The organism is Vibrio sp. 2-2(8), from assembly GCF_963888495.1.
Taxonomy (GTDB): Bacteria; Pseudomonadota; Gammaproteobacteria; order Enterobacterales; family Vibrionaceae; genus Vibrio; species Vibrio anguillarum.
This window is the reverse complement of record NZ_CAWPJM010000052.1, coordinates 229701-283987: the sequence shown is the minus strand read 5'-3', so window position 1 is coordinate 283987 and position 54287 is coordinate 229701. Positions and strand designations below refer to the sequence as shown.

Here is a 54287-nt window from a genome sequence, read left to right as displayed (position 1 = left end):
TTTAGCAAGGATCAGGCAGATGTGTTTGAACCTATTAAAGAGTGAAACCACCTTTAAAGGTGGTATTAAACGCAAACGGATGAACTGCGCAATGGACGAAAACTACCTAAGTAAGGTTCTCGAAAGCCTTACAGGGCGGTGATGTTCATGCGGTTTCCGTGGTTACATGAAAATACTGGGATGCAAAAATAAATAAAATGAGGTTAGGTATTACAAAATGAACCCAATTCTCCCACTTATCGGTCGTACCGATGCGCTGTTTACTCAAGATATTTTCCAAAATGAAACAGTGCTATCTCGTATCGTTTCAGAGTCTCGTTTTCTTGTTTTGGGTGGCGCAGGGTCCATCGGCCAAGCTGTCACCAAAGAAATCTTTAAGCGCAATCCGCAGAAGCTGCATGTAGTCGATATCAGCGAAAACAACATGGTGGAGTTGGTACGCGATATTCGCAGTTCATTTGGCTACATTGACGGCGATTTCCAAACCTTCGCTTTGGATATCGGTTCGATTGAGTATGATGCCTTTATCAAAGCCGATGGTCAGTATGATTATGTCTTAAACCTCTCTGCCCTCAAGCATGTGCGCAGTGAGAAAGACCCATTTACCTTGATGCGTATGATCGATGTCAACGTATTCAATACCGATAAAACCATTCAACAGTCGATTGATGCTGGTGTTAAAAAGTACTTCTGTGTTTCGACCGATAAAGCAGCCAACCCCGTCAATATGATGGGGGCGTCCAAACGCATTATGGAAATGTTCTTGATGCGTAAGAGTGAGCAAATTGCCATCTCAACTGCGCGTTTTGCTAACGTGGCCTTTTCTGATGGTTCTCTGTTGCACGGCTTTAACCAACGTATCCAAAAAAATCAGCCGATTGTCGCACCAAACGACATCAAGCGTTATTTCGTAACGCCGCAAGAATCCGGCGAGCTGTGCCTCATGTCGTGCATTTTTGGCGAAAATCGCGACATTTTCTTCCCGAAACTCAGTGAAGCGCTGCATCTGATCACTTTTGCCGACATTGCAGTGAAGTACCTCAAGCAACGTGGTTACGAGCCTCACTTGTGTGCCAATGAAGATGAAGCGCGTGAGCTCGCTAAAACGCTACCAGCGCAAGGAAAATGGCCTTGTCTTTTTACCGAAAGTGACACTACAGGTGAGAAAGACTTTGAAGAGTTTTTCACTAACAAAGAAGTGCTCGATATGGCCCGCTTTGAAAACTTGGGCATCATCAAAAACGACCCTCTGTATCAGCCAGAGTTGTTAAGTCTGTTTGAAACGCAGATTGGCCAAATGAAGGCGGCTCGCGAATGGACTAAAGAGCAAATTGTTGACTTATTCTTTACCATGATCCCCGATTTCGGTCACAAAGAAACGGGCAAATACCTTGATAGCAAGATGTAAGGGCGAATCATGAAAGCACCACGGCTGGTTGAGTTTGTTCGCGACCAATACCAAACCCAAGAGTTTATTCCACTGCATGCCCCGACGTTTTCGGGCAATGAGAAAGCGTATGTGATGGAAACCATTGACAGCACCTTTGTATCGAGCGTCGGTAAGTTTGTTGATGAGCTTGAGCGCAAGATGGAAGCCTTTACTGGCAGCGCCCGCGCGGTTGCCACTGTTAATGGCACCGCAGCGCTGCACGCTGCGTTGTACATGGCGGGCGTTGAGCGGGGCGATTTGGTGATCACCCAAGCGCTGACGTTCGTTGCAACTTGCAATGCGCTTTATCATATGGGGGCCGAGCCGATTTTTGTTGACGTATCGCCTGTGAGTCTGGGCCTTTGTCCTAAAGCGGTGAATGCCTTCTTGGAAGAGTATGCAGAAGTCACTGAGGCAGGTTGCATCCATAAGCAAACGGGCAGAAGAATCAAAGCGGTGGTGCCGATGCACACCTTCGGTCATCCTGTCGAACTGGATGAACTGGTTGCCGTTTGTTCGAAATGGCACATCACGTTAGTCGAGGACGCAGCAGAAAGTCTAGGCTCGTTTTACAAGGGCAAACACACCGGAACGCTTGGTGAATTTGGTGCGGTGAGCTTCAATGGCAACAAAATCATTACCACGGGTGGTGGTGGTATGGTGCTGTGTGGCACGGAAGACGCGGGCAGACGCACTAAGCATGTGACTACGACGGCGAAAGTGCCGCACCCGTATGAGTTCTTCCATGATGAGCCAGGGTTTAACTACCGCATGCCGAACTTAAATGCGGCACTGGGCTGCGCGCAGATGGAAGTGCTGGAACGCTATCTGGCGCAAAAACGCCAATTGGCGCAGCAATACCAAGCGTTTTTTGCCGGTAGCGATGTCACGTTTGTGGTCGAGCCAGAATACGCGCAGTCGAACTACTGGCTCAATGCCATCATTTGCGCGGATGCACAGCAGCGTAATGAACTGCTGGAGCAGACCAATGCTGCAGGAGTGATGACTCGTCCAATCTGGCAACTTATGCATCGCTTGCCGATGTTCGAACAAGCCCTGCGTGGGGATTTGACCCATTCAGAATTCATTGAAGCACACCTGATTAACTTACCGAGTACGCCCGTTGGCGCTTAGGTGAGGGAGCGAGCATGAGCGAACATCAGAAAAAAGTCGCCGTCTTTACCGGAACAAGAGCAGAGTATGGTCTGCTCTTTTGGCTTCTAAAAGATATTCAAGCCGATGCAGAGCTGAAGCTTCAACTGCTGGTTTCGGGCATGCATCTATCGCCTGAGTTCGGCGAAACCTATCAGCAAATTGAGCGAGATGGCTTTCATATCGACGAGAAAATCGAAATCTTACTTTCATCGGATTCTGCGGTAGGCACAGCCAAAAGCATGGGGCTCGGTGTGTTAGGATTTGCCGATGCGTTGGCAAGGCTTAAACCAGATGTTCTGGTGATTCTTGGCGATCGTTTTGAAGCACTCGCTGCGGCGCAAACGGCGATGATTCTGCGTATTCCGGTGATTCATTTGCATGGTGGGGAGATCACCGAGGGTGCGTATGACGACGCTATTCGTCATGCGATCACCAAGCTGAGCTATCTGCATGGTACTTCGACCGAAGCGTATCGTCAGCGCGTTATCCAGTTAGGGGAAGCGCCAGAGCGTGTGAAAAATATCGGCGCTATTGGGCTTGACCACCTTAAGCGTGCACAGTTTATGGATGTGCCTGCTCTGGCTCAATCACTCAACTTCCCTTTGACTCAGCCGTACTTCTTGGTGACCTACCATCCCGTTACCTTAGGCGAGGAAGCGCCCGAAGCCAGTTTTCAGGCCTTGCTCGATGCACTTGACACTTACCCTGAGCATCAAGTGATCCTCACTTATCCGAATGCCGATGATGGCGGCAGGCGCATCATTCCAATGCTCGAAGCGTATGCGGCTGCAAACCCACAACGTGTGCTTGCCATCCCTTCTCTGGGGCAGGTGCGTTATCTCAGCGTGGTGAAACATGCTAGCGCTGTGATTGGCAACTCATCCAGTGGCATTATTGAAGTGCCTGCTTTTGATGTACCGACGGTGAATATTGGCGTGCGCCAGCAAGGGCGTTTAGCGGCGAAAAGTGTCTTGCATTGCCGGGCATCTAAAGAAGAGATTGAACAAGCAATCCAAACGGCCATTACCAGAGGCTATAAGGCTGACGGTGAAGTGATCGATAATCCTTATGGCCAAGGTGATAGCAGTGCGCAAGTGATTGCAATGATAAAATCACTTCATTTTGAACCTTGTAAGTCATTCTATGACTTACCCTTTGAACCGATTGAGTGAGGCAGCATGACTCTAATCATTGCAGAAGCGGGTGTAAACCATAATGGTGACGAAGCACTGGCGTTTAAACTCGTCGACGCTGCGCATCAAGCTGGCGCCGATATTGTTAAGTTTCAAACCTTTAAAGCCAAAAACTTAGTGACAGAACAAGCCAAGCAAGCGGATTACCAAGTGGCCAATACGCAAAAGCAAGAGTCGCAGCTAGCCATGCTTAGCCGACTTGAGCTGTCTTATGCGGCTCACCACCAGTTAGTCAAACATTGTGAGTCCCTGGGTATTGAGTTCCTTTCGACCGCTTTTGATGCTGAAAGCTTAGATTTCCTCGTTAATGATCTTGGTTTAACGCGACTGAAATTGCCTTCTGGTGAGTTGACCAATGCGCCATTAGTCCTTGAGCATGCGCGCACCGGATGTGATTTAATCGTGTCTACGGGGATGGCGACACTGGCTGAGATTGAAATGGCATTGGGCGTCATCGCTTTTGGCTACACTGCAGCGGATCTCGTTGCACCGTCGGTGTTGGCTTTTCAGCAAGCTTACGCATCAAATGAAGGGCAGAAAGCTCTGAAAGAGAAAGTGACCATCCTGCACTGCACCACCGAATACCCAGCCCCGATAGCAGAAATTAATCTCAAAGCAATGGATACGCTCGGCAAGGCGTTTGATTTACCAGCGGGTTATTCTGACCATAGTGAAGGGATCACCATCCCGATTGCTGCGGTGGCGCGTGGCGCTGTGTTGGTTGAAAAGCACTTTACCCTTGATAAAAATATGGAAGGCCCTGATCACAAGGCGTCACTTGAACCCGATGAATTGGCCGCGATGGTGAAAGCGATTCGCCAAGTAGAAGTGGCGTTGGGCACTGCGGTAAAATCGCCAACCGTCTCTGAAGTCAAAAACAAAGCGGTGGCACGTAAAAGCTTGGTGGCAAGTCAAGCGATTCAAGCAGGCGATGCCTTTAGTGCAGATAACGTGACGATTAAGCGCCCGGGCAGTGGCATGTCACCTTATCAGTATTGGGAGATACTCGAGCGCAAAGCAAGCCGAGATTATCAAGTCGGAGATTTGATCATTGAATAAACCGTTACCGCTTGTTTTGATTGGCGGAGGCGGACACGCCAGTGTTTTGGCTGATATCTTACTTGGCCAAGGACGAGAAATACTTGCCGTCATTTGCCCTGATGACGTTTCATCACGGGCGGTATTGGCAGGCATTCCCCATTTTGCCCAAGATGAGGATATTACACGCTTCTCTCCAGATAGTGTGCGGTTGGTAAACGGTATTGGCATGAGGCCTCGTTCAACTTTTCGTCAGCGTATTAACGAGAAGTTTCTCGCACAAGGGTATGTTTTTGAAACGGTGATTGCGAGTGACGCTAAGGTATCTTCCTTTGCTGAAGTGAAATCGGGAGCACAGATTTTCCCTGGTGCGAGAGTACAGACTGGCACGGTTATTGGCGAACATTCCATAGTGAATAGCGAAGCTTTGATTGAGCACGATTGCAGAATTGGTGCCTACAATCACATAGCGCCTCATGCCACCTTATGTGGCGACGTGTTTACGGAGGAAGACGTGTATATCGGTGCAAATGCAACAGTCATTCAAGGTTTAGTTTTAGAATTGCAGAGCGTCGTTGGGGCTGGGGCGATAGTGACTCAATCACTTAAGAAGGGCAGTACATGCTATCCAACTCGCGCCTATATTAAATAAAACAAATAAAATTCAAGGATATTCCATGAGCTATTGCTGGAACAATGTATTGATTAAACCTGACAACTCAATACGCGATGCGCTGGAGATCATTAATAACGAGGCCTTAAGGGTTGCGTTAGTGGTTGACAACAACCAGCATTTGGTTGGAGTTGTAACCGATGGCGATATTCGCCGTGGCCTGCTCAAGAATCTGACGCTGGCTGATCCTGTCTCTTTGGTGATGAACCAATCTCCGACGATAGCGAAGATGGGAACCCGTCGAGAAGATTTGATCGAGCTGATGGAGAAAAAAGGCATCCTATCTATTCCGCTTCTAGATGAGGCAGGAAAAGTGGTGGGGCTTGAAACCTTGCATGGCGCATTGCATCGCCCGAAATATCAAAATCCTGTTTTTTTGATGGCTGGCGGATTTGGTACTCGTTTGCGTCCGCTGACGGATAACTGTCCTAAGCCAATGCTCAAAATCGGCAACAAACCGATCCTTGAAACAGTGATCCGCAGTTTTATCAAAGCGGGGTTCGTCAATTTCTATATCTCGACACATTACATGCCTGAATTGATTCATGCACATTTTGGCGATGGCTCAGAGCTCGGTGTAAATATCACTTATGTACATGAGGAGTCCCCGCTTGGCACAGGGGGAGCACTTGGCCTTTTACCGAATGATTTGCCAGAAGGCTTACCGTTGATCATGATGAATGGTGATGTGTTGACCAAAGTCGATTTTCAACGCCTTCTCGATTTTCATGTGAGCCATGACGCCGACGCAACCATGTGTGTGCGTGAATACGACTACCAAATTCCATACGGCGTGATCAATGGAGAAGGCAACAAAATCACCAGTATGGTGGAAAAGCCTATCCAGCGATTTTTTGTCAATGCGGGGATTTACGTGGTCTCTCCACGTGTGATTCAATCCGTACCAGAAAATCATCGTATTGATATGCCGACCCTATTAGAACAACACATGCAGGAAAGAAACAACGTATTGATGTTCCCAATTCACGAGTATTGGTTGGATATCGGCCGAATGGATGATTTCAATCGAGCGCAAATAGACATACTAAACCTAGGTATTTAGAAATGAAGCATATTAAAACTCTCGCTATAATTCCAGCAAGAGGAGGAAGTAAAGGTTTACCAGGTAAAAACTATAAACCTTTGTTAGGTAAGCCTTTGTTTATCTATTCAGTTGAAGTTGCTAAAAGCACTAATAATATATCTAATGTCATCGTCTCAACTGACTGTGAAAAAGTGATTGAAATATCAAGAAAAAATAATGTTGATGTATGCATTAGACCTTCGTATTTAGCGACAGATACGTCTTTAGTAATAGATGCAGTGCGTTATACAGTAACTAAAGAAGAAAAGAAAAAAGGGTACAGGTTTGACTATATCATATTACTTGAACCTACAAGCCCAATGAGAACAATCGAAATAGTCAGTGATTGTACTAATATACTTATTAATGATAACAATATTAAAAGTATAGCTACATATTCTGAAACAGAGTTGCCACCAACCCGAGCTTGGTCAATTAGAGGTGGTAAAGCACAACCTTATATAAAAGATGCAAATCCGTGGCTGCCAAGACAACAACATGAAAATGGTTATCAACTTAATGGTCTTTACTATGGAATATGTAGAGATCGTCTAATTAATGATAATTGCCCATCCTTGGTGACAGATGAACATTTTGCTTATATTACTCCAAGAGATATATCCATAGATATAGATACTGAGATTGATTTTAATATCGTTGAATATCTTATTGATAAAGATAAGGGATAAAGTGTGAAAAAACCTAATTTACTTATTACTGGTGCAAGTAGTGGTGTAGGGCTAATGCTTGTAGATAAACTAAATGAAAAATATAACATAATCACAATATCAAGAAGAGTTAAAGAAAGGTTTAAAGAGCTGAATTTAACTAGCTATAGCTGTGACATTTCCGATGAGAAAGAATTACTTAATACATTGGAGGTCATTAATAGAGATGTGGGTCATTGCGAATATATAATTAATTGTGCCGGAGTGCTTGATAAAGGGAGTTTTGATGAAAAAAAAATAAATGACGTGAAATATTCAATGAGTGTAAATGCTTATGCTCCATTGATAATAATTGAAAACTTCATTGGTAAAATGAAAGAAGAAAATTATGGTCGTATTATTAACTTAACCTCTGGTGCTCCTTTAAATTGTTTTCCAGGCTTCTCGTGTTATAGTGCTTCTAAAGCGACGCTTAATGCATTATCAACCACATTATCTAAAGAGCTTGATGAATACAATATTAGTATAAACCTTATGAGTCCCGGCCCTGTAAGAAGTGAAATGAGTCCGGATTCGCCAATCGAGCCCGAGGTTTGCTTACCGACAGTGGAATACCTATTGTCAGGAAAAGCGAAAGGTGAGCATAACTCATTTTATTGGTTAGGGTATAAAATCCCTTTATTTCCTGATTTAAATGGAATTAATTGGTTGGAAGGTATTGGTACTAAAAACTTAGAAAAGGTTATTTAATATGTCTAAAATAAAAATTGGAATTTTAGGCGCCAGTGAAGGTAATGGCCACCCATATTCATTTTCTGCAATACTCAACGGCTATAATGCTGATAATTTTGAAAACACAAAGTGGATAGGTATTTTAAATTATCTCCAAAAACGAGATGACGAAGAGTTCGGAGCATTGGATGCGAAAGTTACTCATGTTTGGTGCCAAGATGTTGATATTGCATACGAGATTTCTGGGTGCTGCCTTATCGATAATGTTGTAACAGATTATGTGGATATGATTGGGCATGTCGATGCGGTTATTATTGCCCGTGATGACTTTGAGAATCATAGAATAATGGCTGAACCATTCTTAAAGGCGGGCCTTCCAGTGATGATAGATAAGCCTCTGACCTTAGATTGTGAGGAGCTTGATTGGTTTATGTCTTTCTATGATAAAGGTTTATTATTCTCATGCTCTGGCTTACGTTTTTGCCAAGAACTTGACAGTGTAAGAGAAAACTTAGACGAATTTGGAAAGGTTACTCTAGTTAAAGCTTCGGTTATCAATGATTGGGAGAAATATGGTGTACACATGCTGGATGCCACACTAGGTGTCTGGGATGAAGATGTAGATACGGTGAACTGTTACTCTCAATCTGGTATAGATACGTTCACGCTGAGTTTTAGCGGTGGTATTACATTCCAAGTGAATACCCTGGGCCCTGAAACGTTTAGTTTCTCTTACCAAGTAATTGGAGAGTCCAGCTCTGTTTCGTGCGAAATAAGGGACAACTTTAGTGCATTTAAAAGAATGCTTAGTAAGTTCGTACAACAAGTTAATAGTGGTGAACCGTATCTATCTTCCCAAAGTGTTCATCGTTCGATCCGTACTTTAATTGCAGGCCAGGAAGCAAAACGACTTCAAACAACGATCAAGGTGAATAATGTATAGTTTGGAAAAATACAAGACGATAGTATTTGGGGCGAATGGTCTACTTGGTTTGAAGGTAACCAATGCTATTCTTGATAGGGGTGGAGAAGTTGTTGCTGTCGACTACGCAATCGAAGGTTTAAAGGATAAACTGAGCCACTCAGTGGGTGGCAGAGTTACAGTAGTTCAACTTGATGTTACGAATCAAACTGAAGTTATTGCGTTCTTTGACAGCTTAGATGATGACATTACAGGGGCTGTGAATTGTACATATCCGAGAAATAGCTCTTATGGGGCTCATTTTTTTGATGTGTCATTAGATAGCTTTAATGAAAATATTTCGATGCACTTGGGAAGTGCCTTTCTTATTGCGCAGCAAAGCGCTAAGCATTTCATTAAAAATAAGAAACTTTTTTCATTAGTAAATATATCTTCTGTATATGGTGTCATCGCGCCCAAGTTCGATATATATGATAACACGCCAATGACTATGCCTGTAGAATATGCCGCGATAAAATCAGCGATTATTCATCTCAATAAATATATTTCTAAATATGTTAGTGCGAGTAGTTTCAGAGTGAATAGTGTCAGCCCTGGTGGGATATTTGACAACCAACCAGAATCTTTTTGTCTGGCTTATAGGGATAATACAAATGGTGCGGGTATGTTAGATGTGTCGGAAATGATTGGTTCAATATTATTTTTACTGTCTTCTGATTCGCGCTATATTACAGGTCAGAACTTGATTGTAGATGATGGTTTTTCTCTATAGTCAAATTTTCATTTGATGTAAAGGCTTGTTCAGGCTTTCCTGGATTATCTATATAATAGCTAACCGTTATGTTTGAAGTTAATTTAAATACAATTTCTTTAGTAGGAAGATGATGATCAGGAATACCATTATATATGTCTTCCTTGATGTGTTGAGTAAAGCATCAGCCTTAATAATACTCCCATTAGTAACGAAAAGTTTATCAGTAGAGAGCTATGGATCTTATAAGTTCATAATGGAATTTTCTATCTTCGTCGTAATGATATCAACTTTAGGAATCGGCTCAAGCATTGCGAGATATAATTTTGATAAATTAAATATAAAGAGAGTTTATACACTAGGGTATGCTACATCTCTCATTTCAATTCCAATTAGTCTTATACTCCTCGCTTTTATTAACTACAAACATAATATTAGCTTTTCCATTGGTTTTATGTTTACAGCAATCAGTTTTCTCACGATGTTTAACTCTTATAGTAGGCAGTTTTTTACTATAAATAAAAAAATCAAAGAATTCTCAATTATAAAAGTTGTTGAGCTTGTTGTGTTTTTTTTGTCTATTGTGGCTTTCTACTACTTTGGAATGCTGAATATCTACTCGCTGTTATTCTCAATGTTAATGATGGTTACTGCAAACACTGTGCTATCGCTATCCTATGCTAGTGAAATTATAAACTTTGATTATGCTGGTTCGTTCATTAGTGTGTTCTCTAAAATTAGAAAATTCTCGATAGACAGTTATATTTCTGGAGTGGTTAAATACCTAAACCTGAATTTGGAGAAAATATTCTTTGCTTTCTATCTTACCGGCACAGGTTTTGGCATATATGCACTGGCAGTGACAATTGGTACAGTCGTTAGGACTGTGGGAGTTGCTTTGTTTCTGTCTTTTGCTCCCACCTACTATGAGAATCACAGACAAGGAGACTGCGTAGGAAATCAGCGCATCTTTAAATCTCTGTTCTTTTTAGCACCTATATTATATTTTGTATTTATTATATTAGTTGAACTTGGTTGGAAGTATATTATTGACGGTGAATATTATGAATCAAAAAAATATGTAAGTGTCATCTCTCTAATATACACGCTGGAAATATATTATGGACTGACTCAGTACTATTGGTTCCAGATAAAAAATACAGAATTTTTGTTAAAGTACGAAGTTTTATTTTTCACTTTGTACTCATTGTGTTTAGGAAGTATTTTTGTAGTGAATACACTAGATTTGATGTCGATACTATACTTTATAGCAAGTTTGACCACGTCTAAGATATTTATATTGGTTTTTTATAACAAAGATCATGAGTTGAGAAAGATATCTAGCTGGATGTTAGGTAGCATATTTTTTATGGTGTGTATTCTTGAAATTACCAACCAAGGTGTTTAAATGAAAGTGATTACAGCTAATATAAAATTAGCCATGCAGGGTACTTTTTTTCTCCTCTTCAAGAACTATTTTAATTCAAAGAAGAAGCTCAGAGAAATATCAAAATTGGATCTATCACAAATTACCAGCTATTTTGAGAAATATAAGAAAAAAGGAAATGTAGACAGAGTAGTTCTAGTTGAACTATTCCACGAGCATCCTACGGTTAATAATAATAATCATATAGTTAGTTTGCTTCTAAGTCATAAGTATTGTACTGAAACAATTGGCTTTCTAAAGTATCGCAGTTGTAGTGAAGTAAAGTATGTTGCAAAGAAGTACAACGTAAGTAAGTTCGTTTATGTGTATACGTGGAAAAACTCGATTTATAGAGTTAAAGCATTCTTTTCTTTGATTAATTCCTTGAGTAAATTGAATTACGAAAAAAGTACAGGCTGGGAGATAAAAGTTGAAGGAGTGGAGATAGGTGATTTAGTATATGATCAATATTTAAGATATACTAACTTACCTACGGTCAGGAAATTAACTATTAACTATACACTCTATATTTATAACGCAATATTTTATTTCTATAGATACTTGGATGTATTGAAAGAAAATAATGTAACAGATGTCATTTTATCGCATGGTGTTTACGCCGAGTATGGAATACTTGCTAGAGTAGCTTCTTCATTAAGTAGAGATATTAAAATCTATCAATGGTTTAATTTGAATCCTATGAATGTGTCAGTACATACGGCAAATAAAGAGTATGTTAGGAAACCGCGATACTATGAACCTAATGTGATGGAGCGCATCCTAAAAAATAATGATAGAAATGACTTGCTCGCGGAATACTCGCACATTATGCGGTCAAGAATGGAAGGTGATGACAAGAATCAAATCGATGTGGCTTTTGTTTACAAGGGAAATGAAATAAATAGCAAAACAGACTTTATTGAACAATATAGTCCTGATAGTAATAAGAAAAATATATTCATTTATGCACATGCATTTGTTGATTCTGTTAGGTACTCACACTGGTCGTTATATTCAGATTACTATACATGGCTATATGAAACACTATTTAATCTAGTTGAAGAGTCAAAAATATCTAATATTTATATCAAACCACATCCGTCAGAATCGATGTATAAATGCAATGTGACAGTGAAGGATACTATTGATGATATTAACTCGAGATATGGTGCCGCGTTTGTTTACTTAGATAAGAAAGTACATAATCGTGTCATTTTTAATATATCGAATACTATCATAACATCTAACGGAACAGTTGCATTAGAGGCTGTTTGTTATGGTATTCCTGTCCTAGTAGCTGGTTCTACGCTGTATGAAAGAGCTGATACGGTTTGTCAACCGAATACTATAGATGAATACGTTAATTGTCTTAGGGATATAGGAAACATAAAACACCCGACTGAGGAGACAATTGAACGAGCCAAACTTTGCTTCATGTTTTTCCAGAAGTATGTATACGTGCCAGCTTCATTTCTGAGGAATGGTTATGTTTTTTCATCGGCAGACCGTTGTGCTGAATACGCCGAGCATAATAAAGCCTTTGGAACAAAAGTTAAATTAGAAGACGAGTTATTATTTCAAGCCTTTGATTATATGCTTGAAAAAAATGAGAATGATACAATATTTTTAGATTGGAAAGCAAGCAATGAAAGTACTTATAGTTAGTGAATCTGATATAGATGGTGGTGCAGCAAGAGCAGCATATCGTTTACACAGGTCATTGCTAGCGCAAAATATCAAAAGCCAAATGTTAGTGCAAAGAAAGATCAGTGATGATTACACTGTAAAATCGAGTACTTCTAAGATCTCTCGAGTAATTAGCAGATTACGTCCACTGATTGATAGGTTACCTTTATTACTTTATAAACAACGTACTAAAACGTTGTTTAGTCCTTCATTACTGCCTTTTAGTAAGATCATTGATCAAATAAATGAATACAAACCAGACGTAGTGCATCTACACTGGATAGCAAGTGGAATGATTCCAATCAAAGATCTCTCAAAAATCAACGCTAAGGTGGTTTGGAGTTGCCATGATATGTGGCCCCTAACTGGCGGGTGTCATTATGACGAGGAATGTGAAGGGTACAAAATAACTTGTAGGGATTGCAAAGTACTAGGGCGAAATGATGCGATTTTAAGTCGCCAGGTATTCAAGAAAAAACTAGCTGCTTACAGACAGATCGGTAGTCTGGCCATGATTGGCTCAAGTAGATGGATGACTAGATGTATAGCTTCGAGTCAATTAACAAGAGGTCTAGAGTCCTTTACTCTACCGAATTGTATCGACACCCAGATATTTAAACCTATAGAAAAAGATGTTGCACGTAGCTTTTTTAAGATTCCTCAGGGAAAAAAAGTAGTTCTCTTTAGCGCAATGAATGTCTTGGGAGATCCGCGCAAGGGGGCGAGAGAGGTTTTTGAGGCGATAGAGAAGTTAGAAAAAAATAATGTAGTGGTTGTAATCGCAGGGAGCAGTAAACCTGAAACCCCACCCGATCTCTCATGTGAGGTTTATTATATTTCTCCATTATATGACGAAGTTTCTTTGGCATTAATGTATAATATTGCGGATGTAATTGTCGTACCATCTCTGCAAGAAAACTTAGCGAATAGTATAGTCGAAAGTATGGCTTGCGGCGTACCAGTTGTTGCATTTAACGTAGGCGGAAATCCAGACTTAATTGATCATGAAATTAACGGATATTTGGCGCATTCGTACGATACTACTGATTTAGCACAAGGAATTAGTTGGATTATTAACAATGATAGTTATTGTAGGATTTCTAAATCAGCAATAACTAAAGTTATGTCTAACTACGAAAGCAATTTAGTGGCAAAAAAATATATAGGATTATACGAAAAAATATTGGAGGACTCTTGATTATAGGTAATGGACTTCTCTCAAGAGCATTTTGCTCATTTGAGCATGATAATGATGTCGTTATATTTGCAAGTGGTACCTCTAATTCTAATGAGAACAATGATGCTAATTTTTATCGTGAAGAGTCTCTTTTGCTTGAAATAATACGTAGTAATAGAGATAAAACTTTTGTATATTTTAGTACTTGCAGTATCGAAGATATTAGTAAAAAAGAGTCAAAATATGTTCAACATAAGCTTAGAATGGAAAGTTTGATTAATGGACAATGTAAAAGTTTCTATATATTCCGTCTGCCTCAAGTTGTAGGCGTTACTAGAAGTAAAACGCTAATAAGCTATTTGTTTAGCTCTATTGGCAGTGGTGAACGTTTTTCGGTGCAGAGAAATGCAACTAGGAACTTAATTGATGTAAAAGATGTGTTTTTGATCTGTAACTATATTATATCCAATCATATATATATTAATGAGGTTACTAATATCGCATCAAGACAAAATTTGGAAGTTATTAGCATTGTTAATATGATCGAAAGTATATTAAGTCGTAAAGCGAATTTTGAATTCATTGATTCAGGTAGTACTAACTATATTGATATTTCAAAAATAGAAAAAATTCCTGATTTTGATGCGTTAAATGACAGCGAGTATGTTAAGCGGATATTATTAAGTTTTTACCAAATTAACGAGAAATTACAATGAAAGGTATTATATTAGCAGGTGGTAGCGGAACAAGGCTATATCCGGTCACAAAGACAATAAGTAAGCAACTCCTGCCTGTATATGACAAGCCAATGATATATTATCCTCTCTCCGTGTTAATGCTTGCTGGGATTCGCGATATTTTACTTATCTCTACTGAACAAGACATAGGAAGGTTTCAAGAACTGTTGGGCGATGGTGACGATTGGGGACTGAAAATTACATATAAGATTCAAAAATCACCTGATGGTTTAGCTCAAGCTTTTGTAATCGGAGAAGAATTTATAGGTGATGATAGTGTCGCTTTGGTGTTAGGAGATAACATATTTTATGGTCAAGGTTTCACGTCAATATTGCGTAATGCTGCTTCTCTAAACAAAGGGGCTCTTGTATTTGGTTATCAGGTGAAAGATCCTAGAAGATTCGGAGTAGTAGGTTTTGATCAGAGCCGAAAAGTTACAAGTATTGAAGAAAAGCCCGAGGTGCCAAAATCAAACTATGCGGTAACAGGTTTGTATTTCTATGATAATCAAGTCGTCGAATTAGCTAAGCTGGTTAAACCCTCAAAAAGAGGCGAACTAGAAATAACGTCGATTAATGAGATGTATCTCAGGATGGATCAACTTGACGTAGAGCTTTTAGGTAGAGGTTTTGCCTGGTTGGATACAGGCACTCATGATAGTCTGATTGAGGCAGGGCAATTCGTTCAAACGATCGAACACAGGCAAGGTTATAAAATTGCTTGCTTAGAAGAGATAGCTTATAACAACGGCTGGATAGACAAAGAGAAAGTTCTAAAAATATCCAGTTCACTTAGTAAAAGTGGTTATGCACAATATCTAGAGGAGTTAGTAAAAAATGACTAATATATTGATCACTGGTGGTGCCGGTTTTATCGGATCAAATTTCATTCCCTACTTTATGGATAAATATCCAGAGTATAATATTATTAACCTAGACTTATTAACCTATGCTGGCTCATTAGATAATCTTGATGAGTGCACAAAAAAATATAAGTACAGATTCATAAAAGGTAGTATTTGCAATAGGGAACTTGTAGAATACATATTTCAAAATTTTAACATTGAAGGTGTAATTCATTTTGCAGCAGAATCCCATGTTGATAATAGTATATCTAATCCGTCCATTTTTATTGATACAAATGTAAATGGTACTTTCACACTTTTGGATGTGGCTAAAGATTACTGGATGGAAAAACCTACCGTATATAAGCCAGGCTATGAAGGTTGCAGGTTTCATCACATTAGTACTGATGAGGTATATGGGACATTAAATGAAGTTGATTTATTTACGGAAGATACTCCGTATGCACCGAACTCACCATACAGTGCTTCAAAAGCATCTAGTGACATGCTTGTCCGTTCGTATCATGAGACCTTTGGTCTTAATACGATTATTACTAATTGTTCTAATAACTACGGACCTAAGCAGCATGAAGAAAAGCTAATACCTACAATTATACGAAAGGCCTTGTCTGGTGAGTGTATACCTATTTATGGCGATGGACAAAATATTCGAGATTGGCTCTTTGTACTTGATCATTGTGTTGGCATAGATCTAACTTACCATTCAGGTGAGTCAGGGAATGTTTACAATATTGGTGGTAGGAACGAAAAGACTAATCTTGAAGTTGTAGATGAGATATGTACTCTTCTTGACAAGAAGATACCAAAGAATTCTAGCTACAAAGATTTGATAACATTTGTCGAAGACAGAGCAGGGCATGACAGAAGATATGCAATTGATGCTACTAAGTTGGAACTAAATTTGGGGTGGAAGGCTAAAGAGACCTTTGAAAGTGGTATCGAAAAAACTATAGATTGGTATCTTAGCAGGATTTAATATGTTATTTTTCATATTGATAATGGCCTATGTTTTTATCTTGGTTCATTACTATAGAAAATACTCCTTTAAAATACTTGGTGATCCAGTTTTTTGGTTGTTATTTTCAACCCTATATTATTTGCTGTTAAGTAATTACTCTTTATTTGGGGTGAATCCTTTCGAATTAAATACTGATACTAAAGTTAGAGTGGATAATATTATAGTCATTGTCAGTTTTTCCATTCTGCTTTCATCTGCATTTTTTTTAAAATTCTTAAAAGTAGACTACGAATGTACATTCAACTTTGAAATTAGTAAACTGACCTTTCAAATTTCGAAAGTTATATTGTTTTTCTGTTTGCTTTACTTTTTGATTTCATATGCTTATTTTTTTCCAAAGGCATTTGGGTTAAGTATACCAGAACGAAGAGAGGTATTCAGTGAGTTGCTTCATCTTAAACACTGGTTTTTTAATGGAGCTTTCTTACTGGCCTCAAGTGTTGCTTTTATTAAGAGTAAAAGTAAGTTTAAAGTCTTATTTCTACTATCTGGATACGCAGTCTTATTGTCATTCCCGTTGTATGTAAGCTATAGAGTGATCGCTATTAAAAGCTTTGTCTTTTTAATCGTATTTTTCTCTATTTATATCCCTTATCATAATAAATCCTTAGTGCAGCTGCTATTGTTTTTCTCGTTGATTATCTTAACAATTGTCATCCCATTGTCCAGAATCGATTTAGGGCAGATTGAGTTGGATTTTTTTAGGGTAATGCTTGCACCCATTGGGGAGGCTATTTTCACACGGCAAAGTATAGATATTACATATGAAAACCTGCTTTCTAAGTCGGATATGTTGACTTTCTTTCAAAATTTTTTACTGTTCTCTTTGCCTAGTTTTCTTCGCCCAATGGAAGTAGATAACATTGATAAGATACTTTCAAATTACTACTTTTACGGAAAAGATTTGGGGCTTGCAGGTTCGGTCCTTAACGAGGGCATTTATTATGGTGGTACCTTGGGGCTTGCATTTAGTACGTTTGCAATCATCTTCTATACTTTTATAGCCAGATTTTTCATTTATAAGTTTAATAGTTTGATGTTGTTTTTTATTGGTTTGTATGCTTCGGCAAATATAATCAATTTATTCCGAAATGGCGTCAGCCAAACCATGTTAATATACTCTTCATCAATTCTATTCTCATTTTGGATAGTAGGAAGAATATCAAAGCACAAAAGGAATTAGATAGTTGAAGATATCTATAATAACCGTTACATACAATGCAGAAGAAACTATTGAACGCACTCTGAATAGTGTAGTTAAACAAGATTATAATAATATCGAGTTTATTTTCGTTGATGGAAGTTCTACTGATAGAACATTAGAAATTGTAAAAGATTATATGGGGGCTATAGATAAGTTTGTATCAGAGCCTGATAACGGTATTTATGATGCAATGAACAAAGGGATAGATCTTGCCACTGGAGACGTATTACACTTTTTGAACAGTGATGATTATTATTGTGATTCAGAAACAATAAGTCGAGTTATGAGTTGTTTTACTGAGGATATTGATATTGTTTCGTCTCCTGTAACAATGGTAGATTCCAAAGAAAGGTATCTTTATGACTTTAAGCCTCTTCCAGAGAACCCATTTAAATGTATCCCCCACCAAGGGTTTTATTACAGGGCAGTCCTACATAAAGACAAGGGGAAATATAGTAGTTATCTCAGATATGCTTCCGACTATGACTTCTATTTGTCGGTTAGAGAGTCGAATAAAATAAAGGTAATTTCCCAGCCTACAGTATTTATGCAGAATGAAGGACGAGGAGTAAGTGACGGTTTTTTCGTGCTTAGTGAATTGTTTTATGTTCAAATTAAGCATGGGCTTTCTTATGGACGAGCATTTCGCCGTTTCATTTTTTTGTTAGCAAAAAATCGAGTAAGACTATTTCTTGAGAAGCCACTCCTAAGGTATTTACTAGATAGGGTTAGATATGGAATTAGATAACAAATTGAAAGGACTGCCAAGCTTAGTTTTGTTGCAAGCAATGGGAGATAATCTAATTTCATTAAATATGTTAGATCAAATTAATGAAAAGTTCCTGATTTTAGGCACTAAACATACTTATGATATAGCACTTTTAATGGAGTCTAAATTACACGAACGTATACACGTTCTTTATGACGAAATTCCATCATTTTATGATATTCGCAATAGTAATATATTGAACGTGGTTAGGGATGTTATTAAGTTTAGAAAGTTCATTAAAGATAATAACGTAAAAAAACTAGTATTTGAAAAGAGTGACTTTAGAGTTCGTCTCTTAACTTTTGGTATTGATGTTTCGGTTTTAGCCCCTACTGATGTTAAAAAAATCTACGGGGCAAGAAAAAACTTGTACTCTGAGTATTTTAGAGAAGAGTTGACTCTGCTTAGTTGTGTGAGTAACTACGACGATGTAAAAAAAATCCTACTAAGCCCTACCACAAGAGTAAGTGCTAAGAATATAACAAGAACGAACCTCTTAGATATGATTAGTGTTTTACATGCGAATGGATTTTTTGTTCAGCTTATTGATTATGATGCATCTTTCTCTGACCTGGAAAATATAGTAGACGACTATTATACTAATACGTCTTTGTATGATGTAAGAAATTTGATAAAAAACTGTGATATGTTTATCGGGGCAGATTCTTTTTTAGTTCATCTAGCTCATTATTATCGTAAGCAATTTTTTATCGTGTTTAATGTTTTAAATACGTCTTTTTTGCCACCAGGCTGTGTCGATATTAAAAACTATATAGTTACTCCTGATGCTTCTGATTTTAAAGCAGAACTGATAGATAGATTTATTTCTATTGGGTTAATAGAAAGTAGCAGGGAAAATTCGTGCGTAAACCGCCGTAAATGCTCGTGGGTGAATAGTTACCCTTAACTAATGTAAAATATGTGGTATTATGCCCCTCGAGAAAGGCACATTTTCTCACTTAGGAAGAAGGTTAGTTTTCTGTTGCTATTTGGTCGATGCTGATGTTTGGTGACTGCCAGGTTTTATGATTCTAGACATCATCTAGAGCATTGATTGCAGGTTGTGACTCTAGTCAACTGTTCGTGGTTATGTCCACAGATCTCCAGGGAAAAATCATGAACATGCCCATGTTTAAAGGATTTGTAGCATGGTGAGCTCACAGTTTTCTTGTTCTGATGGATAGCGGCATCACACAACAAACAATTAACCAATGATCAATTTGACGATCATTTTCAGTGTTTTCTAATACCCCCATAAACAAATTGGAGGTCCAACGATGAGTAACCAGCACCCATTTATGCATTTCGATGTCATTCCAGATTACCGCCAAAAAGGTAAAGTCGAGCACAAGTTAACAGATATCATTTTGTTAACAATTTGTGCTGTACTTTCTGGTCAAGATGACTGGAAAGCGATTAGCCTCTATGGCGAAGCTCGGTTGGATTTCTTGAAGCGATTTGGTGATTTTAGCCATGGCGTTCCCTCTACTTCGCCTATAGCTAGCGATGGGCATGATTAATGCGACTCGCCTACAAAAATGCTTTATCGATGGATGAAAGATTGCTGTGAGCTAACGAAAGGTGAAGTCATTGCTATTGGAAAGGTGAAGTCATTGCTATTGATGGAAAAACCGTTAGGGGCTCTTATGATAACACTCGAGGGCTTGGTGCCATCCACATGGTTAATGCTTTTGCGACCGAAAATGGTGTGAGTCTCGGACTGCATAAAGTCTATGAAAAAAGCAACGAGATTACGGCCATCCCAGAGTTGCTGGAACTGCTTGATATATCTGGTTGTTTGGTCAGTATTGATGCTATGGGATGCCAAAAGAAAATTGCTCAAAAAGTGCTAAACAAAAACGCGGATTACCTACTAGCGGTGAAAGGAAATCAAGGTCGTTTGGAGCAAGCGTTCGATAACTATTTCGATATGAGTATGTTGCAAAAACACGACGGTGATTCTTATAGCACGCAAGAAAAATCGCGAGGCAGACCAGGGAGACCGCATGAAGGTCGTTGATATATAAGGGCTGCAAAGATGCTAAGAATCCGCTTTGAACCTATCACTAATCCCAACTATTGAATGTAACCACATGAAAACAAAGATCTGCTTGTAGATCATTTTCGTTGTTTTGTAATAGCTCCTAGACAATATAGGAGCCTAAATATGAGCGAGTTAACCAACCCATTTATGCATTTCCAAATCATTAAAGACTACCGACAAGAAAGCAAAGTAGATCACAAATTATCAGATATTATGTTGCTGACAATTTGTGGCGTCTTGTCGGGTCATGATGGCTGGGATGGCATTATCGATTTTGGCAATGCTCGCTTAGATTTACTCAAACGATATGGTCACTTTGACGCTGGTATTCCTTCTGCAGATACGCTGTCTCGTGTGGTGGGCATGATGAATCCGGCAGGGTTGCAAAGAAGCTTTATAGCTTGGATGAAGGACTGCCATACACTGACGGATGGAGAAGTCATCGCTATCGACGGTAAAACATTACGTGGCTCTTATGACCGCTCGAAAGGTAAAGGAACGATTCACATGGTGAATGCTTTTGCTACTGCAAACGGAATGAGTATCGGCCAACAGAAGGTTGATAGTAAAAGTAATGAAATTACCGCGATCCCCAAGCTACTTGACTTGCTAGAGGTAAAAGGCTGCTTGGTTACGATTGATGCAATGGGATGCCAAAAGAAAATAGCGCAGAAAATCCTCGATAAAGAAGCGGATTATTTGTTGGCAGTGCAAGGTAATCAGGGAATGCTTGAGCAAGCCTTTGATGATTATTTTCGAATGGACATGCTTCAAGACTTTGACGGCAGTTCTTACAGTACACAAGAAAAAGTCACGGAAGAATCGAAACGAGAGTGGCTTTAGTGAACCGTGATTTGTCGGTTTTAGGTGATATTGAGCATGAATGGCCTGAGCTAAAATCAATGGGCATCGTCGCTTCGATTCGCCAAGAATCGGCTGTAGCAACAGAGCAAGATGTGAGTATTCGTTACTATATATGTTCTAAAGAATTAGAAGCCCAAACGCTGCTTGAAGCGACGCGTTCTCATTGGGGCGTAGAGGCCATGCATTGGTCCCTTGATACCGCATTTAGTGAGGACAACTCTCGTATTAGAGCCGATGATCGCGCAGAGGCTTTAGCAAGGATCAGGCAGATGTGTTTGAACCTATTAAAGAGTGAAACCACCTTTAAAGGTGGTATTAAACGCAAACGGATGAACTGCGCAATGGACGAAAACTACCTAAGTAAGGTTCTCGAAAGCTTTACAGGGCGGTGATGTTCATGCGGTTTCCGTACGAGGCAGACAAGAGACTAGGTTGGCCTTAACAAACACAGATTTGAGTGTTTTAGGTGACTTAGAATTTGATTGGCCCGAGCTAAAAACAATGGGTATCGTCGTTTCTGTGAGACAAGAAGAAGCCGTGGCGAAAGAGTCGGAAGTTACGGTGAGGTACTATATTAGCTCGAAGGATTTAAATGCTAAGGAATTGTTAAATGCAACGCGTTCACACTGGTTAGTTGAGTCGATGCATTGGACACTCGATACTGAATTTGGCGAAGATGCTTGCCGAAAAAGAGCAGAAGAAAGTGCAGAGAACTTCGCAAGGATCAGGCAAATGTGCTTAAACATGCTGAAGAGTGAAACGACTTTAAAAGCAAGTATTAAACACAAAAGAGCAATGTGTGCGATGGATCCTGAGTACCTTTTAAAGGTGTTTGCAAGCCTTTATTAATGGGGATGTTCATGATTTTTCCGTGCACAGATCTCGGAAGATAGTATAAATTGAAGCAGAACCTAACTGCTGAACAGATGTCGTTAGCCCTAATGTTAAAATGGAACCAAATGAAATGAATGAAAAAGTTGCGCTGATCACAGGTATTACTGGTCAAGACGGCTCTTATTTAGCTGAACTTCTAGTTGAAAAGGGTTATGAAGTACACGGTCTTATTCGCCGAGCATCATCATACAATACGGAGCGCATTGATGCGTTAGTAAACGCAGGATCTAATGTTAAATTACATTATGGCGACCTAACGGATTCCTCGAACCTAATTCGACTGGTTAAAGAAATTCAACCTGATGAAATCTATAACTTAGGTGCAATGTCACACGTTGCGGTTTCTTTTGAGTCGCCTGAGTACGCAGCGGATGTCGATGCAATGGGGACTATTCGTCTGTTAGAAGCAATTCGTATCAACGGCTTAGAGAAGAAAACACGTTTCTATCAGGCATCTACCTCTGAGCTGTACGGTGAAGTGCAAGAGATCCCACAAAAAGAGACGACTCCATTCCACCCCCGCTCGCCATATGCAGTTGCAAAAATGTATGCCTATTGGATTACAGTAAACTATCGTGAATCTTACGGCATGTATGCGTGTAACGGCATTCTGTTTAACCATGAGTCACCACGACGTGGTGAAACATTTGTTACTCGTAAGATCACACGTTCTATTGCTAACATCTCTCAAGGTTTGGAGTCGTGCTTACAATTGGGTAACATGGACGCTCTACGCGACTGGGGCCATGCGAAAGATTACGTGCGTATGCAGTGGATGATGCTTCAGCAAGAAGTTGCTGATGATTTTGTTATTGCGACGGGCAAACAAATTTCTGTACGTGAATTTGTGCGTATGTCGGCTAAAGAAGCGGGTATTGAATTAGACTTTACTGGCGAAGGTGTTAATGAGATTGCAACAGTTGTTGCTGTGGATTCAGTTAAAGCACCAGCGGTCTCTGTTGGCGATGTAATTGTTAAGGTTAACCCTAAGTTCTTCCGTCCAGCAGAAGTAGAAACCTTGTTAGGTGATCCTTCTAAAGCAAAAGAGAAGCTTGGTTGGGTTCCTGAAATTACCGTAGAAGAAATGTGTTCAGAAATGGTTCAGGCTGATCTGTCGAAAGCTAAGCAGCATGCACTGCTTAAGCAACATGGTTTTGATGTATCTATTTCTTTGGAGAACTAAATACTATGTCAACGACGAGAATCAAACGTGTGTTTGTCGCCGGCCATAGAGGGATGGTAGGCTCTGCAATTGTACGTCAACTTGAAAAGCGAGCAGATGTTGAGCTGGTCGTTCGTAGTTTTGCTGAACTCGATCTTACTAATCAAGCCTCAGTTGATGCTTTTTTTAAGGAAGAGTGCATTGATGAAGTTTATTTGGCAGCAGCTAAAGTGGGTGGTATTCATGCTAATAATACTTACCCAGCGGAATTTATTTACCAAAACTTAATGATAGAGAGTAATATTATTCATGCTGCTCATGTTAATAATGTGCAACATCTATTGTTTCTAGGTTCTTCATGTATTTACCCTAAGTTTGCTCAGCAACCTATGACTGAAAAAGCATTGCTAACGGGAATACTTGAAGAAACTAATGAACCTTATGCAATAGCTAAAATTGCTGGTATTAAGCTTTGTGAATCTTACAACCGTCAATACGGTCGTAATTATCGTAGCGTAATGCCAACGAACTTGTATGGTTTAAATGATAATTTCCATCCAGATAATTCACATGTAATTCCAGCAATTATGCGTCGTTTCCACGAAGCTAAGCTGAATGATGATAAAGAAGTGGTTGTTTGGGGCACCGGCACGCCTATGCGCGAATTTCTTTACGTCGATGATATGGCAGCTGCTTGCGTACATGTAATGGAGTTGGATAACGAAACTTATCAAGCTAATACAGAGCCTATGCTTTCTCATATCAATGTGGGTACAGGTGTGGATTGTACTATTCGTGAAATGGCAGAAACTATGGCGAAAGTTGTTGGTTTTAAAGGAGACATTGTGTTTGACACAACTAAACCAGATGGAACTCCACGTAAACTGATGGATGTTTCTCGTTTGGCAGACCTAGGCTGGAAATACAGTGTTGATTTAGAAGCTGGCTTAACCACAACTTATCAATGGTTTTTGGAAAATCAAGATAGTTTTAGAAAATAATCCTGCTGTGATGCGTTGTTTGAGTTATGAGCATGATACTAGATACTGAAACGTTTAAAGCCGTGGTAGCTTCGACACCTTTAATCTCTATTGATCTGGTCATTAGAAATAGTAAAGGACAGGTTTTGCTTGGTGAGCGAACGAATCGACCAGCAAAAGGGTACTGGTTTGTTCCCGGCGGGCGGATATTGAAAGATGAAACGTTCGAGTCAGCTTTTGTTCGTCTTGCTCAAACAGAGATAGGTCAAACCTATAGGTTAAATCAAGCTCGCTTTCTTGGGCCTTATGAGCACCTATACGATGATAATTTTTCAGGTGCAGATTTTACAACACACTATGTGGTTCTGGGTTACGCAATCACTTGGGATGGTGATTTGTCATCTTTACCTCAAGATCAGCATCAAGCCTATCAATGGTGGGATGTTGATACTCTTCTGGCTTCTGATAAAGTCCATCATAATACAAAGTTATATTTTCTATAGCGTTTAAAAACAGTTTTTTGATTGCTTCTTATTTATCAAACCCTATGTAACTAGGGTTTGAATTTCAAACAGGCTATTCTTATGTTACTTCCTATCATCATGGCCGGTGGCTCTGGCTCTAGATTGTGGCCATTATCCCGTACTCTCTACCCCAAACAATTCATCAACCTTACCGATGATGATTCCATGCTTCAAAATACTCTTGCTAGATTAAAAAACATTGAGCACGCCCCTCCTTTTCTCATTTGTAATGAAGAGCACCGCTTTATTGTTGCGGAGCAATTACGTAAGCAAAAGTTAACGCATTCCGGTATTGCCCTTGAGCCAGTCGGACGAAATACCGCACCAGCTATTGCTTTGGCTGCATTAGCGGCATTACAAAATGGAGAAGATCCGTTACTGTTAGTCTTGGCTGCTGATCATGTGATTCAAAAAACGGATAAGTTTATTGAATCAGTAAAGAATGCTATTGCTTATGCCGAATCAGGTAAGCTAGTAACTTTTGGCATTGTTCCTCATACACCAGAGACCGGATATGGATATATTAAACAGGGGGAGTCAATTGGCTTAGGTGGTGCTTGTAAAGTTAGCCATTTTTTTGAAAAGCCTAATTTGGAAACGGCAAACCAATATTTAGAGTCAGGTGACTACTTATGGAATAGTGGTATGTTTTTGTTTAAAGCATCTCGCTATTTGGAAGAGTTGAAGTTATACAGTCCTGAAATTTTAAAAGCTTGTGAAGCTTCTATGGAACTAGCGAAAAAAGATTTGGACTTCATTCGTCCCGATGAAAAACTGTTTAGTGCTTGTCCTGATGATTCAATTGATTATGCAGTAATGGAAAAAACGCAGCATGCTGTCGTTGTTCCTATGGATGCAAACTGGAGTGATGTTGGATCTTTTAGTTCATTGTGGGAAGTTTCTGGTAAAGATACCCAGGGTAATGCCTGCCATGGTGATGTGTTGACGGATAACACTCAAGATAGCTATATTTATTCTCAAAATAAATTGGTCGCAACGGTAGGGGTTAAAGATCTTATTGTTGTAGAGACAAAAGATGCTGTTTTGGTTGCTCATAAAGATAAAGTGCAAGATGTAAAAAACATCGTCAATCAGTTAAAAACTGAAAATCGTAGTGAATACCTACAGCATAGAGAGCAATATCGCCCTTGGGGCACCCATGATGAGATTGCTTGTGGTGATCGTTATCAAGTTAAACATTTGGTAGTGAAGCCGGGTGAGCGTACAGCAATGCAAATTCATTACCATCGTTCAGAACATTGGGTTGTAGTACAAGGTACCGCAAGAGTATTTAATGGTGAGAATGTTGATCTTCTGACAGAGAACCAATCAACATACTTGCCCGTAGGTGTTGCTCACTGTTTGGAGAACCCAGGTAAAGTTGATTTGCATCTAATTGAGGTCCGCTCTGGTTCCTATTTAGGTGAAGACGATATTGTGCGAGTGGAAGAGTACCATGCACAGGATAAGCATTAGATGGATGCTTCTATTATTAGGATGTTCTTAAACATTCATTGATATATTTTATATCTTGAGCGGTTGATTTATAAGGATATTGAGCTTATTGCCTAAGGTGTTCATTTTAAAGAGTGTTTGGTGAGTCATCATTTTCAATATTAATATTATAGATACTTCGAGCAAACGAATGAATATATATCATCTTTCATTAAGAACGTTTGAAAAGTCTTACAAATTCAATAGGTAGCTTATGTATACTTCTAGTAAGGTGATTGCAGAGTCTGGCATTCAATTTGGTACCAGTGGTGCACGTGGTTTAGTCGAACAGTTTACTCATGTTGTTTGCGCGGCTTTTGCGTATTCGTTTTTAAGTGGAATTAAAAACTCATATAGTTTCAAGAAAGTTGCAGTGGCGATTGATACTCGTCCGAGTAGTCCAGCAATGGCACAAGCCACAATTGCTGTTATTGAGGCTATGGGCTTTGAGTCTGTTTATTATGGCGTCATCCCAACCCCTGCTCTTGCTTACTCGGCTATGCAAGAAGGCATTCCTTGTATCATGATAACGGGCAGCCATATACCTTTTGATAGAAATGGGATTAAGTTTTATCGTCCTGATGGTGAAATTACTAAAGAAGATGAGCAATCGATAATTAATGCTGAGGTTGAGTTCTCTGAGCCAACATTAAAACCATTAAACGCGTCAACGTTAGCTGCTGAGCAATATGTTGCTCGTTATACTGATTTGTTTGAAGAAGATTTATTAGTTGGTAAACGTATTGGTATATATGAGCATTCCAGTGCCGGTCGTGACCTATACCAAGGATTGTTTGAAGCTCTCGGTGCGGAAGTTATTTCCCTTGAGCGCACAGATGAATTTGTACCGATTGATACGGAGGCGGTCGCTGAAGCGGATAAGATAAAAGCACGTAATTGGTCAAAAGAGCATAGCCTTGATTTTATCTTCTCTACCGATGGGGACGGTGACCGTCCACTGGTTGCCGATGAAAATGGTGAATGGCTGCGAGGTGATATTCTTGGCTTGTTATGTGCCGAAGCGATGAATATTGAAGCGTTAGCTGTACCAGTGAGTTGTAACACGATCATTGAACAGTCAGCACAGTTTAAGGCTGTGTCAAAAACGAAAATTGGTTCGCCGTATGTGATTGCAGAGTTTGCTGAGCTAAATAAACGTTATTCAAGTGTGGCTGGTTTTGAAGCTAATGGTGGTTTCTTGTTAGGTTCTGATGTTGAAATTAATGGCAAGGTATTAAAAGGCTTACCAACCCGTGATGCTGTTTTGCCTGCCATTATGCTGTTATCAGTAAGTAAGGCTACAAGCATTGTTGCTCTTGTTGATGCCTTGCCAAAGCGATTTACTCATAGCGACCGAATCCAGAATGTCGCGACTGAGAAAAGTCATCAAATCATTGCAAAAGCGACCATAGCTCCCAGTAGCTTGCTCCGATCCTTAGGTTTTATGAGTACGACAGTTGAGAGTATAGATACCACCGATGGTCTTAGAATAACGTTGAAAACTGGTGATGTGGTTCACCTGCGTCCCTCGGGGAATGCACCAGAACTACGTTGTTATGCGGAATCTGATTCTGTTGAAAAAGCAAATCAAATCGTAGCATACACGTTAGAAAAATTAAGGACGATTGAGCTCGATAATTTATAAGGGGTGTTTTTGTCCCTGCATTTTCTGATTTATTTCGAATTGTTCGTGCAACAGCTAGAGTTTAGTTGCCCGAACCTATTACTAGGTAGTTTTAATATATAATGAAAGTTTCAATAATAACGGTTTGTTACAATTCGGAAAAGACTATAGAAGACACTATTAATTCAGTAGTTTCGCAAACATATAAGGATATTGAGTATATCATTATCGATGGTGGATCAACAGACAGTACCAATGACATCATTAAAAGACACTCCGGTGATGTGGATGTTTATCTTAGTGAAAAAGATGAAGGCCTTTATGATGCTATGAATAAAGGAATAAAACTGGCTAGTGGTGATGTCATTGGTATTTTAAACTCAGATGACTTTTTTGTCTCTCAATCGAGTGTATCTGATTTAATGTCGGGTTTTAACCAATTGAATATTGATGCAGTGTATTCCGATCTCGTTTATGTACAAGCCGATGACACTGGCAAAGTCACGAGGCTTTACAGTTCTAAAATTTTCAAAAAGTCACTGATTAGATTTGGCTTAATGTTACCGCATCCTACTTTCTATGCCAAAAAATCTGTTTATGAAAAATGCGGTTTCTATAAATTAAATTATAGAGTAGCAGCCGATTTTGAGTTTATAGCCCGTTGTGTGAAAAAAGGGATGATATTCAATCGGGTACCTAAGATAACTGTAAAGATGAGAGAGGGCGGAATAAGCTCTAGTGGTTTTATGTGGCGAATTCATCAAAATGCAGAGATCGTTAGAGCCTGTCGAGAAAATGGGATCTATACAAACCTTGCTATGGTTGCGCTTAAGCTTCCTTACAAAATATTCACATTACTGATTCGAAAATTTGTGAGTGTTTGAGTTATGACAATTCTAGTTACAGGCCCTACTGGCTTTGTTGGACGTGAATTGACAAAGTTGAAAAGGGATTTTCGCTGCGTTGTTCGTTTAGGTGAAAACCATCCATTTAAAAATATATACACCGTACCTGGCATCGACTCATATACTGAATGGGGGAGTTGCTTTGATGAGGTTGATTCGCTAATTCATTTGGCGGGGTTAGCGCACAATAATTCTTTTTCGGTGGCTGACTATAAAGCTGTAAATACAGATGGGACTTTGAGGCTTGCTTTAAAAGCTGCAGAATCTGGTGTAAAACGCTTTGTTTTTGTTAGCTCCATTGGTGTAAATGGAACATCAACCACTGATAAACCATTCATATCAAATGCCAAAGAAAACCCCCACAATGCTTATGCACAATCTAAATACGATGCGGAAATTGGTTTAAAGAAAATTTCTGAAGAAACTGGGCTTGAAGTTGTGATTGTGAGACCCACCTTAGTTTATGGCCCTAACGCTCCCGGCAATTTTGGTATGCTAACGAGGTTAGTCAGTAAGTTGCCGATTTTCCCCTTTGGTTTAGCGAATAATCGACGTGACTTTATTGCCGTGCAGAATTTAGCTGATCTTTTAGTTACTTGTGCTACGCACCCAGATGCTGCAGGGCATTCCTTTTTAGCTAGTGACGGTGAAACAGTTTCTATCCAAGAATTTACAAATGCCATAGCTGAAGGACTTGGGAAGAAAGTTATCCAATTGCCAATTCCAGTGAGTCTAATGCGTCTCATCGGAAAATTAACCGGAAAGTCAGTTATGATTGAACAGTTGTATGGCAACTTAGAAGTGGACTCTTCTAACATAAACGATGTGTTAGGTTGGACACCCCCGCTAACAATGAAGCAAGCAATGGCAACATTGCGTGATACCGGAATAAAATGATATATGATCCGTTTAATTGATTTCCTAGCCGCCTTCTTTGGCTTGCTATTTCTGTGGCCAGTGTTGTTGATTGTTATCATCATTGGTTTGTTTGACACAGGCTCGCCAATTTTTGTGCAAGAACGTGTTGGTCGCAATAAAAAACCATTTAAGTTGATTAAGTTTCGTACTATGTCGGTAGAAACCAAGTCTGTAGCAAGTCACTTAGCGAACAATGCATCAATCACTAAACTCGGTGCTTTTCTTCGTAAAACCAAAATCGATGAATTACCTCAGTTGATTAACGTGCTGAAAGGTGAAATGAGCCTAGTCGGCCCACGTCCAAATTTGTTCAACCAAGAAGAACTGATTAAAGAACGTGATGCATTAGGGGTGTATGATGTTCTACCGGGCATTACTGGTCTTGCTCAGGTGCAGAATATCGATATGTCTACACCACGACTATTGGCAAAAACAGATAAGCAGATGATTGATACCTTGACGCTAAAAGATTACTTCAAGTACATATTAATGACAGCAACGGGTAGTGGTAGTGGTGATGCTGTAAAGTAGGACAGCTTTCAATTTATCTATGACAGACTTTTAAAATTAACGCCAGTATAATGCTGGCGTTGATTTATATAGAGAAATAATATGGCTAGGCTGAACTTTATCTGGAACTTATCGCGGGTTAATAAGCGCATTATTAGTGTCATTATTGACCTTTTCTTTATCGTCTTCTCTTTTTATGCCGCTTATTGGGTAAGAATTGGTGATATTGTTTTGATCAAATCACCAACGGTTCCTTATCTTCTGGGTTGTGTTGCTATCACCACCATCCTTTCTTTCACACGGCTTGGACTTTACCGTGCGGTATTGCGTTACCTTACTTTTCATGCGTTAGCGGTGGTCAGTATTGGCACGGTGATTTCAGCGGCTTCTGTTGCCGTTCTTGCATTTTATTTTAGTGCGCCTATTCCGCGTTCTTTACCCATTATTTACGGAACCTTTCTCTGCCTTTTATGTGGAGGATCGCGACTTATCGTTCGTGTGCTCGTTGCCCAACTCAATGGTCAAGGAAACAAGCCAGTGCTGATTTATGGGGCGGGCTCAGCGGGAAGGCAGCTTGCACTAGCGCTCAGAAATTCGGAAACTCATAAAGTAGTAGGGTTTATTGATGAAGATAAAACCCTTGAAAAGACCGTGATTATGGGGTTGTGTGTACATAATGTTGGTCATGCAGATAGGCTAGTTGCTAAACATAATGTAAAGCAGATACTACTTGCAGTGCCAAGTGCTTCACGTGCTCGAAGGAAGAAAATATTGGAGTCTTTGGTTCACCTTTCAGCGGAAGTACTTACCGTACCAGATATGAAAGATATTGTTGAAGGTAAGGCGAGTATTGATGAGCTAAAAGACGTTGCGATTGAGGACTTACTTGGGCGAGATCCGGTTACACCACAGCGCTCGTTAATGGAAGCAAACATTAAAGATAAAGTCGTTATGGTCACCGGGGCTGGGGGCTCGATTGGCTCAGAGCTGTGTCGACAAATCATCCTCAGCCAGCCGAAAAAGTTGATTCTTTTTGAGCTATCTGAATTTGCGCTATACCAAATTGATCGAGAGCTTAGTCAACTTATTGTCCGCAAAAAACTAAATATTGAAATCGTACCTCTGCTTGGTTCTGTTCAGCGTATTAATCGTTTATCAATGGTGATGAAAAGCTTTAGCATTCAAACCATTTACCATGCTGCCGCCTATAAGCATGTTCCTTTGGTTGAGTTCAATGTCGTTGAAGGGGTAAGAAACAATGTGTTTGGTACTTACTACACCGCAAAAGCTGCAGTAGAAGCTCAAGTTGAGTCTTTTGTACTTATCTCTACAGACAAAGCAGTTAGGCCGACCAATGTCATGGGTACGACTAAGCGCATGGCTGAATTAGGTTTACAAGCCTTGGCAGAGCAAGAAAATGAGAAGCCTAAAGGTACCCGTTTTTGTATGGTGCGTTTTGGTAATGTGTTGGGTTCTTCTGGTTCCGTGGTGCCACTGTTTAAAAAACAGATAGCAACAGGCGGCCCTTTAACTGTTACTGATCCTGAAATAACGCGTTATTTTATGACCATTCCAGAAGCCGCACAGTTAGTGATCCAAGCAGGAGCGATGGGCAAAGGTGGTGATGTCTTCGTTCTCGATATGGGGGAATCTGTGCGTATTTCAGATCTTGCCAAAAATCTTATTCAGCTTTCTGGGTTGGAAGTGAAAGACGAATCTAACCCATACGGTGACATTGAGATAAGTTATACCGGGCTACGCCCTGGAGAGAAGCTGTATGAAGAGCTTTTGATTGGTGACAATGTTGAGAATACGGCACATGAGCGAATTATGACTGCGACAGAAGTAAACTTACCGTTACCTCAATACATGCATCTTTTGGAAGAACTCGACATCGCTTGCCATAACTTTGACCATGAGCGGATCCGAGAATTGTTACTTGAAGCACCAACAGGCTTTGCTCCTAGTGACGGTATTTGTGATTTGGTGTGGAAGAGAAATCATCCAGGAGCAATTCCAAAAGAGAGCTTAGTGACGTACTAATCAAATTAGATTACGGTATCAAAAAAGGGTTTATCATATTGCGATGAACCCTTTTGTGTTTTGGGGCAAAAATATTAGTGGGCTATACATCGGTTAGAATGAAACTTTGCCAGCTGCGACGAATTTTTTAACAGACCATTTGTTGTGATGAATGAATAGCGCGCACTATCGATTCAATGACTCCCTAACAAATGAAAGGATTGAACATGCAGATCATCCACCACGGTGGAAAAGAGACCGTCACGGGCTCTTGTCATGAGCTGAGGCTTGGGAAGAAAAGGATTTTGGTTGATTGCGGCTTATTTCAAGGGCGTGATAGCCGACCAATGGCGATTGATTTTCCATTAACTCATCTGCAGGCGTTGTTGTTAACTCACTCGCACATTGATCACATCGGCCGTATACCTTGGTTATTAGCGGCTGGTTTTCATCAGCCTATTTATTGCACACCCGCTACCGCAGAATTACTCCCATTAATGTTAGAAGATGGGTTAAAGCTTCAACTTGGCTTAGGGCAAGCACGGCGTACAAGAATATTAGAAAGGCTGAATAAACAAATAAAGCCGGTGAATTATGGCGTGTGGCAGCGTATTTCTCGTGATTTAGACAATACTTATTTTCGCTTTACGCCTGCGGGCCATATTTTAGGGTCAGCGTTTATTGAAGTGAAACTGCCAAATAATGAAATTGTCCTGTTTTCAGGGGATTTAGGTCCCAGCAACACACCGTTATTGCCTGACCCAGTCTCTCCGCCTCGCGCCGATTATCTGCTGATTGAATCAACCTACGCGAACAAAACCCACGACAATGTGCAGCTGCGGGCGCAGCGCTTAAAGGACATCATCAACCGTTCTTTGCAAGACGGTGGCACCATTTTAATTCCAGCATTCAGTGTGGGCCGAACACAAGAGCTGCTGTTTGATATTGAACAATTGATCTTCAGCGGTGAAATCGATGGCAATATTCCGATTATTTTAGATTCACCCATGGCGCAACAGGTGACGAAATCTTACCGAAAGTTTAAAAAATTGTGGGGAAAAGAGGCGAAAAAGCGTTTGGATGCACAAAGGCATCCGCTTGCGTTTGAACAGTGTATTACCGTTCAAGATTATCGAAGCCATCAAGCATTGGTCAACCGTTTAGCCTCAACAGGGGAAGCGGCGATTGTGGTGGCCGCGTCTGGCATGTGTGAAGGTGGCCGAGTGATGGCCTATTTAAAAGCGCTGTTGCCTGATAAAAGAACCGATGTGATCTTTGCGGGCTTCCAAGCTCAAGGCACTCTGGGCCGAGCAATTGCGCAAGGCGATCACTCGGTGATGATCGATGGCGATGACGTGCTTGTGAATGCACAGGTTCACAGTATGTCGGGCTATTCTGCCCATGCCGACCAAGCCGATTTGTTGCGCTTTATTGAGGGCATTGTGACTAAGCCTAAGCAAATTCATTTGATTCATGGAGAGCCCACCACAAAGCAAGCTTTTGCGGTTACGTTGCGCAGTTTAGGTTATGAGGTGATAGATTGAGCGCAATGTTTTGCCGTGTTAATTGCATTGTTAATAGCAGTAACTTACTTTTAATAGGTGTAAAAGATTTGTATCCATTAGCAACTAAACGATAACGCTTTGTGGCTTAGACTGTGGCTTGGACTTTTTGTCGGTTAATTACGACGCGGTGTGAGTGCAAAGTGTACATGTGTAGTGGGCGATTCTTACAAACAAAACCTAATCTATTTCACCAATGGGGGTGAGTTGTGAATCTATCGTTAAAAGGTAAGTTGATAATGACAAGTTTGCTTGTTGTTATTGTGATGGCGGTGGTGTTGACGTTACTGTCGGCAAATTTATTGAAAGATGAAACGGAGAGTGGCATTAAGGAAAGGGTGTATGGTATCTCGAAATCGGCAACGAGTTCGATTACCCAATGGCTGGATGTTCGTAGCAAAGTTATTAGCGCGGTGATCCCTCACACAATGAAGGAAGATTCACTGCCTTTTTTACAGCAAGCTCAGCAAGGCGCACAGTTTGATTTACTCTATTTCGGCACTGAGCAAGGCACCATGCACCGTTCTATTCCGTCTCGAGGTGCAGACAATGCAAGCTATGATCCTCGGACAAGAGGATGGTATCAAGAAGCGAAAAATAGCTCCGGCACGATATTAACTGCCGCTTATGCCGATGCGATCACGGGCGCTTTGATGGTAACGCTCGCTGAACCGATTAAGAAAGACGGACAGTTTTGGGGCGTTATTGGTGCTGATGTGTTAATTGATCAATTGGTGAAGGATGTCATTGCGATTGATGCAGGGGCAAAATCAAACGCTATGTTGGTCAACCGTGATACAGGGTTAATTGTTGCACACCGTAATAAAGATTTGATTCTCAAACCGCTGGCTTCTTATAGCCCTAACCTAACGCAACAAGTCATCGACCGCTCAATGGCAGAGAACAAAATACAAACCGTGATGGTTGGTGATGTCGAAAAATTATTATTCTTTACCGCCGTTCCTGAGACTGACTGGGTGCTCGGCATTGAGCTCGATAAAGAGGTGGAGTACACCAATATTGGCGCGCTCTTTATGCAGTTAACCTCGATATCAGTCGCCATTACAATTTTGGTCGTGATTGTGTTTTCGGCATTGGTTGGCTTCTTACTGCGTGACTTGGGCCGAGTCTCCCAAGCATTGGCGGAAATTGCAGACGGTGATGCTGACCTTACGCAGCGCATTGAACCACGTTATCAAGATGAAGTAGGCGCACTGGCGAATAACTTTAATCAGTTCGTCGGTAATATGCACGGCATGATCAAGCGCTTCCATGAAGTGTCGCAAGGGTTAACACTGCAAGCAGAAAACACCGCAGCGCAAGCCCATGAGCGTACCCGACGCATTATGGTGCAACAAGATGAAATCAACATGGTGGCCACTGCGATTAACGAAATGGCGGCCGCAACGCAAGAGATTGCAGGCAATGCAGATAATACAGCGGCCACCTCTTTGGATACGGTGAAAATTTCTAACCACGGTGTTGAGCAGGTGAAAAATACTCAACAGTCGATCAGTGAGTTGTCGAAAGAGATGACGGTGGCCAAAGAGGTCATTGAGAACTTGAACCAGCACGCACAAAACATCAATACGATCTTGTCAGCGATTCAGGGCATTGCTGAGCAAACCAACTTACTGGCACTGAATGCGGCGATTGAAGCGGCAAGGGCGGGTGAGCAAGGGCGTGGATTCGCGGTGGTAGCGGATGAAGTTCGGGTACTCAGCCAACGGACGCACAGTTCGACGCAAGAGATTCAACAGACGATTGAAACCTTGCAGAAAACCACGACTCAGGCCGTGAACATCATGACTGAGAGTAGCAAGCTTTCCGAAAGTAGCGTGGAAGATGCTAACGTGGCCGCGCAAAGCTTAGTGAAAATTGGTGAAGCGGTCGGCACGATCAGCGATATGGCAACCCAAATTGCAACCGCCGCAGAAGAACAGGCGTCAGTCACAGAGGAAATTACGCGTAATACCCAAGGTATACGCGATGTGTCTGATGAACTGGCAAAAGAAGCGCAAGAAGCTTCCCAACAAGCTGAATTGCTTTCTAGCTTATCTAAAGAGCTTCAACACGAAATTAACCGCTTTAAACTGTAACCCTTCTCGATCACTTTACGATTAACCTCCCCCATTAGGGGGAGGAAATTCAGGCAATGTCATGTTTACCTTGCGAGAGCTTGAAAGTCACTCCCAGTTGGCGCTTGCGAAACGCGTAGGCCGAAGTCAGGAAGCACGGCGTAAATGTGGTCAAAAATATCCGATTGAATACCTTCATATTCGACCCACACGACCGTATTGGTGAAACAATAGATTTCCAGCGCGACGCCATCGTGCGTGGGGGCCAGTTGGCGCACCATTAATGTCATGCCTTGGTGAATTTGGGGATGGTTACGCAAGTAACGTTCTAGATAGGCACGAAAACTGCCAATGTTGGTTAAGCGGCGGCCATTGATGCGGCAGGCTAAATCGAGTTGGCTCATCTGATTATAGGCGTTGAGCTCTTGTTCTTTTTCGGCCAAGTAGGGCTCTAAAAGTTGTGCTTTGCGTAGGTAGCTTTGCTCTTCTGGCGTCAGAAAGTGAATGCTATTGGCATCAATTAATACGCTGCGTTTAATGCGTCGGCCGCCTGATTCTTGCATCCCTTTCCAGTTTTTAAACGAATCAGAGATCAAGGCATAAGTCGGAATAGTGGTGATGGTTTTATCCCAGTTTTGCACTTTGACTGTGGTCAGGCTAATGTCGATGACGTTACCGTCTGCGCCATATTTGGGCATTTCTAGCCAGTCACCGACGCTTAGCATTTGGTTCGCTGAAAGCTGAATCCCCGCCACTAATCCTAAAATCGGGTCTTTAAATACCAGCATGATGACCGCCGTCATCGCACCTAAACCGCTCAGCAGTAGCACTGGTGATTTGCCAATTAAAATCGACGTCGCAAACAGTGCGGCGATAACAAATGCGATGATTTTGATGCTTTGAATAATGCCTTTGAGCGGAATGTTACGGCTGGTTGCGCTGCGATAAAGTAGCGTTTCCACAACATTGAGCAGGGCGTAACTGCTTAATAAGCCAAAGAGAATAATCCACAGTAAGGTCAATGTATGTAGCAGTTCGTAAGTCGCACTGGCGTGGCTAAGCCATAACTGAGTTTGGATTGAAATGACAATCCCTTGAATTAACAAGGCAAAGCGGCTGAAAAGCTTTTTGCTAAACAGAATGTTTTGTAAAACTTGTGCGTTGGTTGTGCGCCGCTGTAGCCATAGGCTCACCCCTCGGTGCAACACTAAATGGATAACGATAGAAATAAGCGCGATAAGCCCAAGTGCTTCAGCAATCGGCAGCAGTTGTTCTAAATTAATGTTCAGTGATTGTAGCCACGAAGTGATGGCTGAAGGCATGATTTGCTCCTTGTGTCAGTAGGCGATACCGTTCCTGTTTTACCGCATTAACCCGTGTTCGATGCGGCAGTGTATTCTCGACAGCAATGGCAAGTGGTTTGCGTGTCTATAGTAACATTGAGTTAAGGTTTCCCTAGGCTTAGTGCCGATTATTAACCGCTATTTGACCTAATAGCCTTTTTCAAAATCAATTCTGTTTTCAAGTTGGAACCCGTCGCGCCACAAGCCGTAATTACGGGTGAAAATCTCCACCACTTGCTCAGGAAAACTCACTGCCGCGATGTGCGGGGTAAGGCTAATGGCAGGGTGCGTCCAGAACGGGTGATCTTCGCTTAATGGCTCTTTTTCAAATACATCGAGGTAGGCGTGTTGAATGTGCCCCTCTTCAATCAATGCAATCAAATCACTCTCAACAAGGTTTTTACCGCGCCCGACATTAAACAGCAATGCATTGTGGCAATGGCTCAACGTACTTTGATTGAGCAAGCCTTTAGTGTGCGGCGTGTTGGGTAACGTACTGACCACAACCTCCGCGTGAGCGAGGGCAGTAGCAAGCTCGTTAATGTGATAGGTTTTATCAAAACCCCCGTTTTTGGCTGGGATGCCAGTGCGGTTGACGCCAATCACGTGCAAACCAAAGGCTTTGGCTACTTTCGCTAAATGGCTGCCAATCGAGCCTGTGCCGAGGATTACCATGGTTTTATCATTGATCGATTGATAAGGGTGGGTTTGCCACTGTTTGGCCGCTTGTTGCTGCGCGTAGCAAGCAAAGTGGCGAAAGTGTGCAATCAGGTTGCCCAGAACGTATTCAGCAATTTGCTGGCCGAAGATGCCTTTAACGTTGGTGAGCTCATAATCTTGACGAAGTTGCGGCGAGATTAAGGTGTCGACGCCTGCATATTCCGAGTGCAACCATTCCAGTTGCGGAAAATCGTCCAAATACTTTGCTGCCAGTGGTGGCGCGGCCAGCAAAATGGTTGCTTCGCTGCGATCGTCAGTGATGGCTAAGCCGCTCAACTGCGCCTGTTCAATCGCTTGTCGATAAATATCGTTGTGTTCGGTCAGAATATAGAGTTTATGAGTGAAATTGTTCATCGGCTTTGCTTTTTTCCCTGTTGGTTATCAAGTACACTTCCGCTGTCTTTTTCTGCTGCGATTGAGTGATTATGCTACAAAACCCTCTGCAGGTTCGTCTTGAGAAATTTGAACCTTGGCAACAAATTACTTTTATGGCGTGTTTGTGTGAACGTATGTACCCGAACTATGCCATGTTTTGCGACAATACTGAATTTGCTCACACGCGAGTATATCGAGATATTCTCGACAGTGTTTGGGAATTGCTCACGGTAAAAAGTGCCAAAATCAATTTCGAGAACCAATTGGAGAAGTTGGAAGAGATCATTCCAAGCTCAGAAGATTTTAATGTTTACGCTGTGTACCCAGCAATTGATGCGTGTGTGGCTTTGTCTCACCTACTTCACGGCCTGCTTGATCGCGATTATCTGTATGAAAACATGCAAAAAATCAGTCAGGTATCGGTGCTGACAGTGGCGCAGTTAGAAGAAGCGCAAACGGGCGAAGAGATCACCAACGACAATCAAAAACAAAATGAAGCGGTCTGCGCCGAATGGGATGTGCAGTGGGCTATTTTCCGCCCTTTGCGTGAAGCCGTAGAGCGAGATATTGATTTGATTAAAGACCTACGCCAAGAGCTACGCGACGAAGGCGTGAGCAACATTGGCGTGAGTTTGTAGAAAAAATGGGAGCTAAAGCTCTAATGCCGTTCACTTAAGGTGAGCGGCATTGTATTTTCTAGGGTATCGGCTTGGCTTTTTCTTCACGACTTCATAAATCAGCCCTTTTTTCTTCGCTGTGTTAATGCACTTGGAGCAACAAATGGCTTACCTGTGCGGTCAACAATATCGAGCATATTGACAATGTCAGCCATGGATTTATCGTTATAGATAGCCATACCAACCAGTAACCATGCCATCGACTCTAAAGTGAGCTTTCGTTTTCTTAGAGTAACGGTATCAGTAAGCTCATAAGCACTATTGATGAGCTCAATGGGCAAGAGGTCTGCGAGTGTTTCAACTTGATTGGGTTTATCACTGTTGATGATATCGAGGGCTTGAAAAACGTGCATAAAAAAATCCGATAAACAAGGTCTATCGGATTTTTACATAAAGGTAGGATCATTCAACTGATCTGCCGATTAAAGTCTTAACTGATCGGCATTAGAGCTAAAGCTCCCATCATCCCTGTTTTCAATGACGCCGTGTGTATTTTGCCACATTGCCTTGCATTGACAGGCCATTACTGCGATGTATTGGGCCTTTGTACCCAAGGAGAGCGGGCATCTGTTCTATCATATAATTGATGTTTCTTCCTCAACATTTGCCCACCATCGCGAGTGATTGGCTCCCAGTTAAGTATTGCTCTGTTCGTGGACGGTTTTACGGTCATGATGTCAAAAGGAATTGATACATAAAATCCCTTATTATAGCTTCCTTCCCCATATTCATCGGCCGTTAAGTCTGTAAATACCGCATAAACGCCGGCAATCACACCTGACTTGAATTGTTTAGAAAAATCAACTCGAGCACCAATGTCTCCACCTAAGAATTTTCCTGCACTGATTTTAAATAATGTACTTTCAAGAAATGCCCAATCAGGTGTGTAGTAAGTGGTTAGATGACCTGTTGTTCCTTGGTTTAATACATAAGCTCGGCAACTTGTTGGGTTATTAATACAAGTCTGAGAGTCTGGATTTACACCATTGTAGTAGAAGTAATTATCTGAATAAATCCCAAACCAAGAATCAGCTTCACGCTGACTGAGGTAGTTCATATCCAATCCTAGAGCCCAGTTAGAGTTCATGGGGCGATATAATATTTCGCTACCCACACCAGCAAACATCGATTCTAAATATCCGCCGTAAACTTGTGTGTAGATACTCTCTGTTGGCTGTTCAAACCAAGTTAGCTGTAATCGGCTCAGACGCACGGGATCTTGTACGTAGCTACGGAACATCGTACGAACTCGAGGCGTCGCTTCATTTCGAACATGTGGTGACTGTGGGCTATCAATACCGTAATTGAATTTGTCGTAGTTATCGATAATGTTGATGTAGATCGCGCCGCCAAGTTCAAGTTTAGGCGTGAGCCAATAGTTGGAGTGCGCGCTCAGGCCTAGGCTGAATAAATAGAAAGCTTCCGGTCCACCAAGAGATTGTTGTAGTGACGGTGATAAACCGTAATCCCAATGTTTGATAGATTGAGCCACTATAGAAGAAAATGTTGGGGTCGGTTCTTGATATTTATCGAAAGTAGACTGAGGAGTAAGCCCAAGTTGGTCATAATTGGCTGCCGAGATATAGTCTTCTCTATTAATTATGGTTTCAGTTAATGCGACACCATTGTTTTGTTCTATGATGTGAAATTCCGTAATGTCATCACTACCGTAATGAGTTAAAACGGCTGCGGCTCGTTCAAGTGCTTCATCTCTGTCACGGTATTTAACTTGTTCACCACTTACGATAACTTTGGTATCAGAAACCGCAATGGTATTTTGCTGATAGCCAGCATTGTGTAACAGTTCTGTTGATGCTTTCTGCCAATTATTGGATGTGGGAGACGCTTGAACCTTAGGTTTTGGCGCATCCAACCAACTTGCTTTCATACGATTAAAGTTGGTATAAAAGTTAAAACCTAACGTTAGTGTATTGCCTCGTTGATAACTGACCTTCGCATCTCCCCAATCACCTAAGCGGTAATTAATACCAACATTCCAAGGTGTATGCTGAGTCATATCAGAGTTGGCTCTTACTTGTGGCCAATCTTCAGAATAATCGTTGCTGTCGTACTCAATTTTAATTCTCAGTGGATCGTAAGGTGTTTGGTATTCAATGCCACCAAATAGCGCAGCAGAGCCTTTAAACCAACGCTCAAAGTCAACTGTGCCACCTTTGTCTTTATAATCACTCGGTCGGTTACAAAATCGGTCGCTTATTTTACAAACCGGGTTACTGACGTTGCCACTTTGCCCTATGTATCCCCAGCCGATACCCAGTGTGAAATCAAGGTTGCCAAAACGTTTAGTTGCAGCGACAAACTCACCGTCAAACATACCAGTACCACCAAAATCTCGCACGCCAATAGATGTTTCTGGTAGCCAGTAGCTTTCTTCAATGAGGCGAACTTTAAAATCCATACCTTTGTCTGTATACAGGTTATCGCCGCTGTAGTCTGGATTTGAATTATAGAGAACATCGGGTAAGCGGGTATAACGAATTGTCGCATCAAGCCATGGCATCACTTGCATCGAAGCAACGTAATGGTGGTAGTTGTTATTAAAACTGACACCGATATTAAATTCACCTTCTTCTGCCATGCGGCCTGAAGGCATTTGCATTAGACCAGTACCACCAAAGTCCATTTGTGATGGTTTCCAATCATTCGTGTTGCCTAGGGCAATCGATGCATAACTAACAGAGATCAGACTTAAAGACGAAATAAGAAATGAAGAATATTGAGGTTTCATAAAAAGCCTTTTCTTGACCGAAGTAGCGAAACAATCTCGCTTTCGAAACCTAATAACTGAGCGTTTGAGCTGTTAAATCCTACGAAAATGACGCTACCCGGTGCTAGGAGAGTTTGTTCATCATTCCAGTAGGCATATCCCGCTTGTTTGGCATGACCATCAGGATAAATCACCCAGACATTGCTGTTATTGGCGCTCGATAATAATGTTGTTTGGTTAAGGTAATCTGCGACAGTTAATCCACCAATAAACGGTTTAGTGACCGGAGAGAAAAGTAACCCTTCAATACGAACTGTTTTGGGCCTTTTGGGCGTAATTATCTCGAAATTGCCTTCTAGCTGAGGGTTGTTCTTCGGTGCGATCCGTATTACATCATAATCAAGATTGATGAATTCACGATAACCAACATTCCAACGACTGATTTGCTCATTCAATAAAGCAATGCTTGCTTTAGATTTTGGATGATCATGTGTGTAGGCAGTTAAACGTTGAAGTAAGGTTTGTTTTATTTTTTCCACTTCGCTCGCTTTATCTTGATTAAAAAGCATATTGTTCAATGGATAAGTGGTTAATGCAGCGAGTGGTCCGTTTGGGTTGTTATAAGCCATTTCTACGGTTTTTTGTTGGTTAATAATGTCAGTGAATATTTTTTCCAGCCGTTCTGGTTGGCTATATTCAAGTACTTTTTTTTCATCGGGTAAGTGTATCGTTAACACGGAAGCAAAGCCGCTTGCTGAAAAAGCAGCCATAAATAGTGCTAGAAGACAATAATTCATAAATGACAGCCTATAATTACTGAGGTTTGTAAGGTTTTAATATTTCCATGTCGATTTTTAAGGTATCAGGAATTAACCATTGTGAGGACTTAACGACATTGCCGTTTCTATCAACCCAGAAAGTGTTGCTCATGCTTTTACCACTTTTATCGAACTGAACGTTTTCTTGCCACACACTTGTATTTTCTTGCCACAGTACTGATTCGATATATTCGGTGGCGACTTGACGAGTTGATATGGTGGCTCGTTGACCGAATTGATACTCAGGTTGCCAATCGTATTGGGCTTGCCATTGATTATCGTTGGTTAAAGACGGGAAGTTTTTTAGAGGCAATACGCTGTAAAGGTTTGCGGTCGGCATATTGATTGTTTTGATGATTCTACCATTTTCAGTAACGATCATTGCACTGTCAGAAGAGAGCCATTTATACTGTTTTTTACCTGAAGTTGGATGTATATCAATGAATGCCAATACCATGAAAATTTGTGCTTTATCGTTGATAGTCACGTAGCTGCTTAAATAAGGGATCTGCTCGATTTGTTGCTTGGTTAATGTCACATTATCGACGCCGAATGCGGCAAATTTAATCGAATCATTAATACTAGAAAACTTAGTTGAACAGCCACTAGCGGTCATTAATCCCAAAGACAGCAGAGCCGAGATCAGAGGTTTCGCCGTTTTTATTTTGCTCGACATCGATATTATCCGTTTTATGTCAGTAATTTGTTGTTTCTGGTAAGCATAAAAACATCCTTAACAAAGTTAAGGATGTTTGTAGGAGCAAACTTAGTTTGTTGTGCCGTCAGTGCCTGTTGTCCCATCACTGTCTGATGCAGCAACAACTGCTACAACAGCAACAGCAAGGGCACCAGCTACGATACCTGATGTAGCAACAGCGCCAGTAGCAGCGGCTGATGCACCTTCTGCTCCTGCAGCTACCGCAGCTTCTTCAGCAAACGCTGTACTTGATAAACTCAAAGCAACTAATGCCGCTAATGCAATTTTTTTCATAGTATATCCTTGTAAATTTACAAATAAAAACATCGATGTCGGCAATGCATAAGCACACCTATTGACATGGTATGCAAAATAGACACCAAAGTAAAAGTTTATCAATAGTCATTGAGTGTTTTAAAGAGTGATATCCCATTTAATTGTATTCATTTTTTTAATATAAATGCAGTCACTATGAATTAGTTGAGTAGGTATGATGTATTTAGTATGCTACGCGCCAGTGTCCACTTTAGTTTATTTAATAATATTAGCATTTAGGACTTTGCAGTGGTTAATAATGGATGGATGATGAAATCACTGGTTGTGCTCTTAGGGGGCTGCATTGTTTGCAAGCAAGCTTTTGCTTCCCCATGGTTAGAAACATCCGATCCTTTTGTTCGCTCAGATCTTGCGGCTCTGTCAGATTCAGGGAGGGTCAATAGCCCTACCAATCACTTTCCAATGCTCTGGTCGATGTTAGATAGTTCCATATCTCAGTTTAATGTTCTTTCTTCCTCTTTAAATTCTGAATATTCTCATATCAAATACCGTTATCAAGCCGCTCAGTTAGAACGCGGAAATCGCAAATTTGCCGTAATTATAAATAGCGAACCATTGGTAAATAATGCTTTTGGTCGAGAGAGTAATGCTCATTGGGGCGCTTATGCTAGCTATGAAATGCTTAAGCCGCATTACGCTTTTCGTCTAACGACAGGGTATTCTGATGATGGTGAAGATCGCGATATCCGTTGGCAAGACAGTTACTTAGCGCTTAATACTGGTGGGTGGGTTTTTAGCATTGGTACTTTGCCTCGCTGGTGGGGACAAGGTTGGCAGCATAATTTGGTATTGAATACACACGAGTCGGTACCTGAGATTAGCCTTAGCTATACGAGCGAAAATAACTGGTTGGGTGTTTGGAGTCTGGAAACATTAGTCAGTGATGTTGATGATATTTACCAATACCAATGGTCTTCTCGATTAATAAGTAAGCCATTTTCTATACTGGAATATGGCCTTACTTACCATCAGTGGCTGAAACCTATTGATGACAGTGATTATCTAGATGAGCAAGTAACCTTCGATGCTAAGTTATCGCTACCTAGCGTTTGTGATTTTTATCATAGCGTCTATGTTGAAGTTGCTTCGGATCTTAGAGCCTCTCAGCTTGGGGCATTATTGTTTGGTTGGTCTGGTTTTATACCCTTCGATAAATACTCTTTTCGTTTGGTTATTGAACGACAACAAGGTCGTGATGATGATTTACATGTCTTGACAGACATGAAGTTATTTAATGATAAGTTCATGAGAAATAGCTATTTAGTGGAAGATGGTTGGTCTGTATCTGGTTACGTGCAGTTAGCGAATGACCATCAAATAGAAGCGACATATCAAGAGCAAACACAGTACCAACAGCAGGGCAAAGAATTGTATCAGGTAAGTTATCGACTCCCAGCGTTGAGTGGAAGACTTACCTTTGGTGTGGACAGAGAGCAAAGTGAAAGTAGTCAGACGAATTATTGGTCGAACTACGAATTTCGATTTTAACGTAGCTCTTTTAGATAAAAATAACTAATTAAAGATGATGGCTAGCATAAAATGATGAAGTGTAATTTTTTCTTTAACTCTTTCCTGCTGGTGTTTGTGGCTATTTTGCCAAGCACTGCGTTAAGTTTTACTCCAACAGCAGCGCAAATATCTCAATTTAAATCGCTTCCAAAGGCCCAGCAAGAGCAGTTAGCAAAGCAGTATGGGTTTGATTTAAATACTATCTCTTCAGCATCTGAATCAAACGGAGTAAATGGAAAAGAAAAAATTGCTGAGCCGAAAAGAGCAACTTCCATTCAAGAGAATTCGAATGTTGAGTCGTTAAACTTAAAAGAGTCTGATGAATCTGAACTTCCGCTATTTGGTTACGATTTATTTGTTGGCACTCCAATGGATTTTACGCCAGTGGATAATCTTCCAATCCCTTTAGATTATGTAATGGCACCTGGCGATGAAATACTGGTTCAGCTTTATGGTAAATCCAATCAGCGCTATTCAGTGACTATCGATCGTGATGGTAAAGTGGATTTCCCAGAGTTAGGTGCCGAATACATTGCAGGACAAACATTTGGCGAAATTAAGCAATACATTGTAAGTTTGGTTGAAAGAAAGCTCATTGGTGTTGAGGCGGTCGTTTCTTTAGGAAGTATCAGAACGATTCAAATATACATTGCTGGTGAGGCAATTCAACCAGGTGCTTATAATGTTAATGGGCTTACTACGCTCACTCAAGCGATTGTAGCAAGTGGCGGCGTTAAAGAGAGTGGAAGTTTGCGCAACATTCAGCTCAAGCGCAAAGGTAAGGTCATTCAATATTTTGATGCTTATAATTTATTGCTTAACGGTGATAATTCACAGGATATACGGTTGCAAGCGGGTGATACATTATTTATTCCCACTAGACAAGCAAGTGTTGCCGTTAAAGGTGAAATTATTCGTCCCGCCAAATATGAGCTAAAAGGGAAAACCACTCTTGAATCCATCTTAAAAATGGCAGGTGGTGCTTTACCTAATGCCTATCTTTCATTAGTCAATGTCCGACGAGTGAGTACTAATGGCGTTGAACTTATTACCCTCGATTTTTTAAATCAACCTCACCGTTCATTTATGTTACAACCAGGGGATGAAGTGTCTCTAGCTCCTGTTAACCAAAGCTTTAGTAATGTGGTTGCCGTTCGTGGGGAGGCCATTAGGCAAGGTACCTATTCTTTTGTTCCTGGAATGAAAGTAAATGATGTGATTAAAGATATCGAACAAGATTTAAAGGAAACCGCCGATCTTCATTACGCTCTTTTAGTGAGAGAAGATGTGGCTCCCCGTAAGCTCAGAGTAAAACAATTCAGTTTACTTAACGCGATCTCTCAGCCTTCATCTGCGGATAATTTGCCACTTCAAGCTCGCGATCAAATTTTTATTTTTGATAATGGTATTGATTTGGAATATTGGTATCGCAAAGATAAAAATATAAAGGTAGATGTAGCCGCTACGGAGAAACCTAAGTTTGTTGAGGTAGTTGATCAAACTACAGGTGCGTTGGTGGAACTAGACACCACTAGTCAACTTGATCTTTTAGGGGAAGAAAAGGTTTCTAAGAGTGATAGCCTTAAAAAAAGCAGCCGAGAGTTATTACTTGAACCTATCATTGAGCGTTTGAGAGCACAGGCAACCTTTGATTCTCCTGCTCAACTTATCGAAGTAACCGGCGCAGTTAAATATCCAGGTGTTTATCCTTTACCTGACGATGTAAACTTTAAGGCGTTGATCGATGCTGCTGGTGGCTTTGCTGAGCATGCCTACCTTGCTCAGGCGGAAGTAACGCGTTCTCAGCGTGTCAATGATAGTTTTGATGTCGAGCACTATACAATTTTCCCTCGCAAACTAATCGATGGAGACATGTCGTTTGATTTTGTTGCTCAAGATTCGATCATGGTAAAACGTCAACCCGATTGGCAGCGCGATTTATCTATTGAGCTGCAAGGCGAGGTTAAGTTTCCTGGAACGTACACCTTTGCTCGTGGTGAAACCCTCTCTGATGTTATTGCTCGAGCTGGCGGTTTTACCCGATTTGCCTATCCTGCGGGTGCGGTATTTAGTCGTGAAAGTTTAAAGCGCCAAGAGCAAGAGCGATTAAAGTTACTTAATGTTCAGTTGAAACAGGAAATTGCTAGCCTAGCATTACGCCGTCAAAGCTCTTCAGCGAGCTACACCACTAGCCCTAATGATGCCATGGCGATCGCTGAAGAGTTAGAAAAAACAGAGGCGCTTGGACGGTTGGTTATCGACTTAAAGCAAGCTGTGGCGGGTGATAGTATTAATAATATCATGTTGGAGAGTGGCGATAAGTTATACGTGCCTGCTCTTCAACCAATACTCAGTGTCATGGGTGAGGTTCAATTTGCTTCGAATCATACTTATCGTCCGGGAATGAGTATAGAAGATTATATATCCGCAGCTGGAGGAACGAAAAAGCAAGCCGATACTGATAGAATCTATGTGATTCGTGCTGATGGTTCAGTTATGTTGCCAAATAATTCTTTCTGGTTTAGCCGGAAATCAAAACCACTGGAGCCAAGTGATACAATAGTGGTTCCAATTGATACCGATTACTTAGATGGGCTAAGTACTTTAACCTCTGCTACTCAGATACTGTACCAAATCGGTGTTGCTTGGAGCGCAATCAAAGATTAATGGGTTTTCGTCATTTTTATGTTGGCGTATTGAATGCGCCAACGTTTGCTAGTGTGTGATTATGAATAAACCAATGTTACAACAACCTATATTTAGTCATATGGATAAGTTAGGCGTTTCAGATGATGAGATTGACCTACGAGAACTTTTTGGGGCGTTATGGAAAGGTAAGTTGCTCATCGTATTATGTACGGCTGTTTTTGCAGTTGGTGGTGTGATTGTTGCGCTATCAAAACCGAATACCTATCAAGCGGAAGCGAGTTTAGTTGCTGCCAATGAAGATAGTGGTGGTGGATTAGCGTCAATGGCAGGGCAACTGGGCGGATTGGCATCCTTAGCTGGCATTAACCTAGGAAGTGGTCGCTCAGGAGATAAGGCGATGTCTTTGGCTGTATTGCAGTCTCGTCAGTTTATCAATGCTTTTATCAACCGCCATCAGTTACTTGTGCCTCTAATGGCCGCTGAATCTTGGGATCGTGTATCTGGTGAGATGGTTATCGACCCGGCTCTTTATGACGTAGAAACACAGCAATGGATCCGAAAAATTGAGCCTCCACTCTCTTCTACTCCTAGTGATTGGGAGGCTCATAAAGCATTCAAAGAAATCTTTTCTGTTTCAGAGGCGAAAGATAATGGGTTGGTAAAGGTATCAATTACCCATCTTTCACCACTTATAGCCCAGCAGTGGGTTGAATTGCTGGTTAAAGATTTAAATGATTGGATTAAAAATGAAAAATTGACAGAAACCCGTCAGAATATTAGTTATCTTGAGCAGCAACTAGAAAAAACCAAATTAGTTGATATGCAGTCTGTTTTTTATCAGTTGATTGAAGAGCAGATGAAAAGTTTAATGCTGGCAGAAGTTAAAGATGAATTTGCTTTTAAAACGATTGACCCAGCCGTTGTTCCTGAAGAAAAAGCAGGGCCGAAACGGGCATTGATTTGTGTTTTAGCGACGTTACTCGGTGGAATGCTCGGTGTTGCTATTGTGCTGGTTAGATTTGCTTTTAAAAAACCATAGGCTCGTTACTACCTTCATAGGTATTACATGAGCCTCTATCCATAACCGCAAGTTGTGTATTGTGCAAAAAATCCGATATCTTTGTTGCGATATCGGATTTTTTGCATTTAATTTAACCTTTATTAAGCGTGAGTTTATAAGTCTATTTTCCCTTTTCCTATTGTTAACTACACTTAGGCAGATTGGTGACTATTCCTCATCCCTGTTTTCAATGACGCCGTGTGTTTTCTTCCAACGCTCCCAGCGCTGGTAAGCAAGCTGCTGCATGTCGGTGGTTTTATCTGCTTCATCAATGATCTCTTCACCCAGTAGGTACTCAAAAATATCCTCTAAGGTCAGAATGCCTTGTACTGTGCCGTATTCATCAACGATTAACGCCAATTGCAGCCGTTTTTGCATCATTTGATCAAAGGCCTTTAATAAGCTCATTTTGTTGAGCAGCGCATGAAGCGGCCTCATGACTTCTTCTAAACGTTTACTGCCTTGGCCCTTTTGTTGCAGTTTAAATAGCTCTAAGCGATGCACAAAACCGATGATGTCCTCTTTGCTTTCGCCATAAATAAGCGGACGCGAAAAGGGCGTATCTCTATGTTGCACGAGAAACTCGTCGATAGTGAGTTGCGCGCTGGCGCGAAACAAAACCGGGCGCGGTGTCATCACTTGAGTCACAGGGACGTGCTGAATAGCCAACAAGTTATTGAGTATTTTTGATTCGCCATCGGCAAACTCACCGCTTTCATTGGCCAGCATGGCCATTGCGGAGAGTTCATCACGCATTTTGGGCGCTTTATGGTGACGCGCTAAGCGTTTGGTGATCTGCTCTGAAAACCAGACGAAAGGTGTCAGCGCCCACACCATCCAGCGTAAAACCACCGCAGAAGCTGGCGCAAGTTGACGCCAATAGGTTGCGCCAATAGTTTTCGGTACGATTTCCGACAACACCAAAATGCCTAGAGTTAGCACCGCAGAAAATACGCCGAGCCATTCGCTACCAAATACGACCGCCGCTTGTGCGCCTGCGCTGGCGGCACCGATGGTGTGAGCAATAGTGTTGAGTGTGAGAATTGATGCCAAGGGACGGTCGATGTCTGCTTTGAGTTTGTTCAGTCTGTCGGCTGAAGGGTGAGCGTTTTGACGCAACTGAGCAAGGTAACTTGGTGTAATGCTCAGTAGCACAGCTTCAAGAACCGAACAGATAAAAGAGACACCGATGGCAACGGCAATATAAACCGTAAGCAAAAACATGATTGTTCCTTAGTTTTATTTATACCAAATCAATACTGCGTTGAGCTTGATCCATGCCAATGTCGGTCATTGGAGGCTCTACCTGCGTAGGATTGTACTGATATATTAGGTCGCTTAAGTGACCTGAAATATCAGGTATCCAAGCATAAGTACGCTATAAATAAGGGCTTACAGCATCAAAAACAAGCGGATATTCTTTGTCAATCAGTAACAAATTGTGAGTTATTGCTCATATTGTGGTTAAAAGTGCGGCATAGAGACAAAAGATCAGCGACAAACCTTTGCCAGACGGGGGCTTTATGTTTTAGAGTGAGGTCAATTCGATAACACATGAGAAGGGAAACCTAATGAACAAGACCCAATTAATCGACTTTATCGCTGAAAAAGCAGACTTATCTAAAGCACAAGCAAAAGCTGCTCTTGAAGCGACTTTAGGCGCAGTTGAAGGAGCTCTCAAAGAGGGTGACCAAGTTCAACTAATTGGTTTTGGTACATTCAAAGTAAACCACCGTGCAGCGCGTACTGGCCGTAACCCTAAAACAGGTGCTGAGATTCAAATCGCAGCAGCTAACGTTCCAGCATTTGTAGCCGGTAAAGCACTGAAAGATTCAGTGAAATAATTTATACTACGCCGAGATACCCTCTCGGCGTAGATTTCTCCCATGAAAAAAATTCTTTTATCCATTCTATTTCCCCTAGTCTTAGTGGGATGCTCTTCCTCTAGCCATACGCCTAGTCTCGAACAATATTCCAATTATACCAGTGGGCAAACCATGGGTGATGCCACCAGTTTTTATTGGTATATCGAGCGTTCAGCCTCTCCAAACAGCGCCGCCGATTATGTCGCATCGGGTGATTATGGTTGGTATAAAACTAATTATCGCTGGGATGAAGGGACATTAAGAGAGCTCAAGCGCGAAGGTGAGCAGCTACAAAAGAAATCGCTCGTGCCTTATTCGGTTCACTTACGTTTTAATGACGCTGGCGAGGCCATTTATCAACAATACCGTGTCGATGGAAAAATACTGCCACTCGATGAAGAACAGCTTTCCCATTACCTGCAACAAGCACAATACCTGATCTCAGAAACCAAAAATAAAGACAACCAAGGGTTAGAACTGATTCAAGGGGTGTGGGATGGCGAAGTGTTTGAAACCTGCACGGGTCATGAATACACGCAGATGGAATTTAACCAAACGCTGCCCAGTTTTGTGGTCAGTCGTTTAGCATCATTGGATAACTACATTGCCTTTTTAGGTAAAATCCGCAATAACCGTGTCTATATCGAAGAGCTATTAATGCTTGCTGATGAGAATCATGGCTGTGTCGACAAACCGCAATTGTTGAAGTGATGATTAAGTTCATCTCGAAGTGGGTTTAACACCAAGCCAATACAGAAGTATGAATATGAAGTATAAAAATAAGGCGCTCAATGAGCGCCTTATTGGATCATAACCTAGCCTTGTCGTTGTTATTTTGTTGTCTGTTGTTCACGAGCTATCGCGCGGTAGCCAATATCGCTGCGATAGAACATGCCATCCCAGTTGACCTGTTTGGCTAATTGGTAAGCGCGCTGCTGCGCTTGTGAAACCGTGTTACCCAGTGCGGTTGCGCATAACACGCGACCACCGTTGGTGACGACTTCTCCAGCTTGGTCGCTTGTGCCTGCGTGGAAGATTTTCTCACCTGCGACTTCTTGCGTTGGTAAGCCAGAAATAACATCCCCTTTCGCGTAGTCGGCGGGGTAACCGCCAGCGGCCAAAACAATACCGATAGAAGCGCGTGGGTCCCATTTTGACTCCACTTGATCGAGTTTGCCTTCCAGTGCGGCAAAGCAGAGTTCGACCAAATCCGATTGCATCCGCATCATGATCGGCTGAGTTTCAGGGTCACCAAAGCGGCAGTTGTACTCAATTACTTTCGGTGTGCCTTGTGCGTCAATCATCAGCCCAGCGTACAGAAAACCTGTGTAAGGGTTGCCTTCTGCCGCCATACCGCGCACCGTTGGATAAATCACCTCTTGCATCACGCGCTCATGGATCTCGGGCGTGACCACCGGAGCTGGCGAGTAAGCGCCCATGCCGCCAGTATTGGGGCCAGTGTCTTTATCACCGACGCGTTTATGATCTTGGCTGGTGGCCATAGGGAGAACATTTACGCCATCGACCATGACAATGAAGCTCGCTTCTTCTCCATCTAAGAACTCTTCAATCACCACGCGGCTGCCTGCATCGCCAAAGGTATTGCCTGCGAGCATATCTTGAATCGCATCTTCGGCCTCTTGTAGCGTCATCGCCACAATGACCCCTTTGCCAGCGGCAAGGCCATCGGCTTTGACCACAATCGGCGCGCCTTGCTGGCGGACGTATGCCAAAGCAGGTTCAATTTCTGTGAAATTAGCGTAAGCCCCAGTAGGAATATGATGACGAGCTAAGAAATCTTTGGTGAACGCTTTAGATCCTTCGAGCTGCGCTGCCGCTTGAGTCGGGCCAAAGATGGGTAAATCCGCCTTACGGAAAGCATCCACTACGCCAAGCACTAAGGGTGTTTCTGGGCCAACAATGGTCAGTTCAATACGTTTTTCTTGAGCAAAAGCGACCAAACCAGCAATGTCTTCCACTGCAATGTTGACGTTCTCAAGTTTAGGCTCAAGCGCTGTGCCCGCATTACCCGGAGCAACAAAGACAGTTTTAACATTTGGGTTTTGAGCGACTTTCCAACCCAGAGCGTGCTCACGACCGCCAGCACCTATAATCAGAATGTTCATCTATGAGTATCCTTTAACGTATAGAGTTTGTTTGTTGCTATTTACCAAGGTTTTTAGTGACGGAAGTGACGCATACCAGTAAAAATCATCGCCATGCCGTGTTCATCGGCGGCGGCAATCACTTCGTCATCGCGCATCGAACCGCCTGGTTGAATCACACATTTGATGCCCGCTTGCGCTGCGGCATCAATACCGTCACGGAACGGGAAGAATGCATCAGAAGCCATTACACATCCTTCTACTTGCAAGCCTTCATCGGCCGCTTTAATGCCCGCAATTTTGGCTGAATAAACGCGGCTCATTTGGCCTGCGCCCACGCCAACAGTCATGTCACCTTTTGAGTAAACAATCGCGTTTGATTTGACGTATTTAGCTACTTTCCAGCAGAAAAGAGCATCTTTGATCTCTTCTTCACTCGGCTGGCGCTTGGTTACGATTTTGAGATCATCAAGGCTAACCATGCCTTGATCGCGATCTTGTACCAGTAAGCCACCATTGACGCGTTTCACGTCAAAGCCCGTGGTTTTCGCTGACCATTCACCGCACTCAAGCAGGCGCACGTTTTTCTTCGCCGCAACCACTTCAATCGCTTCCGCTGAAACGGTTGGTGCGATGATCACTTCAACAAACTGGCGCTCAACAATCGCCGCTGCGGTTTGTGCGTCTAGCTCGCGGTTAAAAGCGATGATGCCACCAAAGGCAGACGTTGGGTCGGTTTGGTAAGCGCGGTTGTAGGCTTGAAGAATATCACTGCCCAAGGCAACGCCACATGGGTTGGCGTGTTTGACAATCACACACGCTGGCTCAGCGAACTCTTTCACACACTCAAGAGCGGCGTCGGTATCGGCGATGTTGTTGTAAGAGAGCGCTTTACCTTGGAGTTGGCGTGCAGTAGAGACTGACGCTTCCTCTGGGTTGGCTTCAACATAGAAAGCGGCCGCTTGGTGACTGTTCTCACCGTAACGCATGTCTTGTTTTTTCAGGAATTGTTGGTTGAAGGTACGCGGGAATTTGCTCTCTTCATCAGCCTTCTTTCCTTCTTCATCAAGTAAAGAGGCTCCATAGGATGGAACCATAGTGCCGAAGTAGTTGGCGATCATGCCATCGTAAGCAGCGGTGTGTTCAAAAGCAGCAATCGCAAGGTCAAAACGTGTTTCGAGTGTTAGCGAATTGTTGTTCGCATCCATCTCGGCAATGACACGGTCGTAGTCATGTGCATTCACCACTATGGTCACGTCTTTGTGGTTTTTCGCCGCAGAACGCACCATAGTTGGC

General features: G+C 41.6%; 45 protein-coding genes and 5 pseudogenes (1 of these 50 only partly in view). 40 read left to right on the top strand and 10 right to left on the bottom strand.

Annotation, left to right across the window (positions count from 1 at the left end; translation table 11 throughout):
* The 34 genes and pseudogenes from AACV12_RS15455 to AACV12_RS15290 all read left to right on the top strand — a co-directional run.
* Positions 1-142, top strand: a pseudogene (locus AACV12_RS15455) (ISAs1 family transposase); the annotation flags it as partial.
* A 75-nt stretch (positions 143-217) separates the two neighbouring features.
* Positions 218-1408 (top strand): UDP-N-acetylglucosamine 4,6-dehydratase, encoded by a 1191-nt coding sequence (locus AACV12_RS15450; RefSeq protein ID WP_170900717.1) that lies wholly within the window; start codon positions 218-220, stop codon positions 1406-1408.
* A gap of 9 nt (positions 1409-1417) precedes the next feature.
* Positions 1418-2563: a LegC family aminotransferase gene (locus AACV12_RS15445; protein WP_170900715.1), complete on the top strand. Its 1146-nt coding sequence runs from the start codon at positions 1418-1420 to the stop codon at positions 2561-2563.
* Between the two features lie 14 nt (positions 2564-2577).
* Complete coding sequence (gene neuC, locus AACV12_RS15440) at positions 2578-3756, top strand: UDP-N-acetylglucosamine 2-epimerase (RefSeq protein ID WP_170900713.1); 1179 nt, start codon at positions 2578-2580, stop codon at positions 3754-3756.
* A 6-nt stretch (positions 3757-3762) separates the two neighbouring features.
* Positions 3763-4836 carry an N-acetylneuraminate synthase gene (gene neuB, locus AACV12_RS15435; RefSeq protein ID WP_170900711.1) on the top strand — a complete coding sequence of 358 codons (1074 nt, stop codon included), beginning with the start codon at positions 3763-3765 and terminating at the stop codon, positions 4834-4836.
* Positions 4829-5467 (top strand): acetyltransferase, encoded by a 639-nt coding sequence (locus AACV12_RS15430; protein ID WP_170900710.1) that lies wholly within the window; start codon positions 4829-4831, stop codon positions 5465-5467. Before neuB ends, AACV12_RS15430 begins: the two co-directional genes overlap by 8 nt.
* Positions 5468-5492: 25 nt before the next feature.
* Complete coding sequence (locus AACV12_RS15425; RefSeq protein ID WP_170900708.1) at positions 5493-6551, top strand: nucleotidyltransferase family protein; 1059 nt, start codon at positions 5493-5495, stop codon at positions 6549-6551.
* 2 nt (positions 6552-6553) lie between these two features.
* The gene (locus AACV12_RS15420) at positions 6554-7261 is read left to right on the top strand and encodes an acylneuraminate cytidylyltransferase family protein (protein ID WP_170900706.1); all 708 of its coding nucleotides are present in this window, start codon (positions 6554-6556) and stop codon (positions 7259-7261) included.
* 3 nt (positions 7262-7264) lie between these two features.
* Positions 7265-7990: an SDR family oxidoreductase gene (locus AACV12_RS15415; protein ID WP_212754903.1), complete on the top strand. Its 726-nt coding sequence runs from the start codon at positions 7265-7267 to the stop codon at positions 7988-7990.
* A 1-nt stretch (position 7991) separates the two neighbouring features.
* Entirely contained in the window at positions 7992-8915 is a 924-nt protein-coding gene (locus AACV12_RS15410; RefSeq protein WP_170900704.1) for a Gfo/Idh/MocA family protein, read from the top strand.
* On the top strand, positions 8908-9666 hold the full coding sequence (locus AACV12_RS15405) for an oxidoreductase (RefSeq protein WP_170900702.1): 759 nt from the start codon (positions 8908-8910) through the stop codon (positions 9664-9666). The genes AACV12_RS15410 and AACV12_RS15405 overlap by 8 nt, the downstream gene beginning before the upstream one ends.
* Positions 9667-9775: 109 nt before the next feature.
* The gene (locus AACV12_RS15400) at positions 9776-11053 is read left to right on the top strand and encodes a lipopolysaccharide biosynthesis protein (RefSeq protein WP_339377081.1); all 1278 of its coding nucleotides are present in this window, start codon (positions 9776-9778) and stop codon (positions 11051-11053) included.
* A complete protein-coding gene (locus tag AACV12_RS15395; RefSeq protein WP_170900698.1) occupies positions 11054-12736 on the top strand; it encodes a hypothetical protein in 1683 nt (560 codons plus the stop codon).
* Positions 12717-13955: a glycosyltransferase family 4 protein gene (locus AACV12_RS15390; protein ID WP_170900696.1), complete on the top strand. Its 1239-nt coding sequence runs from the start codon at positions 12717-12719 to the stop codon at positions 13953-13955. The genes AACV12_RS15395 and AACV12_RS15390 overlap by 20 nt, the downstream gene beginning before the upstream one ends.
* Positions 13952-14650: an NAD(P)-dependent oxidoreductase gene (locus AACV12_RS15385; protein ID WP_170900694.1), complete on the top strand. Its 699-nt coding sequence runs from the start codon at positions 13952-13954 to the stop codon at positions 14648-14650. Before AACV12_RS15390 ends, AACV12_RS15385 begins: the two co-directional genes overlap by 4 nt.
* Positions 14647-15516, top strand: a complete 870-nt coding sequence (gene rfbA, locus AACV12_RS15380; protein ID WP_170900692.1) for a glucose-1-phosphate thymidylyltransferase RfbA — start codon at positions 14647-14649, stop codon at positions 15514-15516. Before AACV12_RS15385 ends, rfbA begins: the two co-directional genes overlap by 4 nt.
* Complete coding sequence (rfbB, locus tag AACV12_RS15375) at positions 15509-16513, top strand: dTDP-glucose 4,6-dehydratase (protein WP_170900690.1); 1005 nt, start codon at positions 15509-15511, stop codon at positions 16511-16513. The genes rfbA and rfbB overlap by 8 nt, the downstream gene beginning before the upstream one ends.
* Before the next feature lies 1 nt (position 16514).
* The gene (locus AACV12_RS15370) at positions 16515-17738 is read left to right on the top strand and encodes a hypothetical protein (RefSeq protein WP_170900688.1); all 1224 of its coding nucleotides are present in this window, start codon (positions 16515-16517) and stop codon (positions 17736-17738) included.
* A gap of 4 nt (positions 17739-17742) precedes the next feature.
* A complete protein-coding gene (locus AACV12_RS15365) occupies positions 17743-18507 on the top strand; it encodes a glycosyltransferase family 2 protein (RefSeq protein ID WP_170900686.1) in 765 nt (254 codons plus the stop codon).
* Positions 18494-19435, top strand: a complete 942-nt coding sequence (locus AACV12_RS15360; RefSeq protein WP_170900684.1) for a hypothetical protein — start codon at positions 18494-18496, stop codon at positions 19433-19435. Before AACV12_RS15365 ends, AACV12_RS15360 begins: the two co-directional genes overlap by 14 nt.
* Before the next feature lie 370 nt (positions 19436-19805).
* Positions 19806-20521: pseudogene (locus AACV12_RS15355) on the top strand (ISAs1 family transposase); the annotation flags it as partial.
* A 174-nt stretch (positions 20522-20695) separates the two neighbouring features.
* Positions 20696-21663, top strand: a pseudogene (locus AACV12_RS15350) (ISAs1 family transposase); the annotation flags it as partial.
* Between the two features lie 187 nt (positions 21664-21850).
* A pseudogene (locus AACV12_RS15345) lies at positions 21851-22285 on the top strand (ISAs1 family transposase); the annotation flags it as partial.
* Positions 22286-22400: 115 nt separating this feature from the next.
* The gene (gmd, locus tag AACV12_RS15340; RefSeq protein ID WP_170900682.1) at positions 22401-23513 is read left to right on the top strand and encodes a GDP-mannose 4,6-dehydratase; all 1113 of its coding nucleotides are present in this window, start codon (positions 22401-22403) and stop codon (positions 23511-23513) included.
* A 20-nt stretch (positions 23514-23533) separates the two neighbouring features.
* Positions 23534-24493, top strand: coding sequence for a GDP-L-fucose synthase (gene fcl / locus AACV12_RS15335; RefSeq protein WP_445286173.1), 960 nt, complete (start codon positions 23534-23536; stop codon positions 24491-24493).
* A 26-nt stretch (positions 24494-24519) separates the two neighbouring features.
* Positions 24520-24975 carry a GDP-mannose mannosyl hydrolase gene (locus tag AACV12_RS15330; RefSeq protein WP_272870667.1) on the top strand — a complete coding sequence of 152 codons (456 nt, stop codon included), beginning with the start codon at positions 24520-24522 and terminating at the stop codon, positions 24973-24975.
* Positions 24976-25056: 81 nt separating this feature from the next.
* Positions 25057-26472, top strand: coding sequence for a mannose-1-phosphate guanylyltransferase/mannose-6-phosphate isomerase (locus tag AACV12_RS15325; protein ID WP_170900678.1), 1416 nt, complete (start codon positions 25057-25059; stop codon positions 26470-26472).
* Positions 26473-26704: 232 nt separating this feature from the next.
* Positions 26705-28135: a phosphomannomutase gene (locus tag AACV12_RS15320; RefSeq protein ID WP_170900676.1), complete on the top strand. Its 1431-nt coding sequence runs from the start codon at positions 26705-26707 to the stop codon at positions 28133-28135.
* 101 nt (positions 28136-28236) lie between these two features.
* Complete coding sequence (locus AACV12_RS15315; RefSeq protein ID WP_170900674.1) at positions 28237-28998, top strand: glycosyltransferase family 2 protein; 762 nt, start codon at positions 28237-28239, stop codon at positions 28996-28998.
* Between the two features lie 3 nt (positions 28999-29001).
* On the top strand, positions 29002-29916 hold the full coding sequence (locus AACV12_RS15310; RefSeq protein ID WP_170900672.1) for an NAD-dependent epimerase/dehydratase family protein: 915 nt from the start codon (positions 29002-29004) through the stop codon (positions 29914-29916).
* Positions 29917-29919: 3 nt separating this feature from the next.
* The gene (locus AACV12_RS15305) at positions 29920-30468 is read left to right on the top strand and encodes a sugar transferase (protein ID WP_170900670.1); all 549 of its coding nucleotides are present in this window, start codon (positions 29920-29922) and stop codon (positions 30466-30468) included.
* Between the two features lie 81 nt (positions 30469-30549).
* Complete coding sequence (locus AACV12_RS15300; protein ID WP_170900669.1) at positions 30550-32490, top strand: polysaccharide biosynthesis protein; 1941 nt, start codon at positions 30550-30552, stop codon at positions 32488-32490.
* A 206-nt stretch (positions 32491-32696) separates the two neighbouring features.
* Complete coding sequence (locus AACV12_RS15295; protein ID WP_170900668.1) at positions 32697-34013, top strand: MBL fold metallo-hydrolase RNA specificity domain-containing protein; 1317 nt, start codon at positions 32697-32699, stop codon at positions 34011-34013.
* 227 nt (positions 34014-34240) lie between these two features.
* Complete coding sequence (locus tag AACV12_RS15290) at positions 34241-36130, top strand: methyl-accepting chemotaxis protein (protein WP_170895454.1); 1890 nt, start codon at positions 34241-34243, stop codon at positions 36128-36130.
* Positions 36131-36195: 65 nt separating this feature from the next.
* On the opposite strand, the gene AACV12_RS15285 is transcribed toward AACV12_RS15290, so the two are convergent.
* Both AACV12_RS15285 and AACV12_RS15280 read right to left on the bottom strand, forming a co-directional pair.
* Positions 36196-37431, bottom strand: coding sequence for a mechanosensitive ion channel family protein (locus tag AACV12_RS15285; RefSeq protein WP_013855795.1), 1236 nt, complete (start codon positions 37429-37431; stop codon positions 36196-36198).
* Positions 37432-37599: 168 nt separating this feature from the next.
* Complete coding sequence (locus tag AACV12_RS15280) at positions 37600-38526, bottom strand: D-2-hydroxyacid dehydrogenase (protein ID WP_170900667.1); 927 nt, start codon at positions 38524-38526, stop codon at positions 37600-37602.
* 71 nt (positions 38527-38597) lie between these two features.
* On the opposite strand from AACV12_RS15280, the gene AACV12_RS15275 reads away from it, so the two are divergent.
* Entirely contained in the window at positions 38598-39185 is a 588-nt protein-coding gene (locus tag AACV12_RS15275) for a YjaG family protein (RefSeq protein ID WP_094151038.1), read from the top strand.
* Positions 39186-39292: 107 nt separating this feature from the next.
* Here the strand turns inward: AACV12_RS15275 and AACV12_RS15270 are convergent.
* From AACV12_RS15270 to AACV12_RS15250, 5 genes and pseudogenes are all read right to left on the bottom strand, one after another.
* Positions 39293-39577 (bottom strand): annotated as a pseudogene (locus AACV12_RS15270) (transposase domain-containing protein); the annotation flags it as partial.
* A gap of 170 nt (positions 39578-39747) precedes the next feature.
* On the bottom strand, positions 39748-41973 hold the full coding sequence (locus tag AACV12_RS15265) for a YjbH domain-containing protein (protein WP_170900666.1): 2226 nt from the start codon (positions 41971-41973) through the stop codon (positions 39748-39750).
* On the bottom strand, positions 41970-42722 hold the full coding sequence (locus AACV12_RS15260) for a capsule biosynthesis GfcC family protein (protein ID WP_019282255.1): 753 nt from the start codon (positions 42720-42722) through the stop codon (positions 41970-41972). Before AACV12_RS15260 ends, AACV12_RS15265 begins: the two co-directional genes overlap by 4 nt.
* A gap of 43 nt (positions 42723-42765) precedes the next feature.
* Entirely contained in the window at positions 42766-43446 is a 681-nt protein-coding gene (locus tag AACV12_RS15255; protein WP_017048459.1) for a YjbF family lipoprotein, read from the bottom strand.
* A 90-nt stretch (positions 43447-43536) separates the two neighbouring features.
* Positions 43537-43761 carry a hypothetical protein gene (locus AACV12_RS15250; RefSeq protein ID WP_017048458.1) on the bottom strand — a complete coding sequence of 75 codons (225 nt, stop codon included), beginning with the start codon at positions 43759-43761 and terminating at the stop codon, positions 43537-43539.
* A gap of 270 nt (positions 43762-44031) precedes the next feature.
* Here AACV12_RS15250 and AACV12_RS15245 point away from each other — a divergent pair, with 270 nt between their 5' ends.
* The 3 genes from AACV12_RS15245 (at position 44032) to AACV12_RS15235 (ending at position 49000) form a co-directional block, all read left to right on the top strand.
* Positions 44032-45291 carry a capsule assembly Wzi family protein gene (locus AACV12_RS15245; RefSeq protein ID WP_339377080.1) on the top strand — a complete coding sequence of 420 codons (1260 nt, stop codon included), beginning with the start codon at positions 44032-44034 and terminating at the stop codon, positions 45289-45291.
* 51 nt (positions 45292-45342) lie between these two features.
* Positions 45343-47979, top strand: coding sequence for an SLBB domain-containing protein (locus AACV12_RS15240; RefSeq protein WP_170900665.1), 2637 nt, complete (start codon positions 45343-45345; stop codon positions 47977-47979).
* 73 nt (positions 47980-48052) lie between these two features.
* The gene (locus AACV12_RS15235; protein WP_094166253.1) at positions 48053-49000 is read left to right on the top strand and encodes a Wzz/FepE/Etk N-terminal domain-containing protein; all 948 of its coding nucleotides are present in this window, start codon (positions 48053-48055) and stop codon (positions 48998-49000) included.
* A 189-nt stretch (positions 49001-49189) separates the two neighbouring features.
* Here the strand turns inward: AACV12_RS15235 and AACV12_RS15230 are convergent, their stop codons facing one another.
* Positions 49190-50245, bottom strand: coding sequence for a CNNM domain-containing protein (locus tag AACV12_RS15230; protein ID WP_170900664.1), 1056 nt, complete (start codon positions 50243-50245; stop codon positions 49190-49192).
* A gap of 347 nt (positions 50246-50592) precedes the next feature.
* On the opposite strand from AACV12_RS15230, the gene hupA reads away from it, so the two are divergent.
* Positions 50593-50865 carry a nucleoid-associated protein HU-alpha gene (gene hupA, locus AACV12_RS15225; RefSeq protein WP_010320328.1) on the top strand — a complete coding sequence of 91 codons (273 nt, stop codon included), beginning with the start codon at positions 50593-50595 and terminating at the stop codon, positions 50863-50865.
* A gap of 42 nt (positions 50866-50907) precedes the next feature.
* Positions 50908-51597, top strand: coding sequence for a DUF1481 domain-containing protein (locus tag AACV12_RS15220; RefSeq protein ID WP_017046802.1), 690 nt, complete (start codon positions 50908-50910; stop codon positions 51595-51597).
* 119 nt (positions 51598-51716) lie between these two features.
* Here the strand turns inward: AACV12_RS15220 and purD are convergent, their stop codons facing one another.
* Positions 51717-53012: a phosphoribosylamine--glycine ligase gene (purD, locus tag AACV12_RS15215; protein WP_094150543.1), complete on the bottom strand. Its 1296-nt coding sequence runs from the start codon at positions 53010-53012 to the stop codon at positions 51717-51719.
* A gap of 53 nt (positions 53013-53065) precedes the next feature.
* On the bottom strand, positions 53066-54287 hold the 3' portion of the coding sequence (purH, locus tag AACV12_RS15210; RefSeq protein WP_170888871.1) for a bifunctional phosphoribosylaminoimidazolecarboxamide formyltransferase/IMP cyclohydrolase. The gene runs 389 nt beyond the window's last position; 1222 of the gene's 1611 nt are visible here — the last part of the coding sequence; the start codon falls outside the window, past its right edge — the gene reads right to left on this strand; the stop codon is at positions 53066-53068.

Bases quoted from the DNA above. Each gene is read 5' to 3' on its own strand.
- AACV12_RS15450 (WP_170900717.1), top strand. From the start codon at position 218: ATGAACCCAATTCTCCCACTTATCGGTCGTACCGATGCGCTGTTTACT.
- AACV12_RS15445 (WP_170900715.1), top strand. From the start codon at position 1,418: ATGAAAGCACCACGGCTGGTTGAGTTTGTTCGCGACCAATACCAAACC.
- neuC (WP_170900713.1), top strand. From the start codon at position 2,578: ATGAGCGAACATCAGAAAAAAGTCGCCGTCTTTACCGGAACAAGAGCA.
- neuB (WP_170900711.1), top strand. From the start codon at position 3,763: ATGACTCTAATCATTGCAGAAGCGGGTGTAAACCATAATGGTGACGAA.
- AACV12_RS15425 (WP_170900708.1), top strand. From the start codon at position 5,493: ATGAGCTATTGCTGGAACAATGTATTGATTAAACCTGACAACTCAATA.
- AACV12_RS15420 (WP_170900706.1), top strand. From the start codon at position 6,554: ATGAAGCATATTAAAACTCTCGCTATAATTCCAGCAAGAGGAGGAAGT.
- AACV12_RS15410 (WP_170900704.1), top strand. From the start codon at position 7,992: ATGTCTAAAATAAAAATTGGAATTTTAGGCGCCAGTGAAGGTAATGGC.
- AACV12_RS15405 (WP_170900702.1), top strand. From the start codon at position 8,908: ATGTATAGTTTGGAAAAATACAAGACGATAGTATTTGGGGCGAATGGT.
- AACV12_RS15400 (WP_339377081.1), top strand. From the start codon at position 9,776: ATGATGATCAGGAATACCATTATATATGTCTTCCTTGATGTGTTGAGT.
- AACV12_RS15395 (WP_170900698.1), top strand. From the start codon at position 11,054: ATGAAAGTGATTACAGCTAATATAAAATTAGCCATGCAGGGTACTTTT.
- AACV12_RS15390 (WP_170900696.1), top strand. From the start codon at position 12,717: ATGAAAGTACTTATAGTTAGTGAATCTGATATAGATGGTGGTGCAGCA.
- rfbA (WP_170900692.1), top strand. From the start codon at position 14,647: ATGAAAGGTATTATATTAGCAGGTGGTAGCGGAACAAGGCTATATCCG.
- rfbB (WP_170900690.1), top strand. From the start codon at position 15,509: ATGACTAATATATTGATCACTGGTGGTGCCGGTTTTATCGGATCAAAT.
- AACV12_RS15370 (WP_170900688.1), top strand. From the start codon at position 16,515: ATGTTATTTTTCATATTGATAATGGCCTATGTTTTTATCTTGGTTCAT.
- AACV12_RS15360 (WP_170900684.1), top strand. From the start codon at position 18,494: ATGGAATTAGATAACAAATTGAAAGGACTGCCAAGCTTAGTTTTGTTG.
- gmd (WP_170900682.1), top strand. From the start codon at position 22,401: ATGAATGAAAAAGTTGCGCTGATCACAGGTATTACTGGTCAAGACGGC.
- AACV12_RS15330 (WP_272870667.1), top strand. From the start codon at position 24,520: ATGAGCATGATACTAGATACTGAAACGTTTAAAGCCGTGGTAGCTTCG.
- AACV12_RS15325 (WP_170900678.1), top strand. From the start codon at position 25,057: ATGTTACTTCCTATCATCATGGCCGGTGGCTCTGGCTCTAGATTGTGG.
- AACV12_RS15320 (WP_170900676.1), top strand. From the start codon at position 26,705: ATGTATACTTCTAGTAAGGTGATTGCAGAGTCTGGCATTCAATTTGGT.
- AACV12_RS15315 (WP_170900674.1), top strand. From the start codon at position 28,237: ATGAAAGTTTCAATAATAACGGTTTGTTACAATTCGGAAAAGACTATA.
- AACV12_RS15310 (WP_170900672.1), top strand. From the start codon at position 29,002: ATGACAATTCTAGTTACAGGCCCTACTGGCTTTGTTGGACGTGAATTG.
- AACV12_RS15305 (WP_170900670.1), top strand. From the start codon at position 29,920: ATGATCCGTTTAATTGATTTCCTAGCCGCCTTCTTTGGCTTGCTATTT.
- AACV12_RS15300 (WP_170900669.1), top strand. From the start codon at position 30,550: ATGGCTAGGCTGAACTTTATCTGGAACTTATCGCGGGTTAATAAGCGC.
- AACV12_RS15295 (WP_170900668.1), top strand. From the start codon at position 32,697: ATGCAGATCATCCACCACGGTGGAAAAGAGACCGTCACGGGCTCTTGT.
- AACV12_RS15285 (WP_013855795.1), bottom strand. From the start codon at position 37,431: ATGCCTTCAGCCATCACTTCGTGGCTACAATCACTGAACATTAATTTA.
- AACV12_RS15280 (WP_170900667.1), bottom strand. From the start codon at position 38,526: ATGAACAATTTCACTCATAAACTCTATATTCTGACCGAACACAACGAT.
- AACV12_RS15275 (WP_094151038.1), top strand. From the start codon at position 38,598: ATGCTACAAAACCCTCTGCAGGTTCGTCTTGAGAAATTTGAACCTTGG.
- AACV12_RS15265 (WP_170900666.1), bottom strand. From the start codon at position 41,973: ATGAAACCTCAATATTCTTCATTTCTTATTTCGTCTTTAAGTCTGATC.
- AACV12_RS15260 (WP_019282255.1), bottom strand. From the start codon at position 42,722: ATGGCTGCTTTTTCAGCAAGCGGCTTTGCTTCCGTGTTAACGATACAC.
- AACV12_RS15255 (WP_017048459.1), bottom strand. From the start codon at position 43,446: ATGTCGAGCAAAATAAAAACGGCGAAACCTCTGATCTCGGCTCTGCTG.
- AACV12_RS15250 (WP_017048458.1), bottom strand. From the start codon at position 43,761: ATGAAAAAAATTGCATTAGCGGCATTAGTTGCTTTGAGTTTATCAAGT.
- AACV12_RS15240 (WP_170900665.1), top strand. From the start codon at position 45,343: ATGATGAAGTGTAATTTTTTCTTTAACTCTTTCCTGCTGGTGTTTGTG.
- AACV12_RS15235 (WP_094166253.1), top strand. From the start codon at position 48,053: ATGTTACAACAACCTATATTTAGTCATATGGATAAGTTAGGCGTTTCA.
- AACV12_RS15230 (WP_170900664.1), bottom strand. From the start codon at position 50,245: ATGTTTTTGCTTACGGTTTATATTGCCGTTGCCATCGGTGTCTCTTTT.
- hupA (WP_010320328.1), top strand. From the start codon at position 50,593: ATGAACAAGACCCAATTAATCGACTTTATCGCTGAAAAAGCAGACTTA.
- AACV12_RS15220 (WP_017046802.1), top strand. From the start codon at position 50,908: ATGAAAAAAATTCTTTTATCCATTCTATTTCCCCTAGTCTTAGTGGGA.
- purD (WP_094150543.1), bottom strand. From the start codon at position 53,012: ATGAACATTCTGATTATAGGTGCTGGCGGTCGTGAGCACGCTCTGGGT.